Genomic DNA, 57,671 nt, shown 5'->3' with positions numbered 1-57,671 from the left:
TCCCCCAAGCCAACATGGTCCTGCAGCAATTTCTGGCCTCTTTCCCCGAAAACGGTGAGGTTCGCTTTCGACTGGCCCTGGGTCTGGTTCTCGAAAACCGCTACGAGGAGGCTGCCACCCATCTCGAAGGGTTGGCCGACCACGAAACGGGGGCGATGTACGACTCAGCCGTGCGGCAACTGATTCCTGTTTTGATCAAGCTGCGTGATCTCGACAAGGCTCGGGCTCGTCTGGCTGAGTGGCGCAGCCGTGGCGCCAAGGAGGAGGAGGTCGCCAGCTACGATTTGGCCTTAAAAGAAGCAGATCAGGTCGCTACCTTTGTGGTGTCAATCGCCCCTTTTTACCAAGACAACCCTACTCTTGAATCGAGCAACTCCGCTTTGGCTCAGGCCAAACAGCCCGATTGGGGCTTGGACGCCGGTATCGGCATGCGCACTGCGTCCTTCAATCTGTTCTCCATCTGGCAAACCCAACTCAGTTACAACTTTGCTGCCACCCAGTACCAAAAGGTGACCGGCTACAATATGCAGACCCACGCCCTGGTCTGGAGCAACAAACTGCTCGATTCCCAGGAAATGTGGACGACCGACATCGTTTACACTCGAACCAATTTAGCTAGCGCCCATTTTCTCGATACTGCAGGCATTCAGATCGGCAAAGAGTTACGCGGCGAGGACGGTACCGGCCATCGCTGGAACCTCAATGCCTTTCAAGAGATGTACACAACAGCCAATACCCTGGATGCCACGCGGATCGGAAGCGAAATGGCCTGGACCACTGGGGCGGGAAGGGCGCTGTTGGGCTACAACCTAGGCCTTCGTTACTACCACACCTCTGCCGATTATGAGCAGCATGGATACGTTTCTGCTGGCATTAATTACAACCGCAGTACTGGACCGATTCAATGGACGGCATTGTTCGACCTGCAATACATCCCCTACCTCAAGAACGATCCCAGCTACGGTATCAAGCGTCGGGATACCGTCGAGGAGGCCGTGGTCAGCATCGATTGGTCCTTGAGTACAGCTCAAACCCTGGGGGTGCGCTACGAGGGATCTTTCCATCAATCCAATATCGATTTGCGTGCTTACAAGTCGCAGCGCTATCTCCTGACCTGGAATGGACTATGGTGATGACCTTCACACCCGAAAATGGCCGTTTCTGTAATGGTGTGCCCTTTACAATCATGGCGCCCGAACCTGTTCTCCCATCCCCGGGAGCAAGGGTTTCGGAGGATGACGGAGGCGCATCATGTTGACCGCACAATCGCCCTATTCCCACATGCACCGCTGGTGGTCGACCCTGGCTGTGTTGCTCCTGTTGGGGATCGCCTCCTCTGCATATGCCGCCCCTTCAGGGAAATCCTCCATTGTCGGAACCGTCTCCTACAGCATGGGGGGGGTATGGGTTGCCCATGGGCAGAACGACGATTGGGTTTCGGTGCAAAAAGGAGACGATGTCCGGGAGGGTGATCGCTTTAAGACCGGAATTCGCTCCCGCCTCAAGCTCGACATGAAGGACGGATCGGTCATCCGGGTCGCGCAACGTTCCCAGTTGTCGGTTAAGAACTACCTGCTCGACGCCCAACGTCGGGTTCAGCGTAGTACCATTTCAATGCTATGGGGCAAAGCCCGATTTGCAGTGGCCAAATTGATCGGCGATGCCTCCTATGAGTTCGAAACGCCCACCGCCGTGGCCGGCGTGCGGGGAACCGACGGATTCATCATCATCGAGGAGGATGCCGAATCGGCACGGCTTCACGATGCCGAACTCATTCGTTTGGCCAGCAACGAATATGCTTCAGTGCTTACCGATGCCCCCTTCCAAATCGCCGATCTTGGTGGTGGTGGCGCCCCCCAGGTGCGGACCTACATTGGTCTAGATCATGGGCGGATGATTATTCGCAACCGTAACCCCAACATCCTTGGCAGTGTGACCATTGGCGCCCGCCAATTTACTCAGATCGGCCATCAACTTCCCCCTACTCCACCCACCAACTTTACCCCCTCATTTATCCAACAAAAGCTTGGGGAGGAGATGGGCAACGGGGAGCGCAACGGGGAGGACGGCAACGGCGGCGGGTCCGGTCCCGACAATGGAGGTCCTAGCCCAGATAACGGTGGTCCTGGCCCAGATAACGGTGGTCCGGGTGCCAATCCTCCCAGCGGGAGCGATCAAAATCCTCCGCCCCAGCTCAACGAACTGCCCCCTCCGCCCAACGCGGGGGTCGACAGCGGTGGGACTGTCTTGATCCAAGGGCCTCGGGCTGCCCCGCCACCTCCTGGCTCGGGGGAAAGCGGTAACAACGCCCCCCCCCCACCTCCGGTTGTCCTGGTGACGCCGCCACCGAAACCCACGACGGCACCGCCGCCTCCGCAGCCCAGCACCTATGTGCCGCCGCCGACGGTAATCCAGCAAACGACTCACCCGCCGGCCCACCTCCAGGTCAACCCGACCTATCGTTGACCCATCTCAAAAGCCTCTCCCCCACCAGGGAGAGGCTTTTGACATTGGGCCTCCAGGGTTAAGCTTCCCCCCTAATGTACTTTTCATCCTCGCCCCCGGAGTCCCGGACGTGATCTGGATCGTCCTGCTGACATTTTTATGCTACGGCTATGTCGCCCTGAGCTTTGCCCTGTCCGGGTATCGCGGGCAAATGCCCCCTGCCCGTCCCATGACCACAGTCATGTTGGTCGGCTTCATCCTGCATTCGATCTGGCTGTGGGGCACCATCATTTCGCCCGGCCCGGCCCTCAACCTCAATCTACCCGAGTCGATCAATCTATTCTCTTGGTTGCTTGCCGGGATCTACTTGTCGGGGATCGGATTCCGTAGCCTGTACCCCGTGGGGGTCTTGATTACCCCCGCCCTGTTTTGTGCACTGCTTCTGGTGCCTTGGCTTAGCCCCATCCACCCCGTGATCGAAAGCATCAGCGATCCTGTCCTGATAGCACATTTGCTGCTTTCCCTCGTCGGCTACGGTGCCCTGACCGTTGCTGCAGGTACCGCCATTTTGTACGGCCTCCAGGATCGGGCGCTGCATCAAAAGACATTCTCCGGACTTCCAATCGCCCTTCCCCCGCTGACGGTCCTTGAAGAGCTACTGTTTCATGCGGTCACCGTTTCATGGTTTCTCTCTTTGGGCAGCATCCTGTCTGGCATGGCCTTCGCCTACCAAAGTCAGGGGCTCTTGCTGATATTCAACCACAAAGCGGTTTTCGCTTTGTTGACCTTCCTAACCCTCTCGGGGCTGATTCTTGGTCGTTGGCGGTCGGGATGGCGAGGGCGCAAAGCAGCGGGCTGGCTCCTGACCGCTTACATTTTCCTAGCGGTTGCATATTTCGGCGTCAAGGTGGTTACCCAAGTCCTCTTGGGACGATGACCCTCCAACTCACAGACTCCTTTCTTCCTTTTTTTAGTTTTTTAAAGGTCTTCTGGTGAACTCCCCTCTTCTGCGTTCGATCATGTGTGTCATGGTCTTTTCGTTTTTCCCAGAAACGCTGCTCGCATCCCAAAATCAGGCCAACCTCGGGTTGACTGACACCTTCTGGGCCGGGCTTGCTTTGACCCTCTTCATCGCCGCCTACCTGGTGGTAGTGGCCGAAGAGTTCACCCACCTACGCAAATCCAAACCGGTGATCCTTGCCGCAGGGGCCATCTGGGTCATCGTCGCCCTCCTTTCCCAGGAGTACGGTCGTCCCATCGAGGATTTGCATGCCGCCCTCGATTACAACCTGGTGGAATACGCAGAGCTGTTTCTCTTCCTACTGGTCGCGATGACCTACATCAATGCGATGACCGAGCGCAATGTCTTCGAGGCGCTACGTTCCTGGTTGATTCGCCAGGGATACAGCTACCGCAAGCTATTCTGGATCACCAGCATCATCGCCTTTTTTCTCTCCCCCATCGCCGACAACCTCACCACCGCCCTGCTGATGGGGGCTGTGGTTCTGGCCGTCGGAGGCGACAACCCCCGTTTTGTCAGCCTGAGCTTCATCAACATCGTTGTCGCCGCCAATGCAGGCGGTGCTTTCAGCCCTTTTGGCGACATCACCACGTTGATGGTTTGGCAGGCAGGTAAAGCCGATTTCTTCACCTTTTTTATGTTGTTCGTCCCCGCCGTAGTCAATTTCTTGGTTCCGGCCGTGCTTATGCATTTCGCCATCCCCGATGCCGTCCCCACCAGCAACGACAGTACCGCTCTGGTCCCCATGCGGCGCGGCGCCAAGCGTATTTGCACCCTGTTCCTGATCACCATTGCCACGGCTGTCGGGTTTAAACAGTTCCTACATCTACCCCCCTTCATGGGGATGATGACGGGATTGTCGTTCCTGCTTTTCTTCAGTTACTACCTGAAGAAAACCGGGGAAACCCACATCGATGGCGCCTCGTTCAACATCTTCAACAAAATCGAACGCGCCGAGTGGGACACGCTGTTTTTCTTCTTTGGAGTGGTTTTTTGCGTCGGCGGACTGGGGTACATCGGCTATTTGGAGCTGACCTCCCACCTGATGTATGACCAACTTGGCCCCAGTACCGCCAATATCCTGGCCGGATTGCTCTCCTCCATCGTTGACAACATCCCGGTGATGTTCGCCATTCTGAGCATGAATCCCGACATGGACACATTTCAGTGGATGTTGGTGACCATGACTGCCGGGGTGGGGGGGTCGCTGCTTTCCATTGGTTCAGCGGCCGGTGTCGCCCTGATGGGACAGTCGCGGGGGGCCTACACCTTCTTCAATCACCTGAAATGGTCCCCCGCTATAGCTCTGGGATATGCAGCCAGCGTTGGGGCGCATTTCTTAATCAACGGCTGACAATCCCGTGGTGACAATAAAAAACCCCGATGCGAGCACGCCGCATCGGGGTTTTTTATTGTGGGTGGACGGCTCAGACCAGCCTGAACCACGGCGCCCAAGGAGATCCGCTACCGTTGCTTCCTTCCGGACCTGGCGGGGTTTACGGGCCTTGCCGCGTGGGGACCAGTCCTTGCCGTCCATATGGGGCGCTCCGCGTTCGGCGCCCGAGAAACATGAGATGGCGGAGAGAGAGGGATTCGAACCCTCGGTACCCGGTTAGAGTACACAGCATTTCCAGTGCTGCACCTTCGGCCGCTCGGTCATCTCTCCCGACCCAATCCCGGCGCTTCTGCCCGGGAAACTGCATGTTGTGGTTCGAAGGTGGCGGAGAGGGCGGGATTCGAACCCGCGTGGGAGCTTTCGGCCCCCCGACCGATTTCGAGTCGGTGCCGTTATGGCCACTTCGGTACCTCTCCGCATCCGGTTTCCCGGAAATACTTCAGCCTTCCGATGGACCCTGAATAGGCCGTCGCGCTTGAAAAAAGCGCCTCATCAATTGGCGGGCGGGATCTTCCACGATCCCTGCTGTGATTTCAAGTTTACCTGCAGCCAACTCGGGATGAAGTTGCCACCGGGACAGGGCCCCGAACTTGGGTTCGCGGACCCCGTAGACAATCGCGTCAATCCGCGACTCAACTGCAGCCCCTACACACATCAGACAGGGCTCGACCGTAATCCACAGGGTTGCCCCACTGAGACGATGATTTTCAAGGCGCCGACAAGCCTGACGAATGGCCTGGATTTCGGCGTGGGTGGTAGGATCATTGCGTGTGCGGGTGGCGTTGGAGGCAAGCCCCAGAAGGTCGCCATGGCGGGTGACGGCGGCGGCGATGGGGACCTCGCCCAGATCGAACGCCCGTAACGCCTCGTTCCACAGCAGGGTTTCAACCCAGCGCCGCTCCCGGTCTTGGGGCCAGTCCTCGGGCACCTCAGCGCTCCTCGAACACCCCCATCGCCTCGAAGCGGGCCATCCGGCGTTCGGAAAGCTCCTGACCCGCAAAACGGGCAAGCCCCTTGAGTTCGCGTAGCAGCGTCCCCTTCAGGGTTGAGGCCATGGTGTCGGGGTCGCGGTGGGCCCCCCCTGCGGGCTCGGGGATCACACCGTCGATGACTTTGAGTTTGAGCAAATCCTCGGCGGTCATCTTGAGCGCTTGAGCCGCTTCAGGGGCTCGGCTGCCATCCTTGTACAAGATCGAGGCGCACCCCTCGGGGGAAATCACGCTGTAGGTGGCGTTTTGCAACATCAGCACCCGGTCGCCCATCGCGATGGCCAGCGCGCCGCCGCTGCCCCCCTCACCGATCACCACTGTAATCATGGGGGTGGTCAACCCCGCCATGAGCTTGAGGGAGGCGGCAATCGCCTCGCTCTGCCCACGTTCCTCGGCGCTGATACCGGGATAGGCGCCGGGGGTATCGACGAAGGTAACGATGGGGATGCCGAATTTATCGGCCAGTCGCATCAACCGTTGCGCTTTGCGGTACCCTTCGGGCATCGGCATGCCGAAATTGCGTTTGATTTTCTCTTTGGTGTCCCGCCCCTTTTGGTGGCCGATCACCATCACCGCCTTGCCGTCGAGACGGGCAAGCCCCCCCACGATGGCGGCATCGTCGGAAAAGGCCCGGTCGCCGTGTAATTCGGTGAAGCCGTCGAAGATCCGCTCAATGTAGTCCAGGGTGTAGGGGCGGTCGGCATGGCGCGCCAACTGGCTGATCTGCCACGGTGTCAGGTTGCGGAAGATCTCCTCGGTCAGCTCCTCCTTCTTGCGGGTGAGCTTGAGGATCTCCTCACTCAAATTGACCTTGGAGGCATCCCCCACCCGGCGGAGTTCCTCGATCTTGGACTCCAATTCGGCAATCGGTTTTTCGAATTCAAGGACGTTACGCATCAAAGTCCTACCTGTATCGGTTCGAGGCCAACATGGCCTTCTTTCCCAAAAAACCCGGTTTAATTTCAGACCGGTTTAGTGCAGCCGACCCCATGTCGGGGCTCCCTCCGAATCCCACGCAATCTTCAGCCCATGCTGGGCAAGAGCGTACACCAACTCGTCGTCGGGCCGAACCAGAAAACGGGGTAAACGCCACCGCCCCCGCCCCACCCCATCGAGCTCCACCTCAAGCACTACAGGCAAAATACCTGGACTTTCCTCCAAGGTTTGTTCCACCCGGCGCCAGGCAATTGCACCCTCCCCATCCCAAGAAAGAACCAGCGCCCGGAAGACTCCGGAGCGAATGTCGGCAATCGCCTCGACGTGGTCGGCGTTGAACGACCCCCGGCCATCGCGGTAACGACCGATTATCCGCATCGGTTTGAGTCCCCACTTCTCCAACGGCCCTTTGAAGTTCTGATAAACCTTGGGGTAAATCGTCACCTCGATTGAACCGGTCTGATCGATCAGCTGGAGCAACCCCATCCGCTCCCCTTCGCGGGTTCGTTTTTCTTGGCGTCCCACCGGAATGCCGATGATCGCTACACTTTCATTGGAATCGCCCAAGGCGGGCAACTCCTCGATGGGTTTTCCCCCCCACTGGGGCAATTCCTTGGTGTAGGGATCCAGCGGATGCCCCGAAAGAAAGGCGCCGATGGCGGCCCCCTCGCGCAGCAATAGCTCGTCGTAGGGGTACTCAACCATCACCGGCACCTTGGTTTGCACCGCCTCGACCGTGCCGCCGAAGAGTCCCCCTTGCCCCAAGCGGCTGTCGCGCCCGTGCCGGTTACCCTCCTCAAGCGCCGCATCGATCCCGGCCATCATTCCGGCCCGGGTTGGGTGCAGATTGTCCAGTGCCCCCGAGAGAATCAACGATTCCAAGACCTTGCGGTTCATTCCCTCGGTTGAAGTCGCCTTGCACAATCCGAAAATGGTATTGAAACCCTGCTCGGGACGATGGCGCACTACCGCCTCCATCATCTCGACCCCAAGCCCTTTGATCCCTCCGAGCCCAAAACGGACCGATTCCCCTTCTCGGGTAAAGCGGGCCTGAGACAGGTTCACTTCGGGGGGAAGCACATTGATGCGCATCGCCCGGCATTCCTCGATGTGCTTGGCGATCTTGTCGGTTTTATCGATGTCGGCATTCATCTGGGCCACCATGAAGGCGACCGGATGGTGGGCCTTGAGGTAGGCGGTTTGGTAAGCGACCAGGGCGTAAGCGGCCGAATGGGACTTGTTGAAGCCGTATTCGGCGAATTTCTCCATCAGGTCGAACAGGCCCCCCGCCGTCCCCTCATCGAGCCCCCGTTCCACCGCCCGTGAGGTGAACAGATCGCGCTGCTGGGCCATCTCCTCTTTGATTTTTTTTCCCATCGCCCGACGCAGCAGATCGGCCTCCCCCAGTGAGTAACCGGCGACGATCTGGGCTACCTGCATCACCTGCTCCTGGTAGACCATCACCCCGTAGGTCTCTTTCAGGATCGATTCTAGGCTAGCAACCGGATAGACAACCGATTCCAAGCCGTGCTTGCGGTTGACGAACTGATCGACCATGCCCGAATTGAGCGGGCCGGGGCGGTAGAGGGCGACCAGGGCAATGATGTCTTCGAAGCAGTCGGGTTTGAGTTTGGTGAGAAGGTTTTTCATCCCCCCCGACTCAAGCTGAAACACCCCGGTGGTCCGCCCCTCTTGCAAAAGCCGGTAGGTCTCGGGGTCATCCAGCGGCAGGGTCGCCATGTCGAGGGGGGCCAGGTTTTGTTCGCAACGCAACCGATTTTCTAGCTTCACCGCCTGATGGATCACCGTCAGGTTGCGCAGCCCGAGAAAGTCAAACTTCACCAACCCCACCGCCTCGGCTTGTTTCATATCGAGCTGGATGAGGGTCCCCTCCTCCCCTTCGAGTTTCATCAAAGGGGCGAAGTGGTGGAGGGGATGGCTGGCGATGACCACCCCGGCGGCGTGTTTGGAGATGTTGCGCGACAACCCTTCGACCCGCAGAGCCAGGGTAATCAGCCGGTCAACCCGTTCGTCGGCTTGACGTTGGTGACGTAACTCCTCTTCGCTTTCGAGCGCTTTTTCAAGGGTCATGCCGATTTCGAAGGGGATCATCTTGCTGATTCGGTCGAGCTCGCCAAATCCCATCCCCAGCACCCGCCCCACATCCTTAACCACCCCACGGGCCAACATGGTGCCGATGGCGGCGATTTGTCCAACGTTGGCGTGACCGTACTTCTCGGCCACGTACTCGATCACCGCGTCGCGCCCGTCGACGCAAAAGTCGATGTCGAAGTCGGGCATCGAGATGCGCTCGGGATTGAGAAAGCGTTCGAACAGCAAACCGTAGGGAAGAGGATCGATGTCGGTGATGCTGATGCAATAGGCAACCAGCGATCCGGCGCCGGAGCCACGGCCTGGACCGACCGGAATATCGCGCCGTTTGGCCTCCTTGATAAAGTCGGCCACGATCAGGAAGTAGCCTGGGAATCCCATCTGAATGATGGTCCCTAGCTCGAATTCGAGCCGGGCTTCGTATTCAGCACGAAGGATGATCGGATCGACCGGCCTGCGCAGTTGCAAGACCAGAGGCCAGCGCTCATCCAGCCCCTCAAAGGCTTGGCGACGCAGCTCCTCATCGATGGAGACCCCCCCCTGAGTTGGGAAGTCAGGCAGGTGGTACTTGCCCATTTCGATGGTGACGGTGCAGCGTCGGGCGATCCGGCCGGCGTTGGCAATAGCCTCGGGCAGGTCGTCGAACAATGCGACCATATCCGCCATCGGTTTGAGCCACTGCTCGGCGGTGACCTCGCTGCGCCGTTGCTCATAATCAAGCGCCTGTTTATCGCGGATGCATTCGAGGATTTGCTGGCTCTCGTAGTCCTCGGGGCTGATGAAATAGACGTTGTTGGTGGCCACCAGGGGCAATTCGAGCTCCTGGGCCAGGGCCACCAAACCCTGAACCCGTTGTCCCTCGAAACGGCGGCCATCGCGCACCAGCTCGACGTACAGATTGCCGGGGGTTACCACCGCCGCCAGACGACGCAGCACCTCGGTTGCCCTCTCTTGCTCGCCCAACTCCAGCCAGCGGTCGACCGGACCACGCGCCCCCCCGGTCAACACGATGACCTCCTCCATGCCTCGCAACCATTCCACATGCATGGTCGGAGTCGAGGAGGCAGGTTCGATGTAACAGCGAGAGATCAGATCAAGCAGATGGCGGTACCCCTTCATCCCCGCCGCCAAAATGACGATGGGGGCGGGATCGGGAATACCGGGTCCCACCAGCAGTAGCTCCCCACCCAAAATCGGCTTGACCCCCTTTTTTACCGCCTCTTTGTAGAAGTTGACCATGCCGAACAAACCGAGCCGGTCGGTCATCGCCAGCGCCGGAATCGTTCGCTCCACTGCCGCCTTCACCAGCGCAGGAATGCGTGGGGTCGCCGACAGCAGGCTGTATTCGGAATGCAGATGAAGATGGGCAAACGGGGTCTGGGGCATGGAGGCTCGCGGGGTGTCGGATTCGATGCCGAATTCTAGGACACCCCGACCGGGAAGTCAGGAAACGCGAGGCACAAAAAAACCCCGCCTGTTTCCGGGCGGGGTTTTGAGACTGCTCAGTCGTCGCTTACAGCATGGTGTAGGTCAGAACCAGGCTTTGCGAATTGGCCACCGCATTCACCGTCACCGAGCCACTGATGGTCACCGTCAGGACATCGCCGGTTGCCAGGGTGGCTGCAGTCCCGGGGTTGACCACCGCAATGCCGGTGGCAATCGGGGTCAGGCTGTAGGTGACCGTTGCGGTATTCGCCGTCATGGTCGCCAAAGCGTTGTTGTTTGCGACCGACACGGCGGTCTTCAACATGGCCTCGGCTGCGGTTTGAGTCACCGGAATTGCACTCCCAGCAGCAGGAGCGGAGGGCACCGCCGTCAAAGTGCCGACGGGGGTTGCCCCATTGAGCACAGCAGCGATGGTGAAGGTGCTCGCTGCAGCCGCGCTATTGGTTGCCGGGATGGTGGGGGCTCCAGCCAGATTGGTCACCACTGGGGGGGTCGGACCGGCTACGCCGGTGGTTCCACCTGCCTGGGTGACAGCCACGTTGGACAGGGTGCCGCCCCAGGTTTGGGTCACGGTCACACCGGTGGTGCCAACCGATCCGTATTCCCAACCCTCGATCTCACTGTGGGTCCCGCCATAGGAGCCCTCATGATGATGGCCCTCGTTGGCCTCATTGCCCTCGTTCTCGTTCTCTTCGTCGTGGGATCCACTGCTGCTGCCCGATCCCGTGTCGAAGTCGTCGATGTCGGCCCGACCATTGCCATCTTGGTCATCGAAGGCGTCGGGGCGGCCATTGTTGTTGCTGTCGGCGCGCGCATCGGGAATGTTGTCGCCATTACGATCTTCAGACTTATCGGGACGACCGTTGCCGTCGCGATCAGCCTCAAGCTCGTCGCAGACGCCATCGTTGTTGTAATCGCCCAATGCGGTGGGAAGCGGGGTCAGAGTGGTACCGGTCGGGGTCAAAAGCGCCACTTGTCCGGTAGCGCCACCGGTGGTTGCCAATCCAGGGGTCGTGGTCGCAACCGGGTTTAAGGTCCCCAGGGGCAGGGTGGTGGTCGTTGCGGGAGCCGCTACTGCGGCGGCGCCGGCAGTACCGCCAATCTGACCCACCAGATTCCCATAGGGATCGTAGAAGCCTAAGGTGTAGGTTTGTCCACCCACCACCTGAACCGAGAATTGACCGTTGGTCACCGCTGCACCGCCACTCACAACGGCAGCGCTGGTTCCGCTGCCGACCGCCGTGGTGGCGACAACAGTGGTCGCTCCAGAAGCGGGATTGGCAGCGCCTGTCGTGGTCGGGGTGGTCACGGCGCCAGCGGCACGGGCCGCAGTCGCGTTCAGGGTCCCCGTCATCGTGACGTAATTTGAGGAATTCGTGGTACCGGTCGAGCCTGCACTGTTACCGCACGCACTCACCGTAACCCCTGCTGCCAACAAAACGACCGCCATCGGAGCGTGTTTGAAATACTTGTTCATGGTTGTCTCCTTCATCTCTCACTCGTGGTGTATTTGGTTCGAGGAAACCATCTCGTTACCGCCCCCTCTACCCGTCATTCATCTGGGGGGCCATGCCGTTCACAATATCGGGTGGATTTGGTCCCAGTTAGCTTGGTCCCCTTTTCGCAGAAAGCGTGCCACTTACATATCTGGTGACGACGGTTACAATTACCCAGGATTTATCGCCTCTTGACACGATCTGACGTAGAAACCCCGCGTTGACGCTTTGATTTTTTCAACACCCTGCTAGGGAGAACCCCCACATGTACCCCTTATTAACCGTCCGCGTTCTTGAGCAAAACGAGCATTTGGCGCTGGGCGCCGTCTTCGTCAATGTCTCGCGGGACGGGGACGAAACCCGTTATCAACTGGAGCGGGTAGGTTGTTTGGGACGTAAGGAGTCCCATGCCAGCGAAACCTTGGCTGCGTTTTTCACCTTCATGGGGCGCTTTCGACCTCGTTTGGCCTCGTGGGACGGCAAACGGGAAGACCTCCCGCTGCTGTTGGAACGGGCCTTCGATTTAGAGATGTCGCTGCCGATGCTCTTGGGTAGCGAGTCGGACCGTGAAGACTTCCTTTCCCCCGCCTCCGATCACCGTCACCTCTCGGTTCGCGACGGACTGCCCTTCCGCGCCTCTCCCGAATCGCTCGACGCGATGGCCCATCGCTTGGGAATCGCCCTCCCCATCCCCTCCGGCAAAGACTCGGTTGTGCAATTGCGCCAGCGGGCCGAGGTCGAGGCCCTGGCCACCTATATTGCCATGCTGCGTTTGCTCCATTTGCGTGGCGAACTGGAACGCTCCGAGTACCACATTGCCCTGCAAAGCGTGCGGAGCCACCTTGCCGCCCAAAGCCAGACGCAACCCCACCTTGGCGCATTCCTGGCGGGGTGGCCCGAAGCGTAAGAGCTTGGGATCGCCCGTGAGCCTTCCCCCCCCTCCCCTTTTTGATCTGGTCATTCTCGGCTCCGGGCCGGGGGGATACCGCGCCGCCGTCCTGGCGGCGCAACGGGGACTTCGCGTCGCCGTAATCGAAGAGGGGATATGGGGGGGGTGTTGTTTGAACCGGGGGTGCGTGCCCAAGCGGGCGTGGCATGAAACCGCCCGGAGCGTCGACCTGACCGACGCCGCCCAGCGGGGTATTCAAGGCAAACTCACCGTCGATTTCGTGGTTGCCTGGCAGCATCAGCGCCACATCGTTGAACGGGTGCGCGACTCCTACCTGAGCTTCCTTGATCGTTTAGGGGTGGAGCGGATCGAAGGGCGGGGGCGGATCGCCGCTCCCGGTGCCGTGGTGGTGGATGATCGTCGTATCAACGCTACCCACATCTTGATCGCTACCGGCTCCCACCCCCACCTGCCGCAGGGCTGGCCCTCCGATAACCCGCGAATCCTGACTACCAACGACCTATTCGACACCCTGCCCCCCCACCGGGGCCATTGGGCGTTGATCGGCGGCGGCATCGTCGCGGTGGAGCTCGCTTACATCCTGCCTTTGCTCGGAATTGGGGTGACCTGGCTGTGCCGTTCCACCCCGCTTAAGCATATCCCCGAAGTGGTGCGCACCCCGGTTTTGCAGGCTCTGGCCCGTAGGGGCATCGCACCCCGGATCGCCCCCATCCCCACCCCTGAGATCGACAATGATGCGGTCCGCATCGGGGGCGAGTGTTTCGATGCCGTTTTGGTCGCTACCGGCCGCACCCCCAACACCTCCGACCTCGGTCTAGAACATCTCGATCTGGAAGCCCATGGTCCCATCTCTGTGAACGAACGCTGCCAAACCGCCGCACCGGGGGTTTGGGCCATTGGCGATTGCACCCCCGGCCCCATGACCGCCAATCGAGCCATGCGCGAGGCACTTACGGTCGTCGACGCCATCACCGGCGCCGCCACCCCCACCAAGGGATGGCGCAACCAAATCCCCACCGCCATCTATTCGGCGACCGAGGGGGCCTTTTTCGGCCCCGAAGACGAAGCGCTGGAGGATGCCGGTTTTGAGCCGGCGGTGGGATTCGTGGCTTTCGATGTATTGCCCCAGGCCCTGGCACAGGGTCAGGCCCATGGATTTGCCCGACTGGTGGCCGACATGGACAGTGGGGAGGTTCTGGCGGGACAGGTGGTGGGGGAGCAAGCGGGGGAGTTGATTCAGATGCTGAGCACCCTCCCCCCCGGTCAGGCGCTGCGCTTTCTAGCCCAAAGCGCGGTGAATCACCCTTCGCTGAGCGAAATCTGGAGCGAGGTGGCCATTGGCATGGGCAAGCAATGGGGGCTCAACCCCCAACTGTGGGGCGAGACCGCCCCCGATTGATCGCGGTCCAAGCGCTGAATCTGCAAGGGATCGTCGATGCGAATGGAGGGACCGCCGTAATCCTTGATGCGTCCGCGCACCATCACCCTGCGACCAAGGTATTGGCGCTCCAGGTCGATCCCTCGTTCTTGCCAACGCCAGAGATCGCTCTTGGCGATAAACACCGTGAAGCGCTCCCCGAATTTGAGTAGCACCCCTCCACGGCCCGGCACCACCTCCCGTACCACCCCGGTCACCAGCCGGAATGCCCCCATTCCCCGTTCGGCCCGCTGAAACGGCAAGGGCCGATAGTCGGGTAGGCGCCATAATCCTCGTCCCAGACTGCGGGCTTGGTCTTCAAGGTGCAGCAACACCTCGGTATCTGCGGTATTGGGGGGAATGATGTACACCCAAGCGACTCCGCTCGCCACCAATCGCCGCCCCAGGCTTTCACCATCGGGCAGAATCACGTGGGCCAACAGTCGCCCATATCGGTCGTGTCGCTCATGATCGAAAGCCAAACCGACCTGTTTTCCCAAAACCCAGCGCCGGGTCAGCTCGGCCGCCTCATCACCAAAGGGCATCGCCTCTTGGTCGCGGTGGGCGATTTCGGGGGTGTTGATTCCCAGCACCCGAACGTGCACTCGGTTATCCAGCACCACCGTATCGCCATCCAGCACCTCGACCACCCGATGGGTTTCGACCGCCTCCATTGGGGCTATGCCCCCCCCGTCGGCCCCAACCGGCAGCGCCACCGACATCAAGAAGGGCAACACCCAGCTCCATCTCATCGCCCGGGACTCCAGGTCAGGGTCATGCCGACGCCGTATTCGCGGTGTTGGTTTTCGGGCCAATAGGCGGTCACCAGGTTTCCCGTCGAATCGGCCACCGTTCGCCCCGAGGTCTCGCCGTTCAAACGGGTTTGGCTCATGCCCACCACCAGTGCCAAATGGAACGGTCCCAACGCAAACCGCCCCGTAGCCAGAAACCCCGCCCAAGCCTGCCAACGGGTCCCTTCGGCGCCCTGGAACGTTGCGTCGGGCGAGGAGAGAAAAATGGTGTTGGTCATCTGGTTCCAAGGGGAGTAATCCCAGTTGCCCCCGGCGGTTAGGGCAATACCCTCGGTCAGGGGCAGACGCACATCCCCCTTGAAACCGACCCATGCCGATCGAATCCGCTCTACCGAAAAAGCGGATTGCCCGGCTGCAAAACTCCGACTTTGATCCTCCTGTCGTCCCACAACCTCGGCCATGAATTGCCCCGAAAGACGTTGGTAGTCCCAAGGCCAGCCGAATCCCCCCTCCAGTTGTACCGCCTGGAACTCAAGCTGGTTCTTTTGATACAGCAAATCGCCGTCCCACCACTGTTCAAGCCCCTGCTGCGACTTTTGATATTGCGCACCGAAGGTCCAGCGGAACCGGGTCGGCCCCCAAAAACCGGACAGATCGATCCGGCTCCCCCCCCAGTCGAGATCAGCACGACTGGTCAACGCCCGGGAGGGGTGCCAAATACCAACAGGCAACCGCTCCGAATAGGTCATGCGGCCATACTGCAATTGGAAGCTTTTTTCGATGCCATGGTCGTCCGACCGCCCCCCCGCCCGGCGACTGTCGTCTCGGGGAGAGCCATCCCATTGCAATCCACCCAAGGTATCATGACCCTCATCGGCCACCAGCCAGAGCCGCTCCGCAGCGCTGGCCCCCAGCGCCCACAAACAGCACAACCCAGCCAGCATCACCTTGACGACTGGGTGGCGCGAACGGCTATTTTGAATGGAACACATCATGAATGTACTCATCGTCGGCGCGGGTTACTTTGGGGGATTCCTGGCCCGAGAACTGGTCGAGCAGGGGCACCGGGTTTTTGGCATCGCACGACATCAAAAACCCGATCAACCTGAAATGTGGTCCGGCTGGTGGTCGATGATGGCCGAGGAAATCGGAATCGACCATCCGGCATGGCGCGACATCGACGCCCTGGTCTACACCATTGCCCCCCCAGTCGATTTGGAGCCCGACCCCAGACTCTTGAGGATTTTGCAAATCGCCGCGCGTCATGACGTGACTCGCATCAGCTACGTCAGCAGCACCGGGGTTCTGGGGGATCACGGCGGGCGTTGGATCGACGAATCGACCCCCACCCAACCGCAACACCCCATGGCACGACGACGCCTTGCCGCCGAGGCGCTGGCCTTGGCGTGGGGGGGGCAAATCTGGAGGATGTCGGGGATTGTGGGACCGGGGCGAAATCTTGAAGAGCGACTGCTGGCGGGAAAAATCGAGGTCCTAATCGATTGGCGGCCCGCCCGCTGGTTCAATCGTATCGAGGTTCGCGACGCGGCGCGGTTGGGGGTACGGCTGTTGGATCTGGCCCCGGCAGGCAGCGTGGTTCATTTCAGCGATGGCGCCCCCTACCTCAGACGTTACGCCGTTGCCCAAGCCGCCCGCCGACTGGGGCTCTCCCCCCCTCGGTTGATCGACGCCGACCAGGCCGAGCAACATTGCTCACCCATCGCCTTGGCATTGCAGAGCGGATCCAAACGGCTGATTCGCTCCCCCTGGTGGAACGCGATACCCCCATAAGCGAAAAACCCCGGGGGTTGCCCGGGGCTTTTCGTGGTGTTCCTGACCTCCTACCCTCCGTGGTCCAACCCTTCCACCTGAAGACTGAGAGTCCTTTTCCTTGATCCGTCTGGGCCATTTCCGACTCCTGCATGCGGCTACGATCCTCGTGCCTCCATAGCCTCCTGGCTCCGGTGGTTCCCCACCCCCTGCTCCTCCTTGTTCCCTGGCCCCGTCCTCAAGTCTCGCTAACGTCTAGATCACGAACCGTGCCAACCCGTGCGATGCTGCCAAAACCGTTGTCGCATCGAGCTTTTATTCAGAGCATCATGGATCTCAAACCGCTTGGTTCGGTTAATAATGGCTGATATGGTTAATATTAACTGGTTGATATTAACCCTAGAGGTTCCCGATGTCCCATGACCCTTTACGTACCCTGGCCGAACAATGGCCCCGGACGTTGGCAACCCAGATCGCCCTTCTGACCAAGGCCGACCCATCCCCCCCCGACACCGCTTGGGAATACACCCTGGGGGGTGCGTGGCGCCTGATCGGCAACCGGGAGCTGCCAGCAGCATGGGGTAAAGGGCTTGCCGACCTGCTACGCCATGGAGCCTCGGTTCCGGTCCTCTCGGATCGTCTGCTCGAATTTCAAAAAATCATCAACCTGCTCCACTCGCTGCCCAGCACCATGTCGGAGGCCCGTTCCGAGGAGGGGCTCCTCACCCGATTGGGGGAGGCGTGGCGGCAGGTCACCGATTTTGAAGAGATCTTTCTGTTCGTTTCAAAACGTGCGCTGACCCAAGAGGACGAGGCCTTGCACCCGGTCACCGGCGGGCATCCGGCGATTGTTCCGGGCCAGGGGCTCTTGGGGCAGCTGCTGAACGAGTCGGAGGCCAAGGTCATCGACGACCCGATGCGCGAACCGCGCCGTCTGCCGGGGGAAGCCATCGGGGGCAGCCTACTGTTTTTGCCGATCACCCTTGATAACCGCACCATCGGCGCCATCACCCTGACCCGCCATCAACGTTTTCTGGCCACCGACCGGGTCATCGCCTCGACCCTGGCCCCCCTGGTGGCCCTGGCCCTGACCAGCATCCGCCGCGCCAGCTCCTCGATCCGCGAAGGGGCCCGGTTCGGAGCGATGCTGGGACAATCGTCCTCTATGCGTCGCTTGTTCGGCGAAGCGACCATCGCCGCCGAAGATCCCGACGTCTCGGTGTTGATTACCGGGGAAACCGGAACCGGCAAGGAGCTTCTGGCCCAGGCGCTGCACGATCTCAGCCCCCGGCGCAGCCGCCCCTTCGTGGCAATCAACTGCGCTGCGATCCCCCACGCTTTGCTCGAAAGCGAATTGTTCGGCCATGAACGGGGCGCCTTCACCGGGGCCGACCGCAGCCGCATCGGACGCATCGTCGAGGCCGATGGGGGGACCTTGTTTCTCGACGAAATCGGCGACATGCCATCCGAATTGCAGGCCAAACTGTTGCGGGTGCTCGAAACGCGGGAGGTCGAGCGGGTCGGAGGAGGCAAAACGAAGGTCGACATCCGGGTGATTGCCGCCACCCACCAAAGCCTGACCCAGCGGGTGCAAGAGGGGCTCTTCAGGCACGACCTGCTCTTTCGCCTGAATACCTTCCCACTACGCTTGCCCCCATTGAGGGAACGCCGCGAGGACATCCCCCTGCTGGCCCAAGGTTTTGCCGAACAGTGCCGCCATCGCCGCAACTGGTCGGGCGCGGCTGAAATCTCATCGCGGGCACTGACCCAATTGATCGCCCACCCCTGGCCCGGCAATGTTCGGGAACTGCGCAACGTGATGGAACGGGCCACCATCCGTAGCCAAGGGGAGGTCATCGATTCGGAGCATCTTTGGGATCCCGGCAGCGAACCCGTCGTGGAGGTGGTAGGCGGACCGGCAGCGGGGGGGACTGCCCCAGCGACCAAGGGGGACGGGGCGGTCTGGCAATTGACCCTACCCTGGGGAGATGCCACCTTGAACGAGGTCGAGCGGCGTTTGCTGGGCGATGTGCTGCGCCACTGTCGAGGCAACAAGGCCGAAGCAGCCCGCATGTTGGGGGTCGACCGCTCCACTTTCCGTTACCGGCTTAAACGGGCTGGGATTCACGACTGATCTCAAGACCAATCATTCTCAATCGATATCAAGGGGTTGCCATGTGGGATATCGTCATCGTGGAAGACGATCAAGGGGTCCTGATTCCCCTTGAGATTTTGTTGTCGCTGAAAAACGGCTACCAGGTCAGCGCCATCGACAACCCCGACGACGGATGGCATGTATTAATCAGTGAGGGGGCTCGGCTGCTCATCACCGATCTGATGATGGAGCCCTTTGATGGCTTCGAGATGATTCGGCGGGTTCGTAATGCCGCCGACCCCGGGCTTGCGAAAATCCCCATCGTCGTCTTGACCGCCAAAGGGCAGGATCGGGACGCCGCCAAGGCGCTAGCGTTGGGGGCTAATCTGTTTCTGACCAAACCGTTCGATCCCGAAACCCTGTCTCGAAAGGTCGGCGAATTACTGCTCGGATGAGGACTGGGCGGTCCCTGGCAGCCAAACCTCGACCCGCGTTCCCCTCCCCGGTTGCGATACCAACTTGAGCTCCCCCCCCATTTTTTGCATCGAGCGGCGTGCGCGGGTCAGCCCCCCTCCACGCCCCTGATCCCCCGGTCGCACCCCCGGCGTCGGCGTGACTCCGGTTTGCATAACCTTGTCGATCCGATCCAGCTCGATGCCGACGCCGCTGTCCTGCACCTTGACCAAAATCCAGCGGCTCTCAGGTTCGATGTCGATCCCGATTTGGATTACCCCCCCCGGCGGGGTAAAGCGGATGGCGTTACGGACCAATTCGAGGAATACCGCCCGGATCAGCTTGGCGCTCCCTTCTGCCAGCAAATGTTTCTTCCCCACCTGGGGGTCAAGCAAAATCTGCAACCCCGCCCCGGCCACCTCACGATCCAAATCGGAAACCAGCCCTTGCAATTGCCCGTGCACATCAAGGGGGGCGAGCAAAACCGGCTCCTCCTGCAAGGCAAAGCGCTCCAGGTGCATCACCCGCTCGACCAAACGCTCCAAGCGACCGCTTTGCTCCTTGATGTGGGCCATCAATCGATCTTGAGTTGCCTCGCTCAAGGGCTCGTGGCGATCGGCCAACAGATCGATGGCGGAGCGAATGCCGGTTAACGGGGTACGAAAATCATGGGAAAGCTGGGCCAAAAAACGCTCTTGAAAGCGATTTTCTTCTTTTAAGCGCAGCGCGCTTTCGCGTCCGGTTTCTTGTGAACGTCGCAGCGCCCTTTCTAAATCTCGGTTCGTATGCTCAAGCTTCTGTTGGCGCTCCCGAAACGATTCGTTCTGTTTGCGGCGAATCCGCAGCCGTTGCAGCAGTTTTCTGAGGATATCGTTCCAAATGGGGGGCAGGCGGGCGGCGGCGCTCCGCTCTTCAAGCCAATTGGCTGACAGCAACCGTCCGATGGGGCGCCACCACCAATATTCCAATGCCAGAACCATCAACCCTGCCACACCCCAAATGAATGCCACCAACCAGACATAACCGCCGGGCAACGCCCCATGGGGCAGCAGCGGTTGGGGATCGATGACCACCTCGACCTCTCCGAGCACCGTCGGCACCCCCTCCTGGGGACCGAAGAAAAAGGCCCCTTCGCTGGCCGACCAATCCCGGATCTCCCGCCGCAACACCTTGACCCCGGAGTGTTCCACCTCGTCGCCGACCAACACCTGGCCGTCGGCGCGGATGACCCGGACCCCGGTCACCCCGACATGGGCCTTGATCGCCGAGGCCACATCCTTGAGCTCTTGCAGGTTTCCGAAGGCGACCGAACGCCCCGCCTGACGGGCCACCAACTCGGCCAGGATCTCCACGTCGTGCAGGGACTGGCTGACCACTTGATCCTGCCGCTCGTGTTCGTACGCAACCAGTAGCCCCACGTGGAGCACCAACGCCGCCGCAATGGGGGAAAGTCGTAGCGTCCACCGCAAGGCCCGCTCCCGCCACCGCTGTAGTTGCAATATGCCCATCATGGCTCCCATTCCTCAATACGCCGCCGCAATCGAACCGGATCGATACCGATCAACCTGGCCACATGGGGGTCGACCACCCACGAGCCGACGGGATGACGTCCCCATTGGGGCCTGCCCAGAGCGACCGCTTGGGACAACCAAACCCCCGCCAGGGGCCAATCGTATTGCCATGCCACCACCGGACCCCGCCCCATTAATTGGGGCGAAGGGGCGACGGCGGGCAGGCGATGCCGCAGGATATCGACCCACAGCAGATCGTCGACCCCGGCCCGATAGAGCGCCGAATGGGGCAGCGGCCACAGCAGTTCGATCCCCTCTTGATCGAGCTGGGCCGAGGGCCAAACCGGATGTTCGGGATCAATGGGCAGGGGGATCAGGGTCACCCCCCGTGCAACGGGGAAGAGGTCGGGGGCCTTGGTGCGGTCGAATAAAACCCCGATGCGATGCACACCGGGGAACAGGTGAAGGATGTGGCGCAGCATCGGCTCCATGTCGGGTGCCAGAAGCAGCCCCCCCATGGCCTTGCCTTGTCCCTCTACCGGTCGCTGTGACACCATGGCAACCCACAGTGCCCCGGTATATCCGGCCCGGCCGAGTTCCTCCCAGGCCTCGTGCCCCAAGGCCACGGCGGCGTCGACCTTGGGCAAACCCTCTGCCGCAATATGGTCGACAACTCGAACATCCCAACCGTCGGGACGAATTGCGGCCGCCAGTTCGGTGTACGGGGGGCGGTCGGGACAAACAACCAGCAGGGTGGGGGGGGCAACATCGGCCAGACCGAAACCCGCCAAACCGAATACCAACGCCGCCACCTTTGCCAGCCGGGGCCATGCCCACTGCCAACCTATGGGATGTTTCGGGTCCATGATGCGATCATCACCTGCCTGCCTGCGGAAAACACCGGTTTTGTGCACGACCTCATGATTCGACACCGCCCCCTAGCCACCCCCCCGCCTTGGGGGCTTTTCCTCGTGCTGTGTTGCGGCATTACCCCTCCCGGCATGGCACTGGGTGACGCCGACCCCCTGGAGTCTTTCCTCATCGGCAACCCTTCGCTGTCGACCTCGTCGCGCATACCGCTACCGGCCAGCCTCGCCCCCGCCACGGTCTATACCCTGGACCGGGAGCAGATCGAACGGCTGGCGGCCCGCAACATCCCCGAACTGCTGGAGTCGATCCCCGGCCTCGATGTAGCCCGCACCTCGCAAACCCAATACGAGATCGGCATTCGGGGCAGCAACCAACTGATGAGCAATCGGGTGATGGTGATGGTCGACGGTCGCCCCATCCTCGAAGAGGCCCATGGTCTGGTGTTTTGGCAGGCATGGCTGCCCCCCCTGGCGGCCATCGACCGCATCGAGGTGGTGCTGGGGCCCTCTTCGTCCCTTTACGGAGCCAATGCCGCCACCGGCGTCATTCAACTGTTCACCCGCCACAACTTTGCCCCTCTCACCTTGTTTGCCCGCCGGGATGGCACCTTAAACGGGCAAGAGCAGGGGCTGACCTCTGGGATCCGGCAAGGGGGGTTGAACCTTTCGGCCTGGTACGACAAAGCCACCCAGGAGCGCATCCGATCCGGTCCCCATTGGATCGAGGATGTCGCCCATTCCAACGCCCAGATTCAAGCTACCGGCATCCCCGGCCTCTACCCAGCCCCTCCCCGAACGCAGGGGTTGCTTGCCGAGCGCTACGCCGTCAACGCCCACCTTCAGATGGGGGGCGAAAACGCGATTTCATTTCAAGGAGGGGGCAGCCGGGGGGTGGATCAGTTCATGCCCCAGATGAATATCGGCGCCCTGCCCTGGCACACCGATCAACACTGGTGGCGCGCCAGCTTTGAAGGGGGCAGCGGCGCCCTTTCGGCACAGCGGGTTTGGGATCGCGAGCAGGTCATGGGGCTACCCCCCGACTATGATCTGGCCATGGACAACCTCATCGTCGATGGCCACCTGCACCAACAATGGGGCCCCCACAACGCTCTACTCGGGGGCAGTCTGCGCGACATTCGTTACGAACAAGGGGGAAGGGCGGGCAGCCCCGGGGTGACCTCCCACGACCGGCGTCTGTCGATCTTCGCCGAATGGTCGCTGGCCGATCTGAACAACGATTGGTACTTGGGGCTACGGGGCGATGAACAACGGCTCGACGCCGATGGGGACCGTCGCCGCTTCGTCTCCCCCCGGTTTTCATGGCGCCACCGTCTGTCTCCCCACCACAGCCTGCTGGTCACCGCCGGTCAGTCCTACCGTTTGGCCACCCTGTGGGAGCAGGGGCTCGATATGATTATGAACCCCCTGTACCTGTTTGGAGGAAATGCCGACCGTCCCGGCGATGGGGTGATCCGTCCCAACAAAGGGGTGGTCGCCCCGGAGCAGGTGCGGGGCATTGAGCTTTCTTATCAAGGGGAGGGGGGGCGTTGGCAGGGGCAGGCGGCGCTGTGGGGGTATGAAATCCACAACCGGATCGCTTTTCGGTACGAAGGGCTCACCAGCAACGGCTACATCAGCAATATTCTGGCCTTAATTTACGGGCTGCCGGTGGGGGGAACTTACGGCAATTTCGAGCCGACCCCGGTCCCCATCCTGGCTTGGAGCAACACCGGGGTCGCCCGCTTCATCGGCGGGGAGGGACGCTGGAGTTACCAACCCGATGGGTCGTGGCGCATCGACGGTTGGGGAACGGCGATCCGGCGCAGCAACCGGGGCGACGGAGAGCCTTTGTCGCTCAGCCCCGACCTTTCGGGGGGAGCATCCCTCCACTATCTGCCCCTGCCCCAGGTCGATCTGGGCATCGCCCTACATACCATGGGGCCGCGTCGCTTTCAGGCCTTTGATATGGGGGGGATTGCCCAGGGGCAAACCCTGACCAACCTTCGGGTGGCGGGGTGGAGCCGCCTCGACTTGTCGGGCCGCTATAAAATGGGAGCCTTGAACATTAAGGCGGTGGTGCGCAATCTGGCCAACCGGCAAATCCGCTCGATCCCGACCCCCCAGGTTGTCGCACCTGCCGCCCCGATGGGCGCCATCGCCGCCGGCTCTTACCGGGTCGATTTACCCGGCGGCGATCCATTCGGTCGCACCGCTTGGCTCGATCTGGCCTATTCCTTCTGAGGATTCTTCATTGGAGCTCAAACCCGAAGCGCTGTTCGAACACCTCCACCGTACCCCCCCGCGCGCGCTGTTGCTGGCCGGGGAGGAGGGGTGGGGCATCGATCACGCCATGACCCTGTTGCGCCACCATTGGACCGGACAGGAGGCTGAGTGGGTTCGTCTGGTCGGCTCAAGCTGCGACGCCAAAACCTTGGCGACCCAGCTGCCACAGCCGAGCCTGTTCGCCCGGCAATCGGTGGTCGTGATTGAGGATGCCCATCAGATTAAAGGGGACGGCGCCGGGGTGATCGCCGCGTTGCTGGCCGAGCAACGCGCCTCGCTCAGTCTGGTACTGGTCTCCCGCGAGCGGGTCGATCCCAAATTCAAGAATGGCAAACTGTTCAAGGCGGTGGCGCAACACGGGGTCGTCGCCCTCTTCTACCCCCTGGACCGCCCACAACGGATGCAGTGGCTGATTCACCGACTCGACGAGGCCGACCTGGAGATGACCCAGGATGCCAAAGAACTGCTTATCGACTACTGCCACGACCTGCCGCTGCTTGCCCAGGAGCTGGACAAACTCACCCTGTGGGGAAGCGGGGGGGTCATCCGGGAGGAGCACGTCGAGGCGGTGGCGGTGAACGATCAGACCGGCGGTTTTCAAGAGATGGAGGCAGCCTTCTACCAGCGGGATCCGGCCCAAGCCCTGCGTCAACTGCGCCGCTTGCGGGCTGCGGGCATCGAGCCGCCGCAAATCCTGTTTCGTTTGGCCTCGAACCTGCGCCTGATCGTGCAGGGGCACGCCCTGGCCCAGGCAGGCCAACATCCGGAGCAAATCGCCAAGACCCTGCGGGTGTTCTGGAAGCAACAACGAACCTTCGCGGGGGGAATGCGGCGTTGGAGCCGCGACCGCGCCATCGCCGCTCTGGCAACCCTCTCAGAGGTCGACCGTGGGGTCAAAACCGGCGAGCCGGACCGGGGACTGGAGCGCTGGATCGCCCGATTTTTTGCCGACCGCCCCACCCAGAGCCCCATTCGCCCCAAGGTGTGACCCTGGCCACAACCCCCTGTGAACGCGGGTCTTGCCAGTGCTGGGGGGAAGGTATACAACCTCTTTCGCCCCATAATTTGGGCCCGCCGATGAAACCCCATGGCGTCGTTCGGCGCCGCTCAACCTATCAGATCGCGTTGGATCCCACCCACCGAATCCCCAAGGAGGACACACCGATGCACCTCTCCCACCGAATCGTCTCCGTCACCGCCGCCGCGACCCTGCTGGTCCTGGCCGGGTGCGGCGAGAAGGTCAAGCCGGTCTCCCCCACCGACAACCCGCAGCATCACACCGTCAGCGGGATGGAGTTGCTGGAGCAAAACCGCATCGACGATGCGATCAGCAAGTTCAACCGGGCCATTCAGCTCGACGACGAGTTCAGCCGCGCCTACGGGGGGCTGTCAATCGCTATGGCGGTGAAGGCGACCGCCAATCCCGATGCCGGCTACTCCCAGGTTGATGTCGACAAGGCGGTTGATGCCCACAAGAAGTCGGGCAAATACGCCGACGCAACCCCTGAAGACGAACTCATCGGCCACATCAACGCCATTCGGTATTTCACCACCCTGCGCAGTCAGGATTGGTTTGAAGATGCGGCCGATGCCTTCGAGGACGCCAAGAAAATCGACCGGATCGACGAGCGGAAAATGCCCTACTACCAGGGGGCCGAGGCGCTCGATTACTACATGGGTTGGGCCTACCTCAAACACATGGACTTCCAAAAGGCCCGCGATGCCTTCCAGTCGGTGCAAGATGCCCGCCGTGACGGCAAGTGGCATCCCCTGGCCCTGGCCGCCTGGAAGAAAACCGATCGGATCGTCCGGGCGATGTCGGGCATTACCGTCGGCGACGTCGGCAAACAGATTGCCATGCAAGACACCGTCACCCGTGGCGACATGGCGGCGCTGTTTGTCGACGAACTCAAGATCGACAAACTCTTCGCTGGGCGCATCCCGGTTCGCTCCCAGACCCCGGGACAAGCCGATTTCACCCCCCCAGATATCACCGATTCCCCCTTCAAAATTGAGGTCGAGACCTTGATGAAGTGGCATGTGCGGGGACTTGAGCCGATGTTCGACAAGCGGGTCAACGCCTACCTCTTCTACCCCAGCGCCCCGATCCATCGTAAGGAACTGGCCCTGGTGCTGGAGGATGTGCTGATTAAGTTGACCGGCGATCAAAGCATCCCGACCCGGTTCCTGGGTCAGCAGCAGTCCCCCTTCCCCGACGTGGTCCCCTCCGCCCCCTGGTTCAACGCGGTGCAGACGGTGGCCAGCCGCAATCTGATGGAGACCGAGCTCTCCGGAGAATTCAGGCCAGACGACGAGGTGGATGGTGCCGAGGCGCTGCTGGCCATCAAGGTTCTCAAGCAAACCATGAACATTTATTGATGGCCGAGTGCTGTCGTCTGGGTTGAAAAGGAGTCCCAAAAATGAAACGTTCTCTTCTTATGGCCGCAGCGATATCCCTGACCGCATCGGTCGCGGTAGCCGAGACCTACCCTAGTGCTCCGCCGGTGGATGGTCAGGGGTATTACTCCCAGCCGGTGCAACAGCAACCGGTGCAACAAGCCCCTGCCTATGGGCAACCCCAGGGGTATCAACAAGCGCCCCAAGGTTATCAGCAGGCACCTCAGGGCTATGGCCAACCTCAGGGTTATCAACAACCCCAGGGATATGCCCCTCCCCAGGGGTATCAACAGCCGGCCTATGGGCAGCCCCGTCCGATGGCACAGCAGCAACCGGTCTACACCCAGCCGCCGCAACTGGTCTCCAGCCTCGACCAAGCGTTGATGGGTGATGGTGCCCTGATCGTCTCGGGCGAAGCGGTTGCCCCCGACACCGCCCGCTCCCCCGCTCAGGCCCGGATCATGGCGCTGCGCGCCGCCCAAGTAACCGCCTACCGTGAAGCGGTCGAGATTCTCAAGGGGGTCCAGGTCATGGGGGCGACGACGGTGGAGAACGGCATGGCCACCGACGACAAAATCGCCACCTTCGTCGAGGGGTTCGTCAAGGGGTTCGAGCCGGTCTTCAAGAACTACGATCCCAACATGATGATCGCCACCGTCTACCTGCGTATTCCGGTCCGGGGTGGATCCGGTCTATCGGGTTCGTTCATTCAGGGGATGTTGCCGGCCCTGCAAAACCAAATGGCGCCAACCTATGCCCCCCCGATGGCTCCGCCCCCCGCTCCCCAGGCTTATGACGGTCTTATCATCGAGGCGGTCGGCACCACGTTCCGTCCTGCCCTGGTCAACCGCATCCTCACCGAATCGGGGGAGGCGGTGTACGACCCCTCGCGCATCGCCCAGGAGATCCTGGCCAAGCGGGGCTGCGGCGATTACACCAATGATGTCGGCAAGGGACGGGCTATCCTGCAAGAACGCAGCCTGCGCAATCCCTTGGTGATCCGTGCGGTCACCGCCGACCCCAACGCCGATCTGCGGATTTCCAAGCAGGATGCCGACGCCATTTTGGCCGCTAACCAGGGGGCGAGCTTCCTGGAAGGGGCCAACGTGGTCTTCGTCGTTCATTGATCCACCAACCGTCGGGGGGCGCACACGCGCCCCGACGTTTTGTTATTGCGCCGAGGAATCTGCCCATGTCTGCCCATCCAACCCATTGGACCCGCTGGATTCGGGGCGCCTTTGCCGCCCTCCTCCTGGTAGGCTGGCCCCTGGTTGGCCAAACCGAGCCCGTCCCACCCGGCGGCGATCAAGGGATTTTCGCCCAGGCGACCGGCGAGGCGGCCATCATCAACGGCGATGTCCCCTCGGCCAGACTTGAAGCCATCGCCCGCGCCAAATGGGCCGCCATCGAGCAGGCGGTGGGGGTTCAGGTTAAGAGCCAGTCGTTGGTGCAAAACGCCATGCTGGTCGACGAGGCGATCCAGGCCAAAACGGGGGGGGTCGTCAAAGGCTTCCAGGTACTGGGCGAGGGGCAACGGGGCGACACCTACGGCGCCACCATCTCGGCCTTCGTCATCCCCGAGGCGGCCGAGGCGGCCATGGGGATGTTGGCCAAAAACACCGCTCTGACGATTTTCTTCCCGGTGCAGATGCCCGACGGCAGCGTTCGGGAATCCAATCCTCTGGCCGAGCGGCTGAACAACGATCTTGCCATGCAGGGATACGAGGTGATCGACATCGCCTCCCAGCCCCACAAGCTCAACGCCTACGAGCTCGAACAGGCGATGCGCAGCGGCAACGACGTGGTCATTCGCTCCCTGTTCAACGCCTTTCTGGCCAACAACACCGTGGTCGGTAAGGTCACCTTCACTCGGACCGGTCAAGCGGGAGGCGACATCGGCTACGGCATCGCCATGCCCTTCGAGCTGGTCACCGCCCGGGTGACCTGGCGGGTCATGAGCAAACGTTCGGACGGCCAAAGCCAGATCGTTGCCTCTGGCTCCTTCGATGCTCAGGGTCGCGGCCCCACCGCCGAAGACGCCGCTTACAAGGCGCTCAACACCCTTTCCGAAAAGCTAGCCCCGCAACTGGTATCGGCGGTCTCCAACCACTTCAAGGGGAGCACCAAGAAGGTCAAGGTCACCGTGGCCAATGTGCCCGACGTCAACAGCTCCCTGGCCCTCAAACAGACCTTGCAACAGATCGCCTGGGTGCTTTCGGTTCAAAACGAGGGGATCGGCACCTATTGGGTCGAATACCCCGAGAACACCGTTTACCTGGCCGCAGCACTGGGCAACAAACAGGGATTCAAGGTCAACAGCTTCAGCGACACCTCGATCTCGGCCACCTTTACCGGCTTTGGGTTTTAGCCGCTGACCACCGCAACGCTGGATGAAACACCTTTCACCTGGATGAGCCTCGCCTGCCCCCCCGGTGCCCTTACGCCGTAGGGGGGGCAAGCCCCTCGACTCGGTTGGGATTTTCCCGACCGGTTGTGGTTTCCCCTTCACTCCGGAGTCTGGAGCCATGGAACACACTCTCCCTCGATTAACCTTGTGGCTGCGCAGCTTAATGGCGCTGGTATTGATGCTGGTGCTTGTACAACCGGCCCACGCCCGTCCACCTGCTGGAGAGGTGATCGAGGCCCAAGGGGAGGTGGTACGGGTCGAACGCGGCGGTTCCGAACCGATCACGGTCGGCACCAATGTCTTTGTCGGCGACCGGATCAAAACCGGCGATCAAAGCCGGGCCATCGTCCGACTGCGCGATGGCTCCCAACTTCAGATCGGCAACCGCTCCGAGTTGGAGATCCAGCGTTTCCGGGTGCAGACCTCGGAGCGCGAATCGATCTTCTCGCTGATTTCGGGCAAGGTGCGGGCGGTGGTAGCCAAATTCCAAGGGAACGACCGTTGGGAGGTACGCACCCCCACCCTGGTTGCCGGTGTGCGCGGAACCGATTTTGTCGCCGTCTCAGACAAGAACGTAGGGATGATCTTTACCGACGAGGGGAATGTGGCCGCGGGGAGCCCACCCGCCAAAGAGACCTCGATGGCGCTTGGACCTAACGGCTATCCGCTGGCCCCCCCCGCCGATTACTCCTCCGAGGTGCACAGCACCGCCGGCAAGATGACCGAGTCGACCACGGGGCACCCTCCGATTGCCGCCACAGACATTGCCGACGACCCGCTGCTCGCCGCCGCCCACAAGGCGCTACGCGCCTCGACCGATCCCACCATTCCCGCCGATTGGAAGGCACTGGAGCGGCTCCCGGCCATGCTGGCTCGTTGGAACCTCAACTACGCCCATCTGCTGATGGAGCGCTCGGTGTGGCGCGACGCGGAGACCACCATCGCCTGCGCCATGGCGCTCGACCCAGATGCCGAGGTGCAAGGGGAGGGCTGGCTGCTGCGAGGCGGGATCCACGCCCGTGGTACCCGGGATTTGACCAAAGCCGAACAGGCCTACCGCCACATCCTGACCGAATTCCCCCAAACCCAGGCGTTGGAGCCGGGGCTGTTTAACCTGGGGATGCTCTATCAAGACCAGGGGCGGACCGATGAGGCCAGGGGGGTCTTCAACGACTACCTGACGCGGTTCCCCTCCGGTCCCCACGCCAAATCTGTTCGCTTCTTCCTGGGGCAATAACATCATGGCGGGCCGACTGATCGTCGTTCTGATTACCCTGGTTTCGGTACTCCTGGGTTTTACCCTCGATTTTGCCAAACCGAGGTTGTTTCAGCTCCTCGATCTCAAGGCCCAGGATGTGGTGATGGCCGACCGACCGGTCAGCTCCCCCGACCCTCGGGTGGTGATTGTCGCCATCGACGAACCCAGTCTTCAGGCGTTGGGGCGCTGGCCTTGGCCCCGGCAGACCACCGCCAAACTGATCGAGGCGCTGGCTCCGGCCTCGACCACCGCGCTCGACGTGGTCTTCGCCGAGCCCGAGTCGCCCGAGGCCGATGCGGCGCTCGCCGACGCCTTTGCCGCCAACGGCCATGTAGTGGCCGGGTTTTTCGGGACTACCGATCCCCATTACCAAGGGGCACTGGAGCTTCTGGACCCCTTCTCGGTCACCAACCTCAACATCCTCAATAAACCCGAGATCGACCCGGATCAGCTGTTCTACAAGTACGACAACGCCGAGCCGGGACTGGCCGACCTGCTCGACCATGCCGACATGGCAGGCTCCTTCAATGTGGTGCCCGACGCCGATGGGGTGATCCGCCGTTATCAGGCGGTGGTTTCGGTCCATAAGGTGCTGCTGCCGACCTTGGCCACCGCCGCTTTGGCCACCGCCCGCAGTAGCGAGGTGGCGGTGACCCTGGATCGTTTCGGAGTCACCGGGGTTTCGGTCGAACCGCTGGACGACGAAAACCTCCCCCTGCCGGTCAACACCGACGAGTACGGTCAAATCGCCCTGGATTACTACGGTCCGGCCAAAACCATCACCACCTGGTCGGCGGTCGACGTCATCACCGGCAAGATCACCCCGGAGCAGATCAAAGGGAAGATCGTCTTCATCGGCGCCACCGCCACCGGCATTTACGACGTCCGGGTCACCCCCATCGCCCCCGATTACCCCGGGGTCGAGATCCACGCCACCGCCTGCTCGCAAATCCTGCAAGGGCGTTTCTTAAGCGCGGGGGCCGAATCGTTCCTTCTTGAGGCGCTGCTCATCCTGATTGCTCCCATGCTGGTTGCCTTCGTCATCTGGCGCTACAAAAGCACCATGGCCGGGATTGGCGGCTTAATCGTCGGCATCGCGCTCATGGTCTGGGCCACCCGTTGGGGCATCGGGGTACAAGGGTGGCAAATCAATCCCTCCTACGGCTTTTTCACTCTGTTGATTAACTACACTGCGGTCCAAGGGTATTTCACCCTAGTGGTCGACCGCCGTGGTCGCTTTTTGCGTCAGGCTTTCGGGTCGTATGTCTCGCCCGGCCTGGTCGACCAGCTGCTGCGCGATCCCGACGCCCTGGCGCTGGGTGGGGCGCGCAAGCCGCTGACCATCCTCTTTTCAGACATTCGCGGCTTCACCACCCTATCTGAAAAGCTTTCTGCCGAAGAGATGGTCTCACTGCTCAACCGTTATCTGGCCCCCATGACCAAGATCGTCATGGACGAATTTGGCACCCTCGATAAATACATCGGCGATGCGGTCATGGCCTTCTGGAACGCCCCCCTCAATGTGCCGGACCACCCGGCGCGGGGATTAACGGCGGCGCTGCACATGATCGAGGCGCTCCATGAATTCAACGCCGATCAGCGCAAGCGGGGCGAGCCGGAGATCGACATCGGCATCGGACTGCATACCGGCGAAGCGGTGGTGGGCAACATGGGGGCCGACATCCGCTTCGACTACACCATCATCGGCGATGCGGTGAACCTGACCAGCCGCCTGGAGGGGCTGACCAAGATGTACCACGCCCACATCCTGTGCACCGAGGATCTGGTCCAGGCCCTGGGTGATGCCGAGGTTCCGGGGGTGTTGCTGCCGGTCGACAAGGTGAAGGTCAAAGGCAAGAAGGTCCCGGTGACGATCTTCACTCTGGTGCCGGACAGCTTTGCCGCCCAGCAACCACTGGTGGAGCAAACCTGGAAGGATTATCTAGAGCGGCGTTTCGATCAGGCGGCCCAAGGCTACGAAACCCTGGCGGCCCAAGGACTTGCCTTTGCCGACCCCATGGCTTGCCGGGCACGCGACTACCTGACATCGCCCCCCCCCGACGACTGGGATGGTGCCTACACCATGACCAGCAAGTAATGGCCCGTCGTCGACCAGCACCACTTGGAAGCCAGGTGCCTTTGTTTGGTGTTTCCTGAGCACCATTTGCGATATCCCCTCAGACCATCATAAGGAAGGAACATGACTCCTTCGCTTTCTAAATCGTTGCTCTTGGCTGCCGCCGTGGCGATTGCGCCCCCCGCTTGGGCTCAAGACGTCAACCTCGATTCGGCCTTTTTTGCGCGCCAAGTCCTCAACGAGGGGATTTTGCACGTCGACTCGGGGCAGTTCTTCGAGGCGCTCGACGCCTTTGCGACCGCCTTCGAGTCGACCTCGAATCCCGACATTCAAGCCAAAGCGCTGCTGCAACGGGCCTCGGTGCTGGCCAATTTCTTCGACCAATTCGACCAAGCGGCCCAGGTCTACCAGCAGATTTTGCGCGATTTCGGTAAGAGCGAGATGGCCGAGCCCGCCGCCTATCAATTGGGAATGCTCTATTTCGACCAGGAGCAAAACGAACAAGCCCTGGCCGCTTTTGAACAATACCTGCGCCTCTTCCCCAGCGGCGAACACGCCCGCTCCGTGACGTTTTTGCGCGACCAGCTCACCCAACCGGCCACCCCTGCCCCCCAGCCCACCCCCTCCCCGCAACCGCAAGCGATGGGACAAGGGTTTGCCGGTTCGGGCCAAGCGCCTCAAGGGATGGCTCCCCCCAGCGGCTGGGGCAACTTCCAATCGCCCGGCTTTGAATCGCCGAGTTTCAAACGGCCCGAGTGGGCGCCGCAAAAGATGCAACCCATGGGGGAAGGCACCCCGAGCCGCCCGGTTTCCCCACCCCCATCCACAACCACCATCCGCCCGGCTTCCCCACCCCTATCCACAACCACCGTCCGCCCGGTTTCGCCCCCCCCCTCAGCCACCAGCACTCGCCCGGTGGCCCAGGCGCAGCCGCGTCCGGTGGTGGCCAGCCCCCCGCCGCGCCGCCCCGCCATGCAAAAGCTGGGGGAGGCGCCGCTGATTCGGGTGCGACTGTTCACCCTCGAAAACAGCCTCAGCATTGGGGCCAAGGGTGAGGTCGATCTGCTTGATCGCCTTTCTCAGTCGGCGGGTCAGGCCTCGGGCAATTTAGACATCACCCTGAGTGGCGGCTCGATTGCCGTGAATGGCAGGTCGACCGGGCAAACCGACCTGATTGTACAACCCAGAAGCGGCCTGCTTTCGGTGCAAAAAGAGGGCAAACCAACCGAGTTCCGCGGCACCATGAAAATCATGGTCTACAAAGACAAGCTCCAGCTGCTCAACCTCGTCGACCTCGAAACTTACCTGCTCGGGGTGGTGACCTCCGAGTCCCCCGCAAGCTGGCCGGTCGAGACCCTCAAGGCGCAGGCGGTGGCGGCCCGCACCTACGCCCTCTATCAGATGGAACACCGCGACAAGTGGACCTACGACGTGGTGGCCGATACCGGGGATCAGGCCTATTACGGCACCCGCAAAGAGACCGCACGGGGCCGCCAGGCGGTGGAGGAGACCCGCGGCGTCATCATCCTGAACGACGGGCATCCGATCCTGAGCCAGTTCACCGCCTCCTCGGGCTGGCACAGCGCCTCCCCCCAGGCGATTTTCGATAGCTCGGTCACCTACATGACCGATCACCCCGACCCCTACTCCCAGAGTCAGCAGATGGGCTCTTGGAGCAAACGGGTCAAGAAGGGCGATTTCGAAGAGGGGTTGACCAGCCGAGGGGTGATTCCCCGTGGGCGTCATGTGGTGCGTCTGGAACCGGCCGAGATCGGCCCCAGCGGTCGCTGGGTCAAAACCCGCATCGTTACCGACGAAGGCAGTCCCGTGGTGGTGCGCAGTTACTCCTCGGTGCGCCGCGCCGCCAATACCTACGACATCCTCTACAAATCGGTACGCGACGAGGGGGATGCCTGGGTCTTCGAAGGGGGGGGCTTTGGCCATGGGGTCGGCTACTCCCAATGGGGGGGTAAGGCGATGGGGGACGACGGCAAGAACTACGACCAGATCCTGAGTTTCTACTACCAGGGCGTTAACATTCAGCAGATGTGGTAAGTCTTCCTTTTGACCGACTGTTCAAGGCGGCCCTTGCTTAGGGGGCCGCCTTTTTCAACCCCGCGCAGCGGAGCCTTTTTGAACCTTTATACCGATTTCAGTCAGCGCGTTGTGGTCCCCCCCGAAAGCCCCGATTGGACCGCCTCCCCCGCGCCGGGGGTGCACCGCCGCATGTTGGAACGTGACGGCGGCGAAATCGCCCGCGCCACCAGTGTGGTTCGTTTCGACCCCGGCGCCGTCTTTCCTGGCCACGTCCACGACGCGGGGGAGGAATTTCTGGTTCTCTCAGGCACCTTCGCCGACGAACACGGCACCTACCCCACCGGCACCTACGTCCGCAATCCCCCCGGCTTGCCCCACAACCCCCATAGCGAGCAAGGGTGCACCCTGCTGGTGAAGCTGCGTCAATTCCAACCGGGGGACGACGCCCGCGTGGTGATCGACACCGCAGCCGCTCAGTGGCTTCCAGGGCTCGATCCGGGGCTTAAGGTGTTGCCGCTGCACGAGTTTCAGGGGGAGCACATCGCCCTGGTACGCTGGGCGCCCGGTACCCGTTTTAAACGCCACGTCCACCCCGGCGGGGAGGAAATCTTCGTGCTCGAAGGGGTGTTTGCCGACGAATACGGCGAGTACCCCGCCGGAACCTGGCTGCGTAATCCCCCCTACAGCGCGCATACCCCCTTCAGCCGCGAGGGGTGTCTGATCTACGTCAAGGTGGGGCACATCCCCCCCCTGCAACAGGGGTAACTGGTGTTCTGGCACACCACCCCCCTGGCCGAGATGAGCCCGCAGCAGTGGGATGCGCTGTGCGACGGTTGCGGGTTGTGTTGCCTGGTTAAACTGGAGGACGAAGAGGATGGCGCGCTCTACTTCACCGATGTGGTCTGCCGCCAGCTCCACCCCGACACCGCCCGCTGTCGGGTGTATGCCCGACGTAGCCAAGAGGTGCCGGAATGTTTGATCCTCAAACCGGAGGCATCGCTGCCCACCCGCTGGCTGCCCGAGACCTGCGCCTACCGACTGCTGGCCGAGGGCAAGGATCTGCCCGACTGGCACCCGCTACGCAGCGGCGATCCGGCCACGGTTGTTGAGGCGGGGATTTCGGTGCTGGGTTGGACGATCTGCGAGGACGAGGTCGCTCCCGAGGATCTGGAAGACCACGTTTGGTAACCACCACCGGGAGCCCATCCATGAGCGAAGAGCGCATCCATACCTACACCGCCCCTGGCATTGTGGTGTTCTTCGAGCCCAAGCTGTGCACCCATGTCGCCGAGTGCATCCAAGGGCTACCCCAGGTCTTCAATACCCGCGATAAACCCTGGGTCCACCCGGAGCAGGCGGGCGCCGACCCAATCGCCGAGGTAATCGAGCGCTGCCCCACCTCGGCGCTGCGTTACGAGCGCACCGACGGCGCCCCCCAAGAGGCGATCCCCAAACGCAATACCGTCTCGGTCTGCCCCAAGGGGCCGCTGTTTTTTCGGGGCGACCTGATTCTGACCGACGCCCTGGGCAATGAGGTGCGGCGGGAGACCCGGCTGGCGCTGTGCCGCTGTGGCGCTACCCGCAATCCCCCCTTCTGCGACGGTCGCCATTTCTGGCAAACCTTCAGCGACCAAGGTCGGGTGCCGGGTCAGGCCCTGCGTCAACGAACCGGGGCGATGCCAGGGGCACTGACCATTACCCCACTGCACAACGGCCCGATTCAACTGAAGGGGCCGTTCGAGCTGATCGATGCCAAAGGGGTGGTGCGCTATCGGGAGGATGGAGCGTTGCTGTGCCGCTGCGGTGGTTCGAACAACAAACCCTTCTGCGACTTCACCCATCAGTGGAACGGGTTTCAAGCGCCGTAGCGGTGAACATGCCCCTTGCCCCCTCCCCTGCCTGGTCGCACCCTTTCCCCCCTTCTCGCTTCAACCCCTTGATCGCGCCATGACCTCCCATCCCCGCCGCAAACCTGAAAAAAGCTATACCGCCGCCTTCGCCGGAACCGGCGAGTTGACTCTGACCCCCATCGGCCTTGTCGAGAGTCCCTATCGGGAGCGCTTCGGCGTCCCCCGCCAGGGGACTTTGGATGGGGCGGGACGGGGGCGGATTGTTTTGAATCCCGGCGCCAACTTTGAGCAGGCACTGCAAGGGGTTGCGGGGTTCGACATGCTCTGGGTGATTTACGGCTTCCACCTCAATTCGGGTTGGAACCCCATGGTCACCCCTACCCGGGGGCCGAAGGTTAAACGGGGGCTCTTCGCCACCCGTGCCCCCCACCGCCCCAACCCCATCGGGCTGACGGCGGTGAAAATTCTTGGCATTCAGGGCCGTACCATCGAGGTCGAGGGGCTCGACATCCTTGACGGTTCCCCGGTTTACGATCTCAAACCCTACATTCCCTACGCCGACGCTTTCCCCGCCGCCCGCTCCGGCTGGCTTGACGAACTGCCCGAGGGGCCGACCGGTCCCGACCGCCCGAGCTGAGAATCCCATGACCCCCGCTGCCTGGACACTCCACCCCATCGGCGCCATCCGCTCCCCCTGGAAAACCAAAGAGCAGTGCCCAATTCAGGGGGCGGCGCTGCAACAGGCGCTCGGCAGCGTCGAACTCGACCCCGCCTTAGAACCGGGGCTGACCGACATCGAGGGCTTCAGCCATCTGATGCTGCTCTACCGCTTCGACCGGGCGGGGGCAATCGAGCTGGTGCGCCCCACCTTCCTCGACGATCGCCCCCACGGCATCTTCGCCTCGCGCCACCCCTGCCGCCCCAACGGCATCGGGCTGTCCATCGTCGAGCTGGTCGGGCGGGAGGGGACGGTGCTTTCGGTGCGGGGGATCGACGTGCTCGACGCCACGCCCCTGCTCGACATCAAGCCCTACATCCCCCGCTTCGATCTCTTCCCCCAGGCGAGCAACGGCTGGGTCGAAGACAAGGGATGGCGGGATAAACCAGTCGGCCGGGAATAACATCGAAGCGACCGCCGCCGCCCCGACGGGGGGTCAACGTCGCCCCCGCCAACCGTTTTCACCACACACAACCTGCGAGACAGCGCTGGAGGACGGTTGGTGGCATGAGGAGGCCCCAGCCCCCGCCACAGAATTGCTGCTTGATCGCGCAAAACGGTCATCACCCGCAACAACTCCCCCGACGTACCGTTCGACCGCTCGATCAACCCCTATCGACGCTGCGAACACGGTTGTCCCTACTGCTTTGCCCGACCCAGCCACGCCTACCTCGATCTGTCGCCGGGGCTCGACTTCAAAACCAAGATCCCGCACAAGCCCGACGCCCCCGAACGGCTCCGGCGCGCGTTGGCCCACCCCCACTACCGCTGCCAACCCATCGCCGTGGGCCACCGGTGGAACGGGCGCTGGGGCTAACCCGGCGCATCCTTGAGGTACTGACGCAGCACCGCCTTCCCGCCGCATTGGTTACCCAATCGGCCCTGGTGGTGCGCGACCTCGACATTCTGAGCGACCTGGCGCGGCAACACCTGGCGCTGGTGGCGATCGGCATCACGACCCTCGACCCCGACCCCGACCCCGCCCGCAGCCTGGAACCCCGCGCCGCCTCGCCGAAGAAGCGGCTGCAGACCATCGAAATCCTGGCCAAGGCGGGGATTCCGGTCACGGTGATGGCAGCCCCGATGATCCCCAAACTCAACGACCATGAGCTGGAGTCGATCCTCGCGCAGGCCCGCAACGCCGGGGCGACCGGCGCCGGATACGTGGCGCTGCGGTTGCCCCATGAGCTGGACGAAATATTTTCGGCGTGGTGATGCGCGGCGGCAAACTCAACGACCCCAAGTTCGGCAGCCGCATGCGGGGAGAGGGGCCCTGGGCCGATCCGATGGCGCAACGCATCCCGTTGGCCCGACGTCGCCTGGGGTTCGACGGGGCGCAGCTCATCTCGGAACCACCCTTTTCAGGGTGCCGGGCCGGGCCCAACCACGGGGGTTGTTCGAATAGGACAAGGCTGAAACAATCGAAAAACCGAGGTGGTTTCCAGATTTTCCAGGGTGGAGGGTCGGGGCCGCCCCAAGGAGGAAGAGGCATGGGATACACCTTCAAGGTCGCCGACCGCGATGAGGAATTCGAGCAGATCCATCGGCTGAACTACCGCACCTTTGTAGAGGAGATTCCCCAACACCCCCCCAATCCCGAGCGGCGTCTGGTCGACCGCTTCCACGAACAGAACACCTACCTCATCGCCCTGGACGGCGACCGCCTGGCGGGGATGGTCGCCATGCGGGCCGCCCGCCCCTTTTCCCTCGACGCCAAGATCCCCGACCTCGACCGCTACCTCCCCCCCCATCAAATCCCCTGCGAGGTGCGGCTGCTGGCCATCGACCCCGACTACCGCAGCGGCGCCATCGCCTGGCATCTGCTGACCATGCTGGTCGAGCAGGCGCAAACCCATGGGTACGATCTGGGGGTGATGTCGGCCACCTCCCGTCAGCTCAAGCTCTACCGCCATCTGGGGTTCATCCCCTTCGGCCCCGAGGTTGGCCCACCCGAGGCCCGTTTTCAGCCGATGTTGGTCTCCCTGGATCGGCTGATCGATCACCTGAACCCCCTGCCCGGCTTCAACCGCCTACCCCACGCGGGGGAGTCTTTTTTGCCGGGACCGGTGGCGCTACGCCCCGAGGTACGTAGCGCCTTCCCCACCCCCCCCCACTCCCACCGCGCCCCCGACTTTATGGCCGGTTTTCGCCGGATCCAAAGCCGTCTCACCCGCCTGACCCGGACTGCCAGGGTCGAGATCCTGCTGGGCTCCGGCACCCTGGCCAACGATGCCGTGGCGGGGCAACTCACCCTGACCGGACACCGGGGGCTCATCCTGAGCAACGGAGAGTTCGGGGAGCGGTTGGTCGATCACGGCACCCGGATGGACCTGTCGTTCGACGTACTGCGCCGCCCCTGGGGGGAGCCCTTCGACGAGCGCACCCTCGATGGCATGCTGCATGGTCGCCTCGACATCGGCTGGGTCTGGGCGGTCCACTGTGAAACCTCGACCGGGCAGCTCAACGACCTTCAGATGCTCAAACGGGTTTGCGCCCGCCATCGCATGGCGCTGTGCCTGGATTGCATCAGCTCGCTGGGGATGGTCCCCCTCGATCTGCGTGGGGTTTGGCTCGCCTCGGGGGTCAGCGGCAAGGGGTTGGGGGCGCTGCCGGGGTTGGCTCTGGTTTTCTACCACCACGAGATCACCCCGGCACCGACCCTTCTGCCCCGCTACCTCGACCTGGGGTATTACGCCGCCAAACAGGGGGTCCCCTTCACCCATTCCTCCAACCTGCTGTCTACCCTCAAAGCGGCGCTGGACCACTTCGACCGACCCCATATCTATCAAAATGTCGAACAACTGGCCCAGTGGCTGCGAGGTCGTCTGCGGGGGCTGGGGTTTGATCTGGTGGTCCCCGAATCCCAAGCCAGCCCCTCCATCGTTACCGTCGCCCTCAGTGAACCCCACAACACCTTGGCGGTGGGGGAGGCGCTCGAACGCGAGGGGCTGCTGCTCAGTTTTCGCAGCGAATACCTGCTGGCCCGCAACTGGTTGCAGATCAGCCTGATGGGGGAGCGGACCCAGGAGCGGCTGGAGCACCTGCTGCAACGGCTGGCCAAAGTGGCGATGGGGGCTGGCGAACCGGGATTGGCTCTGAAAACCGCGGGGATCGACACCGTTCGGGCTGAGTCTTGATCCTTCCCCTCTGTGCTGGCTCGCGCCGGCTCGAACGCCCTTGAATGTCGATCTTTTTGGCTTTCCTGGAGGTCGATCCGAGCATGGCAAAAGCGTGGCCGTGCAAGCACTCGGCGGGTGTCTTCGGGCAAGTCCGTCCCAGGTCGCACGAGACCAACCAACCCTTTTCGTCCTTGAAAGACGATGCCGCCAACCGCTATCTCAAGAGGATTCAGCCATGAAACGCATGATCGCCGTTGTGGGAACCGCCCTTGTATTGGCCGGGGCCGCCCCCCTTCACGCCGCCGAACCGATCCGCGTCGCTCTGAGCGGTCAGGCCGAAACCGTGGTCGCCAACGACGAGGCGGTGGTCACCGTTGAGGTGACCCGCGAGGGCAAGGAGCAAGAGGGGGTGCGCCGCGAGGTCGATGCGGTGGCGGGACGCATCGTCGAGGTATTGAAAAAATCGCCCGACATCACGGTTCAGACGGTGGGCCGAGCCACCTACCCCATCCGCCGGGGCGAGGTGGCCATCGGCTGGTCGGTCCGTCAGACCTTTCAGGTGATTGATCGCCAAGTCGACGACCTGAGCTGGACCGGCCGGGTCGAGAAGATGGGGGGGATGGTGCAGGGGGTGGATTTTCGGGTGTCGGACCAGGCACTGCGCGAGGCCAAACGGGGGCTGATCGATCAGGCGGCAGACGATCTACGGGTCCAGGCTGCCAAGATGGCGACCCTGTTCGGCAGCGGCCGATACCGCATCGAATCGTTGGCGCTCGACGGCAGCGACCTCCCCGCCCCCATGCCGATGCGCATGATGGCGACCGACGCCCTGGAGGGGGGCGGCGCACCGCCCATGGCGGGGGGGCGCTCCACCGTCCACCTGACCCTGTCGGGGGTGGTGCTGATCGAGCCGGCGCCGTGACCGAGACCTCGCGGCGGTTGCAACAGCTCCCCGGCGTCGGCCCCAGCCTGGCCCAAGACCTGATCGATCTGGGCTACACCACGGTGGAGGGGCTGCGCGGGGAGGATCCCGAGGTTATGTACCAACGCTTGATGGCGCTGCGGGGCGGCCCCATCGACCGCTGTGTCCTCTACGTTTTTCGCGGCGCGGTCTATTTTGCAGGCACCCCGCCTGCTGCCAGAGAACCGGACAAACTCAAGTGGTGGCATTGGAAGGAGGGCCGATGACCGCCGTTGCCCCCGAAACCATCGCACACATTCTTGCCCACAAGCGTTTGGCCTTGGTGGGGGTCTCGCGGCGGGGCGATAAGTTCGGCAATACGGTTCTCAAAGAGCTGAAGGCCAAAGGGTATGAACTCTTCGTCGTCCATCCCCATGCCGAGTCGATCGAGGGACGGCATTGTTATCCGACGTTGGCCGACGTTGGCCGACGTTGGCCGACCTACCTCAGGGCATCGAAGCGCTCGTCCTGATCGTCCCTCCGCCTCAAAGCGAACGCTTGCCATGCTGCGGGGATCAAGGCGGTCTGGATGCAGCAGGGGGCAGAATCGCAGGCAGCGGTACAGTTTTGCCAGGATCACGGCATTGAGGTCGTCGCGGGGCAGTGCATTCCGATGTCCGCCGAGCCCCGGGGGATTCACCGGCTGCATCGCTGGTTGTGGCACCTGTTGGGCAAGGCCCCAAGAGCATTAACCCCGCTCGACCAAACACTCCTGGCAAAACGGGGTGGCCGGGTCGGCGCCGAGCCGCTGCGGCTCGACCGGCTCCCCACATTCGCAGCAGATCCCGTAGACCCTGTCTTCCAGCCGTTGCAGGGCCGCCTCAATGGCGCGCAAACGAACCCGACTGCGCGCCAATCCCGCCTGGGCCATCGCCTGCTGTTGCAGGGCATCCATACGCGACAGCCGCCCCATCAGGGTTTGATCGAGCGCCACGGTCCGCCCGCTCTCTTTGAGTCGGGCGATCCCCTCCAGCAGAGCTGTTTGCTCGGTGAGCAGGGTTTGGCGGTAGATCTCGAAGATCGTCATGTCGGCTCTTGTCGCGGGTGAAAAGTCGGGGCAGTCTGCACCGCCACCAACCATGCCCATCCATCTCAAGTCACTCAAGGATTACCTCATGATTGTCTCCCCCACCTTTGTCCGCCAGGTCGAAAAAATCACCCGCCTCGCCACCCTGCTCTGGGGGGCGATGGGGTTTTCGGTGTTGGTGGTGGCGGCCATCGCCTTCTTCTTTCAAAGGCAGGGGCTGGGATCGGCGCTTGAAGGGGAGTCGCGCTTCGCCATTTCGCTGGCGCTGCTGGTGCTGGCGGTGGGGCTGGCGCTGATGTCGCTGCTGACCCGGCAAAAAATCTGGGATCTGCTCCCCTTGGCCAACCTGCTGGCCCGCCCCACCGAGCCGGAAGACCTGCTGCTCACCCGGCAAAAAGGGGCCAGCCCCGACGCGGGGCTCCCGCACGACTTAAGCAAACTCAGCGCTCAAGAGCTGCGGGCGCTGCGTCTGATTCGGAGCGAGGGGATGGGGGTGGCGCTGGTGATTTGGGGGATGAGCGAGGCGCCCGCCATGCTGGGGCTGGTGCTGATTTTGATGGGGGGCGATGCGCAGTGGGGATACGGAATGATCACCCTGGCGGGGCTGCTGCTGCTCATCCACCGCCCCGGTTTCGACGATCTGATCGAGCGGATCAAGACGGTGCGCTTTTGAGGCTGCAGCCCCCCCCCACAACAAAAAAGCGGCCCGAGGGCCGCTTTTTTGTTGTGGGGGGGGCGGGTCACTCCACCCGCTTGGCCCCCGCCTTCCACTTGAGGGCCGCCTCCATGTAGTCGTCCAGGTCGCCGTCGAGCACCCCCTGGGCGTTGCCCTTTTCGACCCCGGTGCGCAGATCCTTGACCATCTGGTAGGGGTGCAGCACGTAGGAACGAATCTGGTGGCCCCAACCGATGTCGCTCTTGTTGGCCTCGGCCTCCGCCTCTTTTTCGCGCCGTTTTTCAAGCTCGTGCTCGTACAGCCGGGCCCGCAGCATTTTGAAAGCGGTGTCGCGGTTTTGATGCTGGGAGCGTTCGGTCTGGCAGGCGACGACGATGTTGGTCGGCATGTGGGTAATCCGCACCGCCGAGTCGGTTTTGTTGACGTGCTGCCCGCCCGCCCCGGAGGCGCGGTAGGTGTCGATGCGTAGATCCTTGTCGAGGATTTCGATCTCGATGTTCTCGTCGACCTCGGGGTAGACATACACCGACGAAAACGAGGTGTGGCGCCGCGCCTGGGAATCGAAGGGGGAGATCCGCACCAGCCGGTGAATGCCGGTCTCGCTCTTCAAATAGCCGAAGGCGTACTCCCCCTGAATGTGGATCGTCGCCGACTTGATCCCCGCCTCTTCCCCCGCCGAGACCTCGATCAGATCGGTCTTGAACCCCTTCTTGTCGCCCCAGCGCAGGTACATGCGCAGCAACATCTCGGCCCAATCCTGGGATTCGGTGCCACCCGCCCCGGCATGGATGTCGACGTAGGCGTTCAGGGCATCCTCGGGCTCGCCGAGCATCCGCTTGAATTCGAGTTTGTCGAAGATCGCCTCGGCCTGGGCAACCAGCCCCTTGGCCTCGTCGGCCATCTCGTCGTCCTCGAATTCGATCATGGTTTCGAGGTCGTCGAAGATCGCCTGAATCTCGTCGATCTGTTTCAGATCGGTCTCAATCGAGGTGCGCTCGCGCATCAGCCCCTGGGCTTTGACCCCATCGTTCCAGAAGGAGGGATCCTCCGATTGGGCGTTGAGCTCATCGAGACGGAACCGCTTGTTCGGCTCGTCAAAGATACCCCCGTGCATCTTCGAGACGGGCGCGCAGCTCTTTGAGTTTACTTAAGAGATCCTGCCACATGGTTGTTCCCCTGGATGCGGGTTGAATTGAAAGCATGTCGCCCGGAGACCAAGCTCCCACCCCTACCACGAACCGTTCGTTCAGGGTGTAGGAGCCCGGTCTCCGGGCGATCAGTTTGCGATTAAACGTTGAAGCGGAAGTGCATCACGTCGCCGTCGTGCACGACGTACTCCTTGCCTTCCAGCCGCAGCTTGCCCGCCTCTTTGGCCCCTTGCTCGCCGCCGCAGGCGACAAAATCGTCGTAGCCGGTCACCTCGGCGCGGATGAAGCCCCGCTCGAAGTCGGTGTGGATCACCCCCGCCGCCTGAGGGGCGGTGGCGCCGACCGGGACGGTCCAGGCGCGGACCTCCTTGACCCCGGCGGTGAAATAGGTGTGCAGCCCCAACAGTTTGAAGGCGGCGAAAATCATCCGGTCCAAACCGGTCTGCTCCATCCCCAACTCACCCAGAAATTCGCGCCGCTCCTCCTCCTCCATCTCGATCAGCTCCGATTCGATCTGGGCGCAGATCACCACCACCTCGGCCCCCTCGGTCGCGGCGCGTGCACGCACCTGGTCGACCAGGGCGTTGCCGCCCGGCAGATCGCCCTCGGCGACGTTGGCCACATAAATCAGCGGCTTACCGGTAAGCAGGTTGAGATCGGCAATGGCCTCCAGGTCGTCGGCGCGTAGCCCTTGGGCCCGGATCGGCACCCCGTCGTTGAGCGCGGCGGCAACCTTCTCCAGCACCGGCACCTGAACCTTGGCATCCTTGTCGCCCGATTTGAGCTTCTTGCTCGATGCGGTCAGCCGTTTTTCCACCGATTGCAGGTCGGCGAGCATCAGTTCGGTGTCGATCACCTCGATGTCGCGGATCGGATCGACCCCCCCCTCGACGTGGACGACGTTTTCGTCCACGAAGCAGCGCACCACATGGGCAATCGCCGCCACCGAGCGGATGTGACCGAGAAACTGGTTGCCCAGCCCCTCCCCCTTCGAGGCGCCGCGCACCAAGCCGGCGATGTCGACGAACTCCATGGTGGCGGGGAGCACCCGCTCGCGGGGTTTGACGATCTCAGCCAGCTTTTTCAAGCGGGGATCGGGCACCTGCACCACCCCGACGTTGGGCTCGATGGTGCAGAAGGGGTAGTTGGCCGATTCGGCCCCCGCTTCGGTCAGGGCGTTGAAAAGGGTCGATTTGCCGACGTTGGGTAGGCCAACGATGCCGCAGGTAATGGCCATAAACGGCTCCCGTAGTCGATTAGGTGGTGGCGGGTTTGATGAGGTTGATGTGGTTCATCGCCAGATTCCACTCGGCGTGGACCAAAAGCTTGAAATGGGGGCGCAAAGCGTCGAAGGCGTCGTCGATCAGCGCCTGCTCCGCTTTGCCGAAACGGCCGAGCACAAAGTTGACCGTCTCTTCCCGGCTGGCCGCCTTGCCAATTCCGACCCGCAAACGGGCGAAATCGCCGTGGCCCAGGCGGGCCATGATGTGGCGCAGGCCGTTGTGGCCGCCGTGGCCACCACCGACCTTCAAACGCAGGTGGCCCAGCGGCAGATCCATGTCGTCATGGACCACCAGCATACGGTCCCCCTCGATCCCCAGATCGTTGAGGAAGGGGACGACGGTGTCGCCGCTGCGGTTCATGAATGTCTGGGGCAGGGCCAGCGCCACCGACTCACCCTCGACCCGCCCGCGGGCCGATTGAGCCTGATGGAGCCCCTTCTTGAAGGGGGGCAGCCCCCACAAGTCGGCCATACGCTCCACAAAAAGAAAGCCGACATTGTGTCGGCTTCCTTCGTACTGCGTGCCCGGATTACCCAGGCCGACGATCAGCGTTCCAGGCATCAGCCCTCTTCGCCGCCCCCGGCGGGACCGCCATGACCAACGACGGTGCACAGGGTGAAGTTGACGTCGGTGACCACCTTGCAGCCCTCGGGCAGGGGAATATCGAGGACGTGGATCACGTCGCGCAGGTTCATGCCGGAGACGTCGACCTCGATGAAGTCGGGCAAATCCCTCACCTTGGCATGGATCTCAAGCTCGCGGCGGATCGGCTCGAACATGCCGCCAGCCTTCACACCGGGGCACTTCTCGGCGCCAACGAAGTGCAGGGGCACGGCGTGGGCGACCTCTTCGCTCAGGCTCACCCGCAGGAAGTCGACGTGGATGATGTCGCCGCTGACCGGATGACGTCTGACCGACTGGATCAAGGCCGATTCGTTCTTCTTGTCGCTTTTGAGCTGAACCACCGCCGAGGCGAAGCCGGGGGTGCGCAGCTGTTTGGTGAATTCGCGGGCATTGAGGCTGAGGTGATCGTTGTCGCCATGGCCGTAGACCTCGGCGGGGATCAGCCCCTGGGTACGCAACCGGCGGGTGGCGCGGGTGCCGAATTCGGTGCGGTCCTGAACGTCGATGATGTGGGTGCCGGACATCGGATACTCCGTCTCAAAAATCAAAAATCCCGCCCCCACATGGGGGCGGGTATTCCAAAAAAATCAACCGATTAAACAAACAACGAGCTGACCGACTCCTCGTCGGAAATCCGCCTGATTGCCTCGCCCAGCAGGGGGGCCATCGACAGGACCGTAAGCTTGTCGACCCCTCGGGCGTTGGCCTGCAAGGCGATCGTGTCGGTCACCAACACCTCGTCGATGGAGGAGTTTTTGATCCGCTCGACCGCAGGCCCCGAAAGTACCGGGTGGGTCGCCGCCGCCAAAATCCGGTTGGCGCCGTTTTCTTTCAAAGCCGCAGCCGCCTGGGTCAAGGTTCCAGCGGTGTCGATCATGTCGTCCATCAAGATGCAGTCCATCCCCTTGATGTCGCCGATGATGTTCATCACCTCGGCCACGTTGGCCTTGGGACGGCGTTTGTCGATGATCGCCATGTTGACCCCCAGCCGCTTGGCCAGGGCCCGCGCCCGAACCACGCCGCCCACGTCGGGGGAGACGATCACCGTCTTGTCGGGATCGGTCATGCGCTCGCGTAGCGCCCCAAGAATCACCGGCATCGCAAAGATGTTGTCGACCGGGATGTTGAAGAACCCCTGAATCTGCCCTGCGTGCAAATCCATGGTCAGCACCCGGTCGGCCCCGGCGGTGGTGAGTAGATCGGCCACCAGCTTGGCGGTGATCGGGGTGCGCGGCGCCGATTTACGATCTTGGCGGGCATACCCGTAATAGGGAATAACCGCGGTGATCCGGCTGGCCGAGGCCCGTTTGAGGGCGTCGATCAGGATCAGCAATTCCATCAGATGGTCGTTGGCCGGCGACGAGGTCGGCTGAAGGATGAAGGCGTCCGAACCGCGGACGTTTTCGTTCACTTCGGCAAAGATCTCGCCATCGGAAAACCGCTTAATCTCGACCTCGGCGAGGTTCACCCCGAGGTGATCGGAGATCGCCTTGGAGAGATCGGGGTTGGCGGTACCCGAAATCAGTTTCAACCGGCTCAGGGACATGACCACTCGGATGGATGTGTTGGCTGGGGTGCCAGGATTCGAACCTGGGAATACCGGAATCAAAATCCGGGGCCTTACCGCTTGGCGACACCCCATCAAAAAGCAACGACTCAAAACCGAGGTTCCGAACGTTGCTCCAGAAAAACGGCAAAAACCTTCAAACGACCGGTAATGCTGGTCCAGGGTGCTGCCGCAACGTCCGTGTGGACCACGACCGCCAGCCAGCCAGCTGCGCGCGATCGGCCCATGCCCTTCCCTGCGCATCGTCCACCACCGGGACAAAACAGGTCGGACCGGAGCCGCTCATGAAGATTGGCTCCATCCCTTCGGTTTGCGCCCAGTCGACCAACCCCCTTAACTCGGGCGAAAGATCGAGCGCAGCGGGGCCAAGATCGTTGCCTTCGGCCAAAATCTCGCCCAAAGCACCCCCCTGAACCCCCTCCCGAAAAAGGGCCGGTAGCCTATGGATCCGCCCGCACGGTGTCAAGAAGTTGCCCCCAGCCCGCTCCACCCCCATCGCGGCGCGGCGGCGAAAGACCTCGGGGGTCGAAAGTCCAGGGCCGGGATGAAGCAGCAGCAGCGCCACCTCGGGCAGATCGAGCGCGCCGCTCGGCAGGCCGACGCCGCTGATACGCTGGGGGGTTTCACATAAGAAAAAGGGAACGTCGGCCCCGAGTGAAAACCCGATCTCCAGCCACTGCGACCAGCGCAGCGCCACCCCCCAGTGGTGGGCCAACAGTCGTAGCGCCGTGGCGGCATCGGAAGAGCCCCCCCCCAACCCCGCCTGCCAGGGGATCGCCTTGGTCAGGTGGAAACGGACCGGAGGGCAAGAGAGCCCCAGCGGCTGAACCGCCTGGCGCAGCGTCGCCGCCGCTTTGAGCACCAAATTCTCGGGAGTGGCCAGCTCGGGGGCATCGGCGCCGGTTTCGGCCAGCCGCACCGTCAGCCGGTCGCCCCCCTCCCCCGTCTCAAGGGTGAGCTCGTCGGCCAGAGCGAGCGCTTGAAACACCGAATCAAGTTCGTGGTAGCCATTGGGCAGCCGTCCCACCACCCTCAGGCTCCAGTTGATTTTGGCCGGCGCCACAGCCCGCAGGATCACGGCGCCCCCTCAGGCATCATCCACACAGCCTCGTCGCCGCTTAAGGGGGACCAAGCCCGCAGTTGCCCCAGCCCTTGCCAGTCGTGCCCCTGCCACTGAAGGCTCTCGGGCAGCCCTTGGTCGTTGCGGCTTTCAACCGTCATGGTCGCGCCATCCCACTGCATTTGGTTGTGCTGAGGGGAGAGGATCAGTCGGGCCAACTCGCGACCGTCGGGAAGCTGGGGCCAGCCCAGCGCCTGGGCGAGTTCGAGGGGATTGATCGCGCCGCGCTGCGCCGTCCAGGCAAAGGCAGCATCGCCGCTCAGCCGCAGCACAAACAGGGGGGAGCCGAGCGGGGAGCGCGATTCGATGCGGACCTCGCCCGGGCGGGCCATCACCGCCACCCGCAGCGATTGTTTTTCAAGGCCGCTTCGGATTTTGACCACCCCGACCCCCTCGACCCCGAGCGGGGTCGAGGGGGTCGGAGGTGAGGGGTGGGCGCAACCGCCCATCCCCAACAGGGCAATCAAGCCCAGCCCCGCCAGCAACCAACCGCCCCTCCGCTTCACGGCGCGGGATCGGCGCCCAGCCGTTTGAGCGCCTCGGCCAAACGGCCCCGCATCGCCTCGAGGGTCCCCTCGCTGGTGCCGTTTTCCTCCAGCAGCACCTGAGCGCGGCGAAAGGCGGCGATGGCGGGCAGGGTCTCCCCCGCCGATTCCAGGATCGAACCCCAATGCTCGAAGAGGATGGGATCGGTCTGTTCCTGGGCCATCAGGGGGGCCAGCACCTGCTTGGCCTGCTTGAACTGCCCCATTTTGAAGAGGATCCAGGCCTTGGTATCGACGTAGGCGTCGGTGGGCTTGAGGTTCAGCGCCCGCTCGATCAGGGACAGCGCCTCGTCGAGATGCTGGCCGCGCAGGGCGTAGCTGTAGGCCAGGTAGTTGAGTGCCTCGACCTGTTCGGGATTGCCGGCAATCACCTGTTTGAAAGCGGCCTCGGCCTCCTCCCAGCGCTGCAAACGGTCACTGAGCACCGCCCGCTGAAAGATCAAATCGAGGTTGTCGGGAATCGCTTTGATCCCCTCCTCGATCCAGAGCAGCGCCTGATCGGGGTGCTCAAGCGAGGTTTCAAGATCGCTCCAAGCCAGGTAATAGAAGAGGCGCTCCTTGAGCCCCTCGCGGTTGGCCTCAAGCACCTGCCGCGCCTGGTCGTACTGCTTGGACTCCAGCAGCAGGTCGATCAAGCGAATCTGGGCCTGGTCGTAGAGGTCATCCTGACCTTTAGGGATCGACTTGAAGATGGCGATCGCCTCGTCCCGATGGCCGAGCATCTGCCGGGTCACCCCTTCGTAGTAGGTGATCCGGGCGGTCTGGCGCAGTTCGGGGGGGATTTTTTCAAGCCACTGTAACGACTCTTCGGCCCGCCCGTCCTCTTGCGCCATCAGCGCCAGCGCCAGGTAGGTGACCGGGGAGACCTCGTCGTAACCGGTCATCTTTTTGAATAGGGCACGCGCCTCCTCCCGCCTTCCCTGACTCCAATAGGCGCGGGCTAGATATTCCTCAAGTTGGCTGTCGTCGTGTTTGGCGATGAAGGGTTCGAGCAGGTTAATGACCGCCGAGGGGTCGGACTCGAACATCTCCCGGGTCAGGTGGAACAGCGGCTTGGGATTGTCGGGATCCCGGGCCACCGCCCGCTGCAAATAGGTGCGGACCTTGTCGTGTTCTCCCACCCGAAAAGCCCGCTGGGCCAGGTACATCAACCCCTCGATCCCATCGGGATGGCGGCGGTCCCACGCCTCGACCAGGTTGGTCCCCTCCTCGCTTTTGCCCATCTGATCGAGCACCTGCACCTGGAGGTTCAAAACCCCCAAATCCTCGGGGTTCTTTTGGGTCACCCCCCGCGCCAGGGTCAACGCCCGGTCGAGATCCCCCTTGGCCATGAGCAGCCTGACCCAGAGCACCGAATCGGCGACCGGGGCCTCGGCGATTTCGGCCAGCCTTTGGGCCTGCACCAGGGCGTCGTCGAGGGCGCCCGCCGCCACGGCGGCGTCGCGCAGACGGCGCACCACGAACAGATCGTCGGGATACAGCGCCGCCAACTCTTTGTAGGCCTGGTAGGCCTGGGGGTTGTCCCCTGCCGCACGCGCCTTTTCGGCCGCCAAAAAGAGAAAACGGGCCTTGAAGTCCAGGGCGGCGTCGCTCTGCCCCAGCGGAGCGGCCCCGTCACGGACGGGGGCCTCCTGCCGGAGCTGCGGTTGAGCCTGGGTGGAGGTTGGATCGGGAGCGGGGGGGGCGGCAGAGGTGGTGGCGCATCCTGCCAGGGCGAGCACGACGGCCCCCTGGATCCACCAGGCATGAACTCGATTCATGGAATTCCTCAAGGCAACACCACCAGCGCGGCCAGGAAGGAGCGCCCCTCCTGCACCAAAAAGTTGTAGGTCCGACAAGCGTTGGGGGTATCGACCAATTCGACCCGGATGCCCACTTCGCGCAGCCATTGGCGTACTTGGGGATCGAGGTGCCGAATCGCAGAACCGGTCCCAATCAACACCATCTCAGGGGCCATTTCGACAATCGGTTCGAGTGCCGCCCGATCGAGAGGGGCATCGGGTTCCAGCGCCCAGGTTTGCAACACGCCTGGTCCCACGATCAGGGAACAGTCGTGCCGATCTTGATTCACCTGGATGAAACCGGGGCCATACCCCTTGATGAGGTAGACCCCCTCGGCGGTGAAGGGGGAGACGTCCATTGGTGTGGAATCCCCTTTGGGGTCAAAAAATTACGAGGCTGCTGCCTGCCCTTCGGCGGCATCGTCCCCCTCGGAACCGGGCAGCTTGGGTTGCCGCTTGCCCTCCATCGCCAGCACCACGGGGGCGGCAACGAAGATCGAGGAGTAGGTCCCGACACCGATGCCAATCAGCAGGGCAAAGGCAAAGTCGTGGATGATCTCGCCCCCCAAGAAGAACAGCGCCACCAACACCAGGATGGTGGTGAACGAGGTCATGACGGTGCGCGACAGGGTTTCGTTCACCGCCTTGTTCATGATTTCGACCAAGGGGCGTTTACGCAGCTTCACCATGATTTCGCGGATACGGTCGAAGACCACGATGGTATCGTTGAGCGAATAACCGATGATGGTCAGGACGGCGGCCACCACCGGCAGGGTGAACTCCTTGCCGGTGATCGCGAAGATCCCCAGGGTGATGGTCACGTCGTGCAGCAGCGCCAAGTCGGCTCCGAGGGCAAAGCGCAGCTCGAAGCGCCAGGCGACGTAAAACAAAATGGCGACCAGGGCATAAAGCAGCGCCAGCACCCCTTTTTCGGTTAGCTCCTTGCCGATGGCGGGGCCGACAAACTCAACCCGGCGCAGTTCGACCTGACCCTGACCCAACCCCGTCTCAAGAGCCGATAGAACCTGGGTTGAGATCGTCCCCGAGTCGGCCCCTTCAGCGTTGGGCATGCGGATCAAGAACTCGGTCTCGGTGCCGAAATGCTGGATTGAGGCCCCGGCAATCGTGGCCATCTCCAGGGCGTCACGCAGATCGCCCACCGGTCTGGGTTGCTCCAGCCGCACCTCGACGATGGTACCCCCCGCGAAATCGATGCCCCAGTTCAGCCCCTTGGTCGCCAAGGCAACCAGGGCGAGCAGCACCATCAAGCCCGAGATCGCAAACGCGATCTTGCGGCGACCGATGAAATCGATGCTGGTATTCGATGGAATCAGTTGCATGTCGAAATCCTTATTAGATCGCCAGGCTCTGGACGCGGCGGCGGCGGCCGTAGGTCAGGTGGACCAGCCAGCGGGTGACCAGAATGGCGGTGAACATCGAGGCCAGGATGCCGATGGACAGCGTCACGGCAAACCCCTTGACCGGGCCGGTACCGAAACCGAAGAGCACCAGGGCGGCAATCAAGGTGGTGATGTTTGAATCCATGATCGTCACGAACGCCTTGTCGTAACCGCTGTGGATGGCTGCAATCGGGGTTCGCCCCAGCAGCAATTCCTCGCGGATGCGTTCAAAAATCAGCACGTTGGCGTCGACCGCCATACCGATGGTCAGCACGATCCCCGCCATACCGGGCAGGGTCAGGGTTGCCTGCAACATCGACAGCACCGCCACCAGAATGACGATATTGAAGACCAGGGCGATGTCGGCGATGACCCCAAAAACCCGGTAGTACAGCGCCATGAAGATCAAGACGATCACACCACCGACGATGATCGAGGTCATCCCGGCGTCGATGGAGTCCTGACCCAGCGAGGGACCGACCGTCCGTTCCTCGGCAACCACCACCGGAGCGGGTAGGGCTCCGGCCCGCAGGACGATGGCCAAGTCGTGGGCCTCTTCGGGGGTGAACGACCCCGAAATCTGCGCCCGTCCCCCCTCGATCTTTTCGCGGATGACGGGGGCAGAATAGACCACCCCATCGAGCACAATCGCCATCCGCTTGCCGACACTCTCGGCGGTCAGGTCGGCGAATTTACGCCCCCCCTTGCGGTTGAAGGTGATGTGCACCAGCGGCTGATTGTCTTGGGGGTCGATGGCGACCCGGGCGTCGGTGAGTAGATCGCCGGTCAAGGCCACCCGTTTTTTCAGCAGGTAGGGGGTCGCGCTCTGTCCGGCAGCCGGTTTGCTGTATTGCAACGCGTCGCCGGGGGGAACCCGCCCCGCCAGGGCGGCGGAAAGATCCCCCTGTTCGTCGACCATCTTGAATTCGAGCAGGGCGGTACGACCGATCAGCGCCTTGGCGCGGCGGGTATCTTTTACCCCCGGCAGTTGAACCAGCACCCGATCCTGACCCTCACGCTGAATCACCGGCTCGGAGACACCGAACTGGTCGATGCGGTTGCGGATCGTCTCGATGGCCTGATCGACCGCATTTTTCTTGATCTCCTCCATCGATAGGGGGGTCAAGGTCAGCAGCAGCGCCGCCTTACCGGCATGTTCCCCCGGTGCGATGGTGTAATTGGGCAGCGCCTTGGCCATCGCCGTCTGCAACCGCTCCGATTCCCCCTCGCCGACCAGCACCGCCATGGTGTGGTCGTCGACCACGTCAACCCCACCGTAGCGCAGCTTCTCTTCACGAACGGCGTTACGAACCTCGTCGGTATCACCCTCCACCGTCCGGCGCAGCGCCTTTTCGACCTGCACCTGCAACACCAGATGGATGCCGCCGCGCAGATCCAGACCCAGGTTCACCCCTTGGCTGGGCAGCCAGGAGGGGAGCTTGTCACGGGTTTCGGGGGAGAGCAGATTGGGGAAGGCAAACAACATGGCGACCAGGGTCACGAAGACAATGGTCACCATTTTCCAGCGGGGAAATTCGTTCATGGGGGGCTTAGCTCCTGCCGAATCTTGAACCGAGGGGGATGCGCGGGGGATACCCCCGCCCGTCAGTCCTCTTTACTGGCGACGGTATCGCGGCGGACCTTCACCACGATCCCTTCGGCGATTTCGACCTTCATGTTGTTGTCGTCGACACCCCGGACGGTACCGATGATGCCGCCGCCGGTCATCACCTTATCGCCGGGCTTAATTGCCTCGACCATAGCCCGGTGCTCCTTGACGCGCTTTTGCTGGGGCCGGATGAGCAGGAAGTAAAAGATCACGAAGATCAGGACCATCATGAAGATCCCTTCCATGCCATTGCCCTGAGCGGCACCAGCTTGGGCATAGGCGGGGGTAATCAGCCAGTCGAGCATCGTTGAACTCCATCGCATGGCCGCCCCTTGGGAGAGCGGCGGGAAAAAACCAACCTAAAAAAGTCCGGAAGTGTGACCGTCAGCGGTGACCGCATCAAGACCCGAGGGGAAAACAGGATGAAACGGCGGGGATGGGGCGTTCCCTGATGAGGCTCGCTACAGGTTCGCTACCCCCCCCTTGACACCCCAGCCTCTCCCCGTCAACGATGTGAACGCCGTCACACAATTTCGGCAGGATCACGGAGGTAGGGGATGCAGATCAAGCGCTTGTGCCAACAGGTGGGTGGGTTGGGGGCCGCAATGGCCTTGTTGTTTTGCTCGTTTTCGGCTTGGGCCGGGGACGACCACCACCGCTCGGACGGCGATTCCCCACCCCCAATCGCCACCCCCACGAACGTCGACGCCCTATGGATCGCCGAGTCCAACGGCGTCATTAAGGTCTCCACCGCCGCAGGCCGGGTCATCCTGGCCATCCCCGACGCCGACAAGATCGAATCCATCGCGGTCGATGAGCCTCGCACCACGCTATGGGCGGTCGGACGCGGGCAACTGACCGCCTTCGGCTTCGATGGCCGCACCCTCCTTAGCCTGCCCATTCCCCCCCAAAGCTCGGAACACGGCGACAAAAAGCACGACCAGGAGTCATCCTCCGAGCACAACGACCCCGCATCCCTGGCGGTGGACGAAAGCGACGGCTCGGTTTGGGTCGGCCAGGGCAAAGCGGTCTATGGTGTCGATGCAACGGGCCAAGTGATTTCCAAGATCCAGCAAAACCGGAATGTGACGGCGCTGGCGGTCGACGGAGAGCGGGGTACGGTCTGGGTTGCCGACGAGCGGGGCGTGGCCGCCTACGGCAAGGACGGCGCCTTACGGATGGCACTCCCGCTGGGTCGCGAGGATGAAGCGCACCCCCAAGACATCGCGGTCGACGGCCAAACCGGCAATCTGTTCGTGGCCCTGAAGCGCAGTGTGGTCGCCTTTTCGCCCGAGGGGCGGGTGGTGGCCTCGTACCCCAGCCGCCAACCCCGTTTGATCGCGGTCGACAGCGGCGGGAATCTGTGGGTGGCGGGGGAGAGCAGCCTGAGCCGGTTCGATCCTTCCGGCATGCCCCTGTTCGAGCTGGAGCCTTTCGGCCATTCCGACCACATTCTGGCGCTGGTGACCGATCCCAAAGATCTCTCCGCCTGGGTCGCCAATGCCCGCAAGGTCGCCCATGTCGATGCGACCGGTCGGGTGACAGCCACCGTCAAAAGTGAAGGTCGGGTGCAGGATCTAGCCCTCTACATCGACACCATCCCCCCCGACATCGCCTTCACCCAGCCTCCCGCCAATAGCTGGCAGCGCAACAACCTGCTGTCGCTCGGGGTGGCCTACTCCGATGTCGGCATTGGGGTCGATCCCGATTCGATCGAATTCACCGTCAACGGTTTGCCGCTGCCGGTTCACTGCGACATGGGGAGCATGATCGGTCAGTGCGCCCCCTTGACCCCGCTGCCCGAGGGTCCGGTGACGGTGGCGGTCACGGTGAAAGACAAGGTCGGCAATGAGTCGACCCCCGCCAGCCTCGACTTCGTCGTCGACACCATCCCCCCCGCCATCGCCATGGTGTTCCCCCCCACCCCCTACATCACCAACCAGCCCGCGATTTTGGTCGCGGGCAGCGTGTCGGAGTGGGCCGACCTGAGCGTTCAGGGCAATGCCGTGACCGTGGGGGCCGACCTGACCTTCTCGGCGCCGGCGGTATTGCAAGAAAACCTCAATCGGATCGAGGTGGGGGCGAGCGACAAGGCGGGCAATGCCTCAAGCCAAACCCTGATCGTCACCCTCGACACCGTCCCTCCGGTCGTGACGGCGCCGCCCCGCGTGACCCAGGAGGCGACCGGCCCCTTGACCGCGGTTGCCATCGGCAGCGCCACCGCCATCGATCTGCACGACGGGGTGCTGATCCCCTGGAGCGACGCGCCTGGGGCCTATCCTGTCGGCCTCACGACAGTGACCTGGAGCGCCCAAGACGAGGCGGGCAACGTGGGGATGGCGCAGCAAACGGTGGAGGTGATCGATACCACGCCGCCGTTGGTGACCCCCCCGGCCGACATTCGGATGGAGGCGACCGGACCACGGACTTTGGTGGCGCTGGGCAAAGCAACCGCGACCGATTTGGTCGCCGGCGCATTGACCCCGACCAGTGATGCCCCGGTCGACTTCCCGGTGGGGACCACCGTGGTGACCTGGAGCGTCAGCGACACAGCGGGCAATACGGCGACGGCGGTGCAGACGATCACCATCGTCGACACGACACCGCCCAAGCTGGTCGCTCCCGCCGACAAGACGGTGGAGGCGCGCGGACCTCGGACGGTCGTCAACCTCGGCAAGGCCCGCGCCAGGGATGTGGTGGACGGCGTGCTAACCCCGACCAGTGATGCCCCGGCCGACTTCCCGGTGGGGACGACGACGGTGACCTGGTCGGCAACCGATGCAGCCGGCAATACCGGGACCGCCACCCAGACAGTAACGGTGGTCGATATGACCCCGCCGACGGTGACGGCACCTCCAGCGATCACGCTTGAGGCAACCGGTCCTCGGACGGTGGTTGCTCTTGGATCGGCGACCGCTACCGACCTGGTCGACGGCGCCCTGACTCCGGCCAGCGACGCCCCGACCGACTTCCCGGTCGGTACCACGGTGGTCACCTGGTCGGCGACCGATGCCGCCGGGAATACCGGTACGGCGACGCAAATCGTCACCATCACCGATACGACTCCCCCCGCCGTCAGCGCCCCGGTGGCCATCACCATCGAGGCTACCGGTCCCCGCACCCCGGTCGCCCTTGGTTCGGCGACCGCCACCGACCTGGTCGACGGCACCCTGACTCCGGCCAGCGACGCCCCGACCGACTTCCCGGTGGGCACCACGGTGGTGACCTGGTCGGCCACCGATGCAGCAGGCAACACCGGTACCGCCACGCAAACCGTGACGGTGGTTGATACGACGCCGCCGATCATAACGGCGCCTGCGGCGATCACGATTGAGGCAACCGGCCCCCGGACTTTGGTTGATTTGGGGATGACCACCGCCACCGACCTGGTCGACGGCGCCCTGACCCCCACCAGCGATGCTCCCACCGACTTCCCGGTCGGAACCACAACGGTGACCTGGTCGGCAACCGATGCCGCCGGGAATACCGGCACCGCCACGCAAACCGTGACGGTGCTCGACACCACGCCGCCAACGGTGACGGCGTCTGCGGCCATCACGATTGAGGCGACCGGTCCTCGGACGGTGGTTGCTCTTGGATCGGCGACCGCTACCGACCTGGTCGACGGCGCCCTGACTCCGGCCAGCGACGCCCCGACCGACTTCCCGGTCGGTACCACGGTGGTCACCTGGTCGGCGACCGATGCAGCAGGCAACACCGGTACCGCCACGCAAACCGTGACGGTAGTTGATACGACGCCGCCGATGGTAATGGCCCCAGCCAACTTCACCATCGAGGCAACCGGCCCGCTGACCGCCGTTGCCATCGGCACTGGAACCGCCAGCGACCTGGTCTACGGCGCCCTGACCCCCACCAGCGACACCCCCGCCGACTTCCCCGTCGGCACCACGACGGTGACCTGGTCGGCGACCGATGCGGCTGGAAATACCGGAACGGCAACTCAAACCGTGACGGTGGTCGACACCACCCCGCCGACCGTGACTGCCCCAGCCAACCTCACCATCGAGGCAACCGGCCCGCTGACCGCCGTTGCCGTTGGCAGCGCCACCGCCACCGACCTGGTCGACGGCACCCTGACTCCGGCCAGCGACGCCCCGACCGACTTCCCGGTGGGCACCACGGTGGTGACCTGGTCGGCCACCGAT

Annotated in this window: 49 protein-coding genes, 3 tRNA genes, 1 other RNA gene and 1 pseudogene (1 of these 54 running past the window's edge); 29 read left to right on the top strand and 25 right to left on the bottom strand. The window is 62.7% G+C overall.

What is annotated here, in order from left to right; genetic code table 11:
* The 4 genes from AUJ55_07645 to AUJ55_07630 form a co-directional block, all read left to right on the top strand.
* A protein-coding gene (locus AUJ55_07645) for a hypothetical protein (GenBank protein ID OIO56881.1) crosses the window boundary here: on the top strand, window positions 1-1,133 show its 3' portion. Its footprint begins 259 nt before the window's first position; the window shows 1,133 of its 1,392 coding nt (coding positions 260-1,392); its start codon lies beyond the left edge, outside the window; its stop codon occupies window positions 1,131-1,133.
* A gap of 118 nt (window positions 1,134-1,251) precedes the next feature.
* Window positions 1,252-2,466 carry a hypothetical protein gene (locus AUJ55_07640; GenBank protein OIO56880.1) on the top strand — a complete coding sequence of 405 codons (1,215 nt, stop codon included), beginning with the start codon at window positions 1,252-1,254 and terminating at the stop codon, window positions 2,464-2,466.
* 109 nt (window positions 2,467-2,575) lie between these two features.
* Window positions 2,576-3,382: a hypothetical protein gene (locus tag AUJ55_07635; GenBank protein OIO56879.1), complete on the top strand. Its 807-nt coding sequence runs from the start codon at window positions 2,576-2,578 to the stop codon at window positions 3,380-3,382.
* A 70-nt stretch (window positions 3,383-3,452) separates the two neighbouring features.
* A complete protein-coding gene (locus tag AUJ55_07630) occupies window positions 3,453-4,820 on the top strand; it encodes a sodium:proton antiporter (protein OIO56912.1) in 1,368 nt (455 codons plus the stop codon).
* A 73-nt stretch (window positions 4,821-4,893) separates the two neighbouring features.
* Here AUJ55_07630 and ffs read toward each other — a convergent pair.
* The 7 genes from ffs to AUJ55_07595 all read right to left on the bottom strand — a co-directional run bounded on the left by ffs (window position 4,894) and on the right by AUJ55_07595 (window position 11,537).
* Window positions 4,894-4,991: signal recognition particle sRNA small type (ffs, locus tag AUJ55_07625), an RNA gene on the bottom strand.
* Between the two features lie 50 nt (window positions 4,992-5,041).
* Window positions 5,042-5,132, bottom strand: a tRNA-Ser gene (locus AUJ55_07620).
* 52 nt (window positions 5,133-5,184) lie between these two features.
* A tRNA-Ser gene (locus AUJ55_07615) sits at window positions 5,185-5,278 on the bottom strand.
* A gap of 23 nt (window positions 5,279-5,301) precedes the next feature.
* Entirely contained in the window at window positions 5,302-5,790 is a 489-nt protein-coding gene (locus tag AUJ55_07610; GenBank protein OIO56878.1) for a hypothetical protein, read from the bottom strand.
* A 1-nt stretch (window position 5,791) separates the two neighbouring features.
* A complete protein-coding gene (locus tag AUJ55_07605; GenBank protein ID OIO56877.1) occupies window positions 5,792-6,748 on the bottom strand; it encodes an acetyl-CoA carboxylase carboxyltransferase subunit alpha in 957 nt (318 codons plus the stop codon).
* 75 nt (window positions 6,749-6,823) lie between these two features.
* On the bottom strand, window positions 6,824-10,285 hold the full coding sequence (locus AUJ55_07600; GenBank protein ID OIO56876.1) for a DNA polymerase III subunit alpha: 3,462 nt from the start codon (window positions 10,283-10,285) through the stop codon (window positions 6,824-6,826).
* 127 nt (window positions 10,286-10,412) lie between these two features.
* A complete protein-coding gene (locus AUJ55_07595) occupies window positions 10,413-11,537 on the bottom strand; it encodes a hypothetical protein (protein ID OIO56875.1) in 1,125 nt (374 codons plus the stop codon).
* A 569-nt stretch (window positions 11,538-12,106) separates the two neighbouring features.
* Here AUJ55_07595 and AUJ55_07590 point away from each other — a divergent pair.
* On the top strand, window positions 12,107-12,748 hold the full coding sequence (locus AUJ55_07590; protein OIO56874.1) for a hypothetical protein: 642 nt from the start codon (window positions 12,107-12,109) through the stop codon (window positions 12,746-12,748).
* A gap of 16 nt (window positions 12,749-12,764) precedes the next feature.
* The gene (locus AUJ55_07585; GenBank protein OIO56873.1) at window positions 12,765-14,150 is read left to right on the top strand and encodes a hypothetical protein; all 1,386 of its coding nucleotides are present in this window, start codon (window positions 12,765-12,767) and stop codon (window positions 14,148-14,150) included.
* Here the strand turns inward: AUJ55_07585 and AUJ55_07580 are convergent.
* Together AUJ55_07580 and AUJ55_07575 are read right to left on the bottom strand one after the other, a co-directional pair.
* Window positions 14,051-14,920, bottom strand: a complete 870-nt coding sequence (locus AUJ55_07580; protein OIO56872.1) for a hypothetical protein — start codon at window positions 14,918-14,920, stop codon at window positions 14,051-14,053. The genes AUJ55_07585 and AUJ55_07580 overlap by 100 nt on opposite strands.
* Window positions 14,917-15,915, bottom strand: a complete 999-nt coding sequence (locus tag AUJ55_07575) for a hypothetical protein (protein OIO56871.1) — start codon at window positions 15,913-15,915, stop codon at window positions 14,917-14,919. Before AUJ55_07575 ends, AUJ55_07580 begins: the two co-directional genes overlap by 4 nt.
* Here AUJ55_07575 and AUJ55_07570 point away from each other — a divergent pair.
* The 3 genes from AUJ55_07570 to AUJ55_07560 all read left to right on the top strand — a co-directional run bounded on the left by AUJ55_07570 (window position 15,914) and on the right by AUJ55_07560 (window position 19,240).
* Window positions 15,914-16,711 carry a hypothetical protein gene (locus AUJ55_07570; GenBank protein OIO56870.1) on the top strand — a complete coding sequence of 266 codons (798 nt, stop codon included), beginning with the start codon at window positions 15,914-15,916 and terminating at the stop codon, window positions 16,709-16,711. The two genes, AUJ55_07575 and AUJ55_07570, sit on opposite strands and share 2 nt — an antisense overlap.
* A 391-nt stretch (window positions 16,712-17,102) precedes the next feature.
* A complete protein-coding gene (locus AUJ55_07565) occupies window positions 17,103-18,824 on the top strand; it encodes a hypothetical protein (protein ID OIO56869.1) in 1,722 nt (573 codons plus the stop codon).
* Window positions 18,825-18,865: 41 nt separating this feature from the next.
* Entirely contained in the window at window positions 18,866-19,240 is a 375-nt protein-coding gene (locus tag AUJ55_07560) for a hypothetical protein (GenBank protein ID OIO56868.1), read from the top strand.
* Here the strand turns inward: AUJ55_07560 and AUJ55_07555 are convergent.
* A complete protein-coding gene (locus tag AUJ55_07555) occupies window positions 19,226-20,749 on the bottom strand; it encodes a hypothetical protein (GenBank protein OIO56867.1) in 1,524 nt (507 codons plus the stop codon). The two genes, AUJ55_07560 and AUJ55_07555, sit on opposite strands and share 15 nt — an antisense overlap.
* Complete coding sequence (locus AUJ55_07550) at window positions 20,746-21,552, bottom strand: hypothetical protein (protein ID OIO56866.1); 807 nt, start codon at window positions 21,550-21,552, stop codon at window positions 20,746-20,748. The genes AUJ55_07555 and AUJ55_07550 overlap by 4 nt, the downstream gene beginning before the upstream one ends.
* A gap of 48 nt (window positions 21,553-21,600) precedes the next feature.
* On the opposite strand from AUJ55_07550, the gene AUJ55_07545 reads away from it, so the two are divergent.
* The 18 genes from AUJ55_07545 to AUJ55_07460 all read left to right on the top strand — a co-directional run bounded on the left by AUJ55_07545 (window position 21,601) and on the right by AUJ55_07460 (window position 41,197).
* Window positions 21,601-23,859, top strand: a complete 2,259-nt coding sequence (locus tag AUJ55_07545) for a hypothetical protein (GenBank protein OIO56865.1) — start codon at window positions 21,601-21,603, stop codon at window positions 23,857-23,859.
* Window positions 23,860-23,869: 10 nt separating this feature from the next.
* On the top strand, window positions 23,870-24,889 hold the full coding sequence (locus AUJ55_07540) for a DNA polymerase III subunit delta (protein ID OIO56864.1): 1,020 nt from the start codon (window positions 23,870-23,872) through the stop codon (window positions 24,887-24,889).
* Window positions 24,890-25,065: 176 nt separating this feature from the next.
* Window positions 25,066-26,280, top strand: a complete 1,215-nt coding sequence (locus tag AUJ55_07535) for an S-layer protein (protein OIO56863.1) — start codon at window positions 25,066-25,068, stop codon at window positions 26,278-26,280.
* Between the two features lie 41 nt (window positions 26,281-26,321).
* Window positions 26,322-27,425, top strand: coding sequence for a hypothetical protein (locus AUJ55_07530; GenBank protein OIO56862.1), 1,104 nt, complete (start codon window positions 26,322-26,324; stop codon window positions 27,423-27,425).
* Between the two features lie 125 nt (window positions 27,426-27,550).
* Complete coding sequence (locus AUJ55_07525) at window positions 27,551-28,666, top strand: hypothetical protein (GenBank protein OIO56911.1); 1,116 nt, start codon at window positions 27,551-27,553, stop codon at window positions 28,664-28,666.
* A 184-nt stretch (window positions 28,667-28,850) separates the two neighbouring features.
* Window positions 28,851-29,942: a hypothetical protein gene (locus tag AUJ55_07520; protein ID OIO56861.1), complete on the top strand. Its 1,092-nt coding sequence runs from the start codon at window positions 28,851-28,853 to the stop codon at window positions 29,940-29,942.
* 4 nt (window positions 29,943-29,946) lie between these two features.
* Window positions 29,947-32,061 (top strand): hypothetical protein, encoded by a 2,115-nt coding sequence (locus AUJ55_07515; protein OIO56860.1) that lies wholly within the window; start codon window positions 29,947-29,949, stop codon window positions 32,059-32,061.
* 102 nt (window positions 32,062-32,163) lie between these two features.
* Window positions 32,164-34,095 carry a hypothetical protein gene (locus AUJ55_07510; protein OIO56859.1) on the top strand — a complete coding sequence of 644 codons (1,932 nt, stop codon included), beginning with the start codon at window positions 32,164-32,166 and terminating at the stop codon, window positions 34,093-34,095.
* 78 nt (window positions 34,096-34,173) lie between these two features.
* Window positions 34,174-34,842 (top strand): cupin, encoded by a 669-nt coding sequence (locus AUJ55_07505; protein ID OIO56858.1) that lies wholly within the window; start codon window positions 34,174-34,176, stop codon window positions 34,840-34,842.
* Between the two features lie 33 nt (window positions 34,843-34,875).
* Window positions 34,876-35,265, top strand: a complete 390-nt coding sequence (locus AUJ55_07500; protein OIO56910.1) for a hypothetical protein — start codon at window positions 34,876-34,878, stop codon at window positions 35,263-35,265.
* A 20-nt stretch (window positions 35,266-35,285) separates the two neighbouring features.
* On the top strand, window positions 35,286-35,945 hold the full coding sequence (locus tag AUJ55_07495; GenBank protein ID OIO56857.1) for a hypothetical protein: 660 nt from the start codon (window positions 35,286-35,288) through the stop codon (window positions 35,943-35,945).
* A gap of 145 nt (window positions 35,946-36,090) precedes the next feature.
* Entirely contained in the window at window positions 36,091-36,564 is a 474-nt protein-coding gene (locus AUJ55_07490) for a tRNA (N6-threonylcarbamoyladenosine(37)-N6)-methyltransferase TrmO (GenBank protein OIO56909.1), read from the top strand.
* A gap of 7 nt (window positions 36,565-36,571) precedes the next feature.
* Window positions 36,572-37,048 carry a tRNA (N6-threonylcarbamoyladenosine(37)-N6)-methyltransferase TrmO gene (locus AUJ55_07485; protein ID OIO56856.1) on the top strand — a complete coding sequence of 159 codons (477 nt, stop codon included), beginning with the start codon at window positions 36,572-36,574 and terminating at the stop codon, window positions 37,046-37,048.
* Between the two features lie 392 nt (window positions 37,049-37,440).
* Window positions 37,441-37,860 carry a hypothetical protein gene (locus tag AUJ55_07480; protein ID OIO56855.1) on the top strand — a complete coding sequence of 140 codons (420 nt, stop codon included), beginning with the start codon at window positions 37,441-37,443 and terminating at the stop codon, window positions 37,858-37,860.
* 275 nt (window positions 37,861-38,135) lie between these two features.
* Complete coding sequence (locus AUJ55_07475) at window positions 38,136-39,782, top strand: hypothetical protein (protein OIO56854.1); 1,647 nt, start codon at window positions 38,136-38,138, stop codon at window positions 39,780-39,782.
* A 217-nt stretch (window positions 39,783-39,999) separates the two neighbouring features.
* A complete protein-coding gene (locus AUJ55_07470) occupies window positions 40,000-40,686 on the top strand; it encodes a hypothetical protein (GenBank protein OIO56853.1) in 687 nt (228 codons plus the stop codon).
* A complete protein-coding gene (locus tag AUJ55_07465) occupies window positions 40,683-40,952 on the top strand; it encodes a Pathogenicity locus (GenBank protein OIO56852.1) in 270 nt (89 codons plus the stop codon). The genes AUJ55_07470 and AUJ55_07465 overlap by 4 nt, the downstream gene beginning before the upstream one ends.
* Window positions 40,949-41,197, top strand: coding sequence for a hypothetical protein (locus AUJ55_07460; protein ID OIO56851.1), 249 nt, complete (start codon window positions 40,949-40,951; stop codon window positions 41,195-41,197). Before AUJ55_07465 ends, AUJ55_07460 begins: the two co-directional genes overlap by 4 nt.
* A 216-nt stretch (window positions 41,198-41,413) precedes the next feature.
* Here the strand turns inward: AUJ55_07460 and AUJ55_07455 are convergent, their stop codons facing one another.
* Window positions 41,414-41,752: a hypothetical protein gene (locus tag AUJ55_07455; GenBank protein ID OIO56850.1), complete on the bottom strand. Its 339-nt coding sequence runs from the start codon at window positions 41,750-41,752 to the stop codon at window positions 41,414-41,416.
* 88 nt (window positions 41,753-41,840) lie between these two features.
* On the opposite strand from AUJ55_07455, the gene AUJ55_07450 reads away from it, so the two are divergent.
* Window positions 41,841-42,425 carry a hypothetical protein gene (locus AUJ55_07450; protein ID OIO56849.1) on the top strand — a complete coding sequence of 195 codons (585 nt, stop codon included), beginning with the start codon at window positions 41,841-41,843 and terminating at the stop codon, window positions 42,423-42,425.
* A 67-nt stretch (window positions 42,426-42,492) separates the two neighbouring features.
* Here AUJ55_07450 and AUJ55_07445 read toward each other — a convergent pair whose 3' ends face one another.
* The 13 genes from AUJ55_07445 to AUJ55_07385 all read right to left on the bottom strand — a co-directional run bounded on the left by AUJ55_07445 (window position 42,493) and on the right by AUJ55_07385 (window position 53,810).
* Complete coding sequence (locus AUJ55_07445; GenBank protein ID OIO56848.1) at window positions 42,493-43,542, bottom strand: peptide chain release factor 2; 1,050 nt, start codon at window positions 43,540-43,542, stop codon at window positions 42,493-42,495.
* A 173-nt stretch (window positions 43,543-43,715) separates the two neighbouring features.
* A complete protein-coding gene (locus AUJ55_07440; protein OIO56847.1) occupies window positions 43,716-44,813 on the bottom strand; it encodes a redox-regulated ATPase YchF in 1,098 nt (365 codons plus the stop codon).
* 19 nt (window positions 44,814-44,832) lie between these two features.
* On the bottom strand, window positions 44,833-45,420 hold the full coding sequence (locus tag AUJ55_07435) for an aminoacyl-tRNA hydrolase (protein OIO56846.1): 588 nt from the start codon (window positions 45,418-45,420) through the stop codon (window positions 44,833-44,835).
* The gene (locus tag AUJ55_07430; GenBank protein OIO56845.1) at window positions 45,420-46,007 is read right to left on the bottom strand and encodes a hypothetical protein; all 588 of its coding nucleotides are present in this window, start codon (window positions 46,005-46,007) and stop codon (window positions 45,420-45,422) included. The genes AUJ55_07435 and AUJ55_07430 overlap by 1 nt, the downstream gene beginning before the upstream one ends.
* Window positions 46,008-46,078: 71 nt before the next feature.
* A complete protein-coding gene (locus AUJ55_07425; protein OIO56844.1) occupies window positions 46,079-47,029 on the bottom strand; it encodes a phosphoribosylpyrophosphate synthetase in 951 nt (316 codons plus the stop codon).
* A 20-nt stretch (window positions 47,030-47,049) separates the two neighbouring features.
* Window positions 47,050-47,124: transfer RNA gene (locus AUJ55_07420), tRNA-Gln, on the bottom strand.
* Between the two features lie 62 nt (window positions 47,125-47,186).
* A complete protein-coding gene (locus AUJ55_07415) occupies window positions 47,187-48,128 on the bottom strand; it encodes a hypothetical protein (GenBank protein OIO56843.1) in 942 nt (313 codons plus the stop codon).
* The gene (locus AUJ55_07410; GenBank protein OIO56842.1) at window positions 48,125-48,655 is read right to left on the bottom strand and encodes a hypothetical protein; all 531 of its coding nucleotides are present in this window, start codon (window positions 48,653-48,655) and stop codon (window positions 48,125-48,127) included. Before AUJ55_07410 ends, AUJ55_07415 begins: the two co-directional genes overlap by 4 nt.
* 17 nt (window positions 48,656-48,672) lie before the next feature.
* Window positions 48,673-50,475: a hypothetical protein gene (locus tag AUJ55_07405; GenBank protein ID OIO56841.1), complete on the bottom strand. Its 1,803-nt coding sequence runs from the start codon at window positions 50,473-50,475 to the stop codon at window positions 48,673-48,675.
* 8 nt (window positions 50,476-50,483) lie between these two features.
* The gene (locus tag AUJ55_07400) at window positions 50,484-50,855 is read right to left on the bottom strand and encodes a hypothetical protein (GenBank protein OIO56840.1); all 372 of its coding nucleotides are present in this window, start codon (window positions 50,853-50,855) and stop codon (window positions 50,484-50,486) included.
* Between the two features lie 30 nt (window positions 50,856-50,885).
* Complete coding sequence (locus tag AUJ55_07395) at window positions 50,886-51,836, bottom strand: protein-export membrane protein SecF (GenBank protein ID OIO56839.1); 951 nt, start codon at window positions 51,834-51,836, stop codon at window positions 50,886-50,888.
* A gap of 13 nt (window positions 51,837-51,849) precedes the next feature.
* A complete protein-coding gene (locus AUJ55_07390) occupies window positions 51,850-53,439 on the bottom strand; it encodes a protein-export membrane protein SecD (protein ID OIO56838.1) in 1,590 nt (529 codons plus the stop codon).
* A 62-nt stretch (window positions 53,440-53,501) separates the two neighbouring features.
* Window positions 53,502-53,810, bottom strand: a complete 309-nt coding sequence (locus tag AUJ55_07385; GenBank protein ID OIO56837.1) for a preprotein translocase subunit YajC — start codon at window positions 53,808-53,810, stop codon at window positions 53,502-53,504.
* A 252-nt stretch (window positions 53,811-54,062) separates the two neighbouring features.
* Between AUJ55_07385 and AUJ55_07380 the strand changes: the two are divergent.
* Window positions 54,063-57,671: pseudogene (locus tag AUJ55_07380) on the top strand (hypothetical protein).

The organism is Proteobacteria bacterium CG1_02_64_396 (genome assembly GCA_001872725.1).
In the GTDB taxonomy this organism is placed as follows: Bacteria; Pseudomonadota; MNWR01; order CG1-02-64-396; family CG1-02-64-396; genus CG1-02-64-396.
Note: the sequence above shows the minus strand (reverse complement) of the source record. Positions and strands in the feature narration are given on the sequence as shown.

What these genes read in the sequence shown, in the direction of transcription:
- AUJ55_07640 (OIO56880.1), top strand. Translation starts at nt 1,252, where the DNA reads ATGTTGACCGCACAATCGCCCTATTCCCACATGCACCGCTGGTGGTCG.
- AUJ55_07605 (OIO56877.1), bottom strand. Translation starts at nt 6,748, where the DNA reads ATGCGTAACGTCCTTGAATTCGAAAAACCGATTGCCGAATTGGAGTCC.
- AUJ55_07600 (OIO56876.1), bottom strand. Translation starts at nt 10,285, where the DNA reads ATGCCCCAGACCCCGTTTGCCCATCTTCATCTGCATTCCGAATACAGC.
- AUJ55_07590 (OIO56874.1), top strand. Translation starts at nt 12,107, where the DNA reads ATGTACCCCTTATTAACCGTCCGCGTTCTTGAGCAAAACGAGCATTTG.
- AUJ55_07580 (OIO56872.1), bottom strand. Translation starts at nt 14,920, where the DNA reads ATGAGATGGAGCTGGGTGTTGCCCTTCTTGATGTCGGTGGCGCTGCCG.
- AUJ55_07570 (OIO56870.1), top strand. Translation starts at nt 15,914, where the DNA reads ATGAATGTACTCATCGTCGGCGCGGGTTACTTTGGGGGATTCCTGGCC.
- AUJ55_07575 (OIO56871.1), bottom strand. Translation starts at nt 15,915, where the DNA reads ATGATGTGTTCCATTCAAAATAGCCGTTCGCGCCACCCAGTCGTCAAG.
- AUJ55_07565 (OIO56869.1), top strand. Translation starts at nt 17,103, where the DNA reads ATGTCCCATGACCCTTTACGTACCCTGGCCGAACAATGGCCCCGGACG.
- AUJ55_07560 (OIO56868.1), top strand. Translation starts at nt 18,866, where the DNA reads ATGTGGGATATCGTCATCGTGGAAGACGATCAAGGGGTCCTGATTCCC.
- AUJ55_07555 (OIO56867.1), bottom strand. Translation starts at nt 20,749, where the DNA reads ATGATGGGCATATTGCAACTACAGCGGTGGCGGGAGCGGGCCTTGCGG.
- AUJ55_07545 (OIO56865.1), top strand. Translation starts at nt 21,601, where the DNA reads ATGTTTCGGGTCCATGATGCGATCATCACCTGCCTGCCTGCGGAAAAC.
- AUJ55_07535 (OIO56863.1), top strand. Translation starts at nt 25,066, where the DNA reads ATGCACCTCTCCCACCGAATCGTCTCCGTCACCGCCGCCGCGACCCTG.
- AUJ55_07530 (OIO56862.1), top strand. Translation starts at nt 26,322, where the DNA reads ATGAAACGTTCTCTTCTTATGGCCGCAGCGATATCCCTGACCGCATCG.
- AUJ55_07515 (OIO56860.1), top strand. Translation starts at nt 29,947, where the DNA reads ATGGCGGGCCGACTGATCGTCGTTCTGATTACCCTGGTTTCGGTACTC.
- AUJ55_07510 (OIO56859.1), top strand. Translation starts at nt 32,164, where the DNA reads ATGACTCCTTCGCTTTCTAAATCGTTGCTCTTGGCTGCCGCCGTGGCG.
- AUJ55_07500 (OIO56910.1), top strand. Translation starts at nt 34,876, where the DNA reads ATGAGCCCGCAGCAGTGGGATGCGCTGTGCGACGGTTGCGGGTTGTGT.
- AUJ55_07495 (OIO56857.1), top strand. Translation starts at nt 35,286, where the DNA reads ATGAGCGAAGAGCGCATCCATACCTACACCGCCCCTGGCATTGTGGTG.
- AUJ55_07485 (OIO56856.1), top strand. Translation starts at nt 36,572, where the DNA reads ATGACCCCCGCTGCCTGGACACTCCACCCCATCGGCGCCATCCGCTCC.
- AUJ55_07475 (OIO56854.1), top strand. Translation starts at nt 38,136, where the DNA reads ATGGGATACACCTTCAAGGTCGCCGACCGCGATGAGGAATTCGAGCAG.
- AUJ55_07470 (OIO56853.1), top strand. Translation starts at nt 40,000, where the DNA reads ATGAAACGCATGATCGCCGTTGTGGGAACCGCCCTTGTATTGGCCGGG.
- AUJ55_07460 (OIO56851.1), top strand. Translation starts at nt 40,949, where the DNA reads ATGACCGCCGTTGCCCCCGAAACCATCGCACACATTCTTGCCCACAAG.
- AUJ55_07455 (OIO56850.1), bottom strand. Translation starts at nt 41,752, where the DNA reads ATGACGATCTTCGAGATCTACCGCCAAACCCTGCTCACCGAGCAAACA.
- AUJ55_07450 (OIO56849.1), top strand. Translation starts at nt 41,841, where the DNA reads ATGATTGTCTCCCCCACCTTTGTCCGCCAGGTCGAAAAAATCACCCGC.
- AUJ55_07445 (OIO56848.1), bottom strand. Translation starts at nt 43,542, where the DNA reads ATGCACGGGGGTATCTTTGACGAGCCGAACAAGCGGTTCCGTCTCGAT.
- AUJ55_07440 (OIO56847.1), bottom strand. Translation starts at nt 44,813, where the DNA reads ATGGCCATTACCTGCGGCATCGTTGGCCTACCCAACGTCGGCAAATCG.
- AUJ55_07435 (OIO56846.1), bottom strand. Translation starts at nt 45,420, where the DNA reads ATGCCTGGAACGCTGATCGTCGGCCTGGGTAATCCGGGCACGCAGTAC.
- AUJ55_07430 (OIO56845.1), bottom strand. Translation starts at nt 46,007, where the DNA reads ATGTCCGGCACCCACATCATCGACGTTCAGGACCGCACCGAATTCGGC.
- AUJ55_07425 (OIO56844.1), bottom strand. Translation starts at nt 47,029, where the DNA reads ATGTCCCTGAGCCGGTTGAAACTGATTTCGGGTACCGCCAACCCCGAT.
- AUJ55_07405 (OIO56841.1), bottom strand. Translation starts at nt 50,475, where the DNA reads ATGAATCGAGTTCATGCCTGGTGGATCCAGGGGGCCGTCGTGCTCGCC.
- AUJ55_07400 (OIO56840.1), bottom strand. Translation starts at nt 50,855, where the DNA reads ATGGACGTCTCCCCCTTCACCGCCGAGGGGGTCTACCTCATCAAGGGG.
- AUJ55_07395 (OIO56839.1), bottom strand. Translation starts at nt 51,836, where the DNA reads ATGCAACTGATTCCATCGAATACCAGCATCGATTTCATCGGTCGCCGC.
- AUJ55_07390 (OIO56838.1), bottom strand. Translation starts at nt 53,439, where the DNA reads ATGAACGAATTTCCCCGCTGGAAAATGGTGACCATTGTCTTCGTGACC.
- AUJ55_07385 (OIO56837.1), bottom strand. Translation starts at nt 53,810, where the DNA reads ATGCTCGACTGGCTGATTACCCCCGCCTATGCCCAAGCTGGTGCCGCT.